This window comes from Kitasatospora sp. NPDC059571, assembly GCF_042735675.1.
GTDB lineage: Bacteria > Actinomycetota > Actinomycetes > Streptomycetales > Streptomycetaceae > Kitasatospora.
In genome coordinates this window covers 7,989-56,087 of record NZ_JBHWBW010000005.1, presented here as the reverse complement: position 1 = coordinate 56,087, position 48,099 = coordinate 7,989, and the positions used below count along the sequence as shown (strand labels likewise).

General features: G+C 69.3%; 34 protein-coding genes and 1 pseudogene. 16 read left to right on the top strand and 19 right to left on the bottom strand.

What is annotated here, in order from left to right; translation table 11 throughout:
- Positions 1–280 precede the first annotated feature (280 nt).
- From ACFV0G_RS02035 to ACFV0G_RS02005, 7 genes are all read left to right on the top strand, one after another.
- A complete protein-coding gene (locus ACFV0G_RS02035) occupies positions 281–616 on the top strand; it encodes a helix-turn-helix domain-containing protein (RefSeq protein WP_380540059.1) in 336 nt (111 codons plus the stop codon).
- Between the two features lie 7 nt (positions 617–623).
- Positions 624–2,822 (top strand): hypothetical protein, encoded by a 2,199-nt coding sequence (locus ACFV0G_RS02030; protein WP_380540057.1) that lies wholly within the window; start codon positions 624–626, stop codon positions 2,820–2,822.
- Entirely contained in the window at positions 2,819–3,520 is a 702-nt protein-coding gene (locus ACFV0G_RS02025) for a helix-turn-helix domain containing protein (protein WP_380540054.1), read from the top strand. The genes ACFV0G_RS02030 and ACFV0G_RS02025 overlap by 4 nt, the downstream gene beginning before the upstream one ends.
- 112 nt (positions 3,521–3,632) lie before the next feature.
- On the top strand, positions 3,633–5,975 hold the full coding sequence (locus tag ACFV0G_RS02020) for a Helicase associated domain protein (RefSeq protein ID WP_380540051.1): 2,343 nt from the start codon (positions 3,633–3,635) through the stop codon (positions 5,973–5,975).
- Between the two features lie 531 nt (positions 5,976–6,506).
- On the top strand, positions 6,507–8,336 hold the full coding sequence (locus ACFV0G_RS02015) for an ATP-dependent endonuclease (protein WP_380540048.1): 1,830 nt from the start codon (positions 6,507–6,509) through the stop codon (positions 8,334–8,336).
- A 398-nt stretch (positions 8,337–8,734) separates the two neighbouring features.
- Positions 8,735–9,907: an exonuclease SbcCD subunit D gene (locus tag ACFV0G_RS02010; RefSeq protein WP_380540045.1), complete on the top strand. Its 1,173-nt coding sequence runs from the start codon at positions 8,735–8,737 to the stop codon at positions 9,905–9,907.
- On the top strand, positions 9,907–12,930 hold the full coding sequence (locus ACFV0G_RS02005) for an AAA family ATPase (protein WP_380540042.1): 3,024 nt from the start codon (positions 9,907–9,909) through the stop codon (positions 12,928–12,930). The genes ACFV0G_RS02010 and ACFV0G_RS02005 overlap by 1 nt, the downstream gene beginning before the upstream one ends.
- A 490-nt stretch (positions 12,931–13,420) precedes the next feature.
- Here the strand turns inward: ACFV0G_RS02005 and ACFV0G_RS02000 are convergent, their stop codons facing one another.
- Positions 13,421–13,588, bottom strand: coding sequence for a hypothetical protein (locus ACFV0G_RS02000; RefSeq protein ID WP_380540039.1), 168 nt, complete (start codon positions 13,586–13,588; stop codon positions 13,421–13,423).
- A 342-nt stretch (positions 13,589–13,930) separates the two neighbouring features.
- Here ACFV0G_RS02000 and ACFV0G_RS01995 point away from each other — a divergent pair, with 342 nt between their 5' ends.
- Together ACFV0G_RS01995 and ACFV0G_RS01990 are read left to right on the top strand one after the other, a co-directional pair.
- Positions 13,931–14,272: a hypothetical protein gene (locus tag ACFV0G_RS01995; protein ID WP_380540036.1), complete on the top strand. Its 342-nt coding sequence runs from the start codon at positions 13,931–13,933 to the stop codon at positions 14,270–14,272.
- Between the two features lie 43 nt (positions 14,273–14,315).
- Positions 14,316–15,425 carry a hypothetical protein gene (locus tag ACFV0G_RS01990; RefSeq protein WP_380540033.1) on the top strand — a complete coding sequence of 370 codons (1,110 nt, stop codon included), beginning with the start codon at positions 14,316–14,318 and terminating at the stop codon, positions 15,423–15,425.
- An 86-nt stretch (positions 15,426–15,511) separates the two neighbouring features.
- Here the strand turns inward: ACFV0G_RS01990 and ACFV0G_RS01985 are convergent, their stop codons facing one another.
- Positions 15,512–16,468, bottom strand: coding sequence for a hypothetical protein (locus ACFV0G_RS01985; protein ID WP_380540030.1), 957 nt, complete (start codon positions 16,466–16,468; stop codon positions 15,512–15,514).
- Between the two features lie 386 nt (positions 16,469–16,854).
- Here ACFV0G_RS01985 and ACFV0G_RS01980 point away from each other — a divergent pair.
- A pseudogene (locus ACFV0G_RS01980) lies at positions 16,855–17,656 on the top strand (helix-turn-helix domain-containing protein); the annotation flags it as partial.
- 1,088 nt (positions 17,657–18,744) lie between these two features.
- Here the strand turns inward: ACFV0G_RS01980 and ACFV0G_RS01975 are convergent.
- Positions 18,745–19,401 carry a hypothetical protein gene (locus ACFV0G_RS01975; protein WP_380540027.1) on the bottom strand — a complete coding sequence of 219 codons (657 nt, stop codon included), beginning with the start codon at positions 19,399–19,401 and terminating at the stop codon, positions 18,745–18,747.
- 962 nt (positions 19,402–20,363) lie between these two features.
- Here ACFV0G_RS01975 and ACFV0G_RS01970 point away from each other — a divergent pair.
- Positions 20,364–20,720 (top strand): aegerolysin family protein, encoded by a 357-nt coding sequence (locus ACFV0G_RS01970; protein WP_380540023.1) that lies wholly within the window; start codon positions 20,364–20,366, stop codon positions 20,718–20,720.
- A gap of 514 nt (positions 20,721–21,234) precedes the next feature.
- On the opposite strand, the gene ACFV0G_RS01965 is transcribed toward ACFV0G_RS01970, so the two are convergent.
- The 4 genes from ACFV0G_RS01965 to ACFV0G_RS01950 all read right to left on the bottom strand — a co-directional run bounded on the left by ACFV0G_RS01965 (position 21,235) and on the right by ACFV0G_RS01950 (position 24,542).
- Complete coding sequence (locus ACFV0G_RS01965; protein WP_380540020.1) at positions 21,235–22,119, bottom strand: peptidase inhibitor family I36 protein; 885 nt, start codon at positions 22,117–22,119, stop codon at positions 21,235–21,237.
- A gap of 84 nt (positions 22,120–22,203) precedes the next feature.
- Complete coding sequence (locus ACFV0G_RS01960; protein ID WP_380540017.1) at positions 22,204–22,953, bottom strand: hypothetical protein; 750 nt, start codon at positions 22,951–22,953, stop codon at positions 22,204–22,206.
- Positions 22,954–23,955: 1,002 nt separating this feature from the next.
- Positions 23,956–24,174: a hypothetical protein gene (locus tag ACFV0G_RS01955; protein WP_380540014.1), complete on the bottom strand. Its 219-nt coding sequence runs from the start codon at positions 24,172–24,174 to the stop codon at positions 23,956–23,958.
- A 56-nt stretch (positions 24,175–24,230) separates the two neighbouring features.
- On the bottom strand, positions 24,231–24,542 hold the full coding sequence (locus ACFV0G_RS01950; protein ID WP_380540011.1) for a hypothetical protein: 312 nt from the start codon (positions 24,540–24,542) through the stop codon (positions 24,231–24,233).
- Positions 24,543–25,117: 575 nt separating this feature from the next.
- Between ACFV0G_RS01950 and ACFV0G_RS01945 the strand changes: the two genes are divergently transcribed.
- The gene (locus ACFV0G_RS01945) at positions 25,118–25,906 is read left to right on the top strand and encodes a hypothetical protein (RefSeq protein WP_380540008.1); all 789 of its coding nucleotides are present in this window, start codon (positions 25,118–25,120) and stop codon (positions 25,904–25,906) included.
- A 1,273-nt stretch (positions 25,907–27,179) separates the two neighbouring features.
- On the opposite strand, the gene ACFV0G_RS01940 is transcribed toward ACFV0G_RS01945, so the two are convergent.
- On the bottom strand, positions 27,180–27,392 hold the full coding sequence (locus tag ACFV0G_RS01940; protein ID WP_380540005.1) for a hypothetical protein: 213 nt from the start codon (positions 27,390–27,392) through the stop codon (positions 27,180–27,182).
- Positions 27,393–27,539: 147 nt separating this feature from the next.
- Between ACFV0G_RS01940 and ACFV0G_RS01935 the strand changes: the two genes are divergently transcribed.
- Together ACFV0G_RS01935 and ACFV0G_RS01930 are read left to right on the top strand one after the other, a co-directional pair.
- Positions 27,540–28,631 (top strand): IS630 family transposase, encoded by a 1,092-nt coding sequence (locus ACFV0G_RS01935; protein WP_380540002.1) that lies wholly within the window; start codon positions 27,540–27,542, stop codon positions 28,629–28,631.
- Positions 28,632–28,673: 42 nt separating this feature from the next.
- Positions 28,674–29,069, top strand: coding sequence for a hypothetical protein (locus ACFV0G_RS01930; protein WP_380539999.1), 396 nt, complete (start codon positions 28,674–28,676; stop codon positions 29,067–29,069).
- A 15-nt stretch (positions 29,070–29,084) separates the two neighbouring features.
- Here ACFV0G_RS01930 and ACFV0G_RS01925 read toward each other — a convergent pair whose 3' ends face one another.
- On the bottom strand, positions 29,085–30,662 hold the full coding sequence (locus tag ACFV0G_RS01925; protein WP_380539996.1) for an ISL3 family transposase: 1,578 nt from the start codon (positions 30,660–30,662) through the stop codon (positions 29,085–29,087).
- 142 nt (positions 30,663–30,804) lie between these two features.
- On the opposite strand from ACFV0G_RS01925, the gene ACFV0G_RS01920 reads away from it, so the two are divergent.
- A complete protein-coding gene (locus ACFV0G_RS01920; protein ID WP_380539993.1) occupies positions 30,805–31,239 on the top strand; it encodes a helicase associated domain-containing protein in 435 nt (144 codons plus the stop codon).
- A gap of 406 nt (positions 31,240–31,645) precedes the next feature.
- On the opposite strand, the gene ACFV0G_RS01915 is transcribed toward ACFV0G_RS01920, so the two are convergent.
- The 5 genes from ACFV0G_RS01915 to ACFV0G_RS01895 form a co-directional block, all read right to left on the bottom strand.
- On the bottom strand, positions 31,646–33,277 hold the full coding sequence (locus ACFV0G_RS01915; RefSeq protein ID WP_380539990.1) for a hypothetical protein: 1,632 nt from the start codon (positions 33,275–33,277) through the stop codon (positions 31,646–31,648).
- A 4-nt stretch (positions 33,278–33,281) separates the two neighbouring features.
- Positions 33,282–34,490 (bottom strand): hypothetical protein, encoded by a 1,209-nt coding sequence (locus ACFV0G_RS01910; RefSeq protein ID WP_380539987.1) that lies wholly within the window; start codon positions 34,488–34,490, stop codon positions 33,282–33,284.
- On the bottom strand, positions 34,487–35,710 hold the full coding sequence (locus ACFV0G_RS01905) for a hypothetical protein (RefSeq protein WP_380539984.1): 1,224 nt from the start codon (positions 35,708–35,710) through the stop codon (positions 34,487–34,489). The genes ACFV0G_RS01910 and ACFV0G_RS01905 overlap by 4 nt, the downstream gene beginning before the upstream one ends.
- A gap of 640 nt (positions 35,711–36,350) precedes the next feature.
- On the bottom strand, positions 36,351–36,620 hold the full coding sequence (locus ACFV0G_RS01900) for a hypothetical protein (RefSeq protein ID WP_380539980.1): 270 nt from the start codon (positions 36,618–36,620) through the stop codon (positions 36,351–36,353).
- 77 nt (positions 36,621–36,697) lie between these two features.
- Entirely contained in the window at positions 36,698–37,042 is a 345-nt protein-coding gene (locus ACFV0G_RS01895) for a hypothetical protein (protein WP_380539977.1), read from the bottom strand.
- Between the two features lie 1,393 nt (positions 37,043–38,435).
- Here ACFV0G_RS01895 and ACFV0G_RS01890 point away from each other — a divergent pair.
- Positions 38,436–38,744 carry a hypothetical protein gene (locus tag ACFV0G_RS01890; RefSeq protein WP_380539974.1) on the top strand — a complete coding sequence of 103 codons (309 nt, stop codon included), beginning with the start codon at positions 38,436–38,438 and terminating at the stop codon, positions 38,742–38,744.
- 201 nt (positions 38,745–38,945) lie between these two features.
- Here the strand turns inward: ACFV0G_RS01890 and ACFV0G_RS01885 are convergent, their stop codons facing one another.
- The 5 genes from ACFV0G_RS01885 to ACFV0G_RS01865 form a co-directional block, all read right to left on the bottom strand.
- Positions 38,946–40,190, bottom strand: coding sequence for a glycosyltransferase 87 family protein (locus ACFV0G_RS01885; RefSeq protein WP_380539971.1), 1,245 nt, complete (start codon positions 40,188–40,190; stop codon positions 38,946–38,948).
- 223 nt (positions 40,191–40,413) lie between these two features.
- Entirely contained in the window at positions 40,414–41,274 is an 861-nt protein-coding gene (locus ACFV0G_RS01880) for an SGNH/GDSL hydrolase family protein (protein WP_380539968.1), read from the bottom strand.
- Between the two features lie 860 nt (positions 41,275–42,134).
- Entirely contained in the window at positions 42,135–43,277 is a 1,143-nt protein-coding gene (locus ACFV0G_RS01875) for an SGNH/GDSL hydrolase family protein (RefSeq protein WP_380539965.1), read from the bottom strand.
- Between the two features lie 1,263 nt (positions 43,278–44,540).
- On the bottom strand, positions 44,541–45,884 hold the full coding sequence (locus ACFV0G_RS01870) for a class I SAM-dependent methyltransferase (RefSeq protein WP_380539962.1): 1,344 nt from the start codon (positions 45,882–45,884) through the stop codon (positions 44,541–44,543).
- Between the two features lie 1,062 nt (positions 45,885–46,946).
- A complete protein-coding gene (locus tag ACFV0G_RS01865; RefSeq protein ID WP_380539958.1) occupies positions 46,947–47,207 on the bottom strand; it encodes a hypothetical protein in 261 nt (86 codons plus the stop codon).
- Between the last annotated feature and the right edge of the window lie 892 nt (positions 47,208–48,099).

Genomic DNA, 48,099 nt, shown 5'->3' with positions numbered 1-48,099 from the left:
GCACGGGTATCCCCGTGTTCCCGCCACTGACATCGATGCCGTGGGGCGGCCAGCGCCGGCCCGAGGGCATCGTCACGTGACCTGCCCTCAGACTGCGATCACGGCCAGAGCCTCGTCAGCGATCAGAAACTCCACCAGTGCAGCAACTCCACCAGTGCGAAGTCGAGCCTGACCTGAAGCATCGGGTGTCACGTGTGGTCACTAGTGAGATGTTTGCGAGATTAAAAATGGTGCCTATTAGGAGGTGATCTGCGATACCATTCTTACGTGGAGGTATGCGATGTCTGAGATTTTTTCGGCGGTTGATGCGTTGCTGGCCAAGGCGAGGGGCGGCGGTGATCTGCCGGAGCCGGTGGAGCGGGAGCGGTTGCGTAAGGCGGCCGGCCTGACGCAGGTCGAGGTGGCGGAGGCGCTGCAGACGCGGCGGGAGACATTCGCGAAGTGGGAGTCCGGGACCGCGCAGCCCAGGGCGCCGAAGCGCAGCGCGTACGCGTTCTTGCTCGCGGGCCTGGCCGACATCCACGGCACGCAGGGCCCGGACGGCTGGCTCACCCTGGCCCGCCAGGCCCGGCCCCACGACACTGACGCCAGCGCGACCGCCGCGGAAGGGGCGTGAGTCGCTGATGGACCGTAAGACCTACACCGCCGAGCTCGCCGGTCTGCGTGAGCTGCGCACCGAGATCACGGCCGCGGCGAAGACGGTCGCGGCCGCGCAGAAGGAGCTGGACAAGCTCACCGGGCAGCGTGCGCGCCGGGTGGCGGGGCTTGCGGGGTACGAGGGCGCCCAGGCGCCAGCCATCGCGAAGGCCTCCGGGCTGACGCTCGCGGACGTGGTGCGGATCGCGCCGCTGCTGGACCCGACCCCCGCCTCCGTCCGCGCCGCCAAGACCGACGACAAGGCCGCCGCCGAGCCCGCTGTCGCCGTTGCTCCGGCGCTGACCCGCCCGGCCGCCGTACTCGAGCAGCCAGCCCCGGCCGCCCCGGTAACCGAGGCGCCGCGCGAGGTCGAGCACCAGGCCGCCGCCGTCGAGCAGCCCGCCCCGGCGGCGCCTGCCGTTGCTGCGCCGGTCGCCACCGCTCCGATCGTCCCGGTCGCTGCGGTGGAGCGTCCGGCCGCTGGTGTCGGTCCGCGTGAGTTGCCCACTATTCCGGAGGGCCCGGCGGGAGCGCGGTTCGAGGCGGCGACGACCGGTCTGGTCTCCAAGCGCCCGCCCTACACCCAGCAGGCGCGCTCCACGGTATTCCTGGACGTAGCGGCCGGGATGCTCGCGGTGCGCGACCAGGTCGTCCGGGTCGACCTCGGCGCCCGCACGCCGGGCGAGATCCTGGACGCGGTCCTGGCGAGCGCGCCGGGCACGGAGCGGGTCTATATCACCGCCGGCGCGCCGTGGCACGACGGCGCCGAGCGCTACTCCACCCTCAAGGACGCCGTCGCGGCGTGGCTCAACACGCCGTCGGAGCGATGGACCACCGCGGTCGGCTCGGGCCGGGACAGGCTGGCCGGGCACTTCGTCCACCAGCGTCAGCCGGTCGGCCGCTACGCCCCCGCGGCCGCGTCGGACGGGCCGGTCACGGAGATCCGCTCGATGGGGGAGTGGTTCGACCCGGACGGCGCCGACGTCGTGACCTGCCGGGACGCCTTCCGGCTGCTGTGGCAGGCGCTGCGCCGCCACTGGGACGATGCCGTGTTGATGGGCTCGCCGTCGCAGACGGGCCGTGACCTGTGGTCGCGGACCATCCCGACGACCGGCAAGTGGGCCGGGGGCTATCCGGTGCTGTCGGAGGAGCTGCGGGGCCTGTTGCACGCGACCGGTGGTCAGGGCCGCACGGAGCTGATCCTGCCGCCGCGGGTGCCGGAGCAGCTGCCGGCGCTGGTGGAGTACGACCGTACCTTCGCCTACGCGAAGCACCTGTGGAAGTCGCCGATCGGCACGCCCCGCCGCATCACCGCGGGGGGCTTCGCCGCGATGACGGAGGCCGAGCAGACCAAGGCCCTGATGAGCTGCTCGCACTGGAACGTCCGCGTCACCGTTCCGGCCGGCTGGAACCACGTCGGTCTCCTCCCGGCCCCCGTGACCGGGGACCGGGCCTGGGTCTACCCGTCCGAGCCGGGCGCCACCTTCACCACGTGGGCGGGCGGCGCGGAGGTCCACCTCGCGCTGTCCAACCACCTGATGCCGTGGAAGGTCGAGGTTCTCGGCGGCCTGCTCTTCGAGGACGGCAAGCCGCTCGACGAGTGGGGCAAGCGACTCAAGGCCGCCTGGACGAATCTGACGAACCTCTCCAAGCTGCACGCCGACGAGCGGCAGCGCACCGCCGCGTACCTCGCCTCCCGTGCCGTTCGGTCGGTGCTGCTGTTCGGACTGGGCGGCTTCGCGCAGCGCCCGCGCCTGGTCTCCGGCACCACGCCGGTCGGGGAGGCGCTCCCGGCCGGGGTGGAGATCCTCGGCCAGGACGGCGAGCTGGTGACGTGGCAGCGGCAGGCCGGGTTCTCCCGCGACCCCAACGCGCACCCGGAGTGGGCCGCGTACGTGTGGTCGGGGGCGCGGGCGGCGCTGCTGGACATGAAGTACCGGCAGGGCAAGGAGGTCATCGGCTACGCCGGCGCTCTCCACGCGAAGCCCGGCACGGTCGTGTACTTCGGCACGGACGGCATCGCCCTGACCGAGCGCCAGATGTGGCCCTACCGCGGCGAGCCCGGCGACTACCTCCTCAAGGGCCACCTGACCGGGCCCGTGCCGCACCCGGTCAGCCAGGAGGAGTACCTGAAGCTGCGCGGCCTGGGCCGCGCCGAACTCGCCGCGAAGGGGACTGACCAGTGAGTCCGGCCGATCCGCAGAACCCGAACGAGGCCGCCCGCCTGACCCAGGACCTGATCGACCAGGGCTACACCAGGCGGCAGGTCGCCAGGATGCTCGGCCGCGACGCCTCCCTGGTCTCGCAGTTCTTCACCAAGGGCAAGGGCGCCAGCATGGTCAACGCGCTGCGCCAGCTGGTCCGTGCGGTGCGCGGCGGCGAGCGCGACGAGCAGGCGCTGTCCGGGATCGCGGAGGCGAACACCACCCGTCGACGTACGAAGACGGGGCAGAAGGCGCGGGTGCGGGGCAAGGACACGGTTGGCGAGGCGGGCGGGTCGATGGCCGGTCGGGCCGGGAAGCAGGCCATCCGCTCCGGGGCCTCCCATCTCGCGCCGGTCGTGCATGCGACCGGCCATGCGGGCGGGCGGCTGGCGTTCACGGTCCGGATGAAGGCCGACCAGTACGTGTACTCGGCCGGGTCGGAGAAGGACTCCGGCGGTGTGCGGCGCGGGTTCATCCCGCGTGCGGACGGCACCGAGGAGCGCACCTACGGCTCCGCCTCGACCGGTGGGTTTGATGCGGCGGAGTGGTCCCGGCGGGTCGCGGACCACCACGGCGACGTGACCGAGGCCATGAAGGAGTGGCTGGTGGAGACCGGCCGCGCCGTTGAGGACGCCGACATCGCCTACCTGGAGGTCCGCGGCTGGATCCCCGAGCAGTAGGCCGGGCGGCCTCTCCCCAACCATTGCCCGGCCCAGGGGAGAGGCCGACCGCACGACCACACCCCCCCGGCACAGGCCCCGTCGTCTCAGGATCCGAAGGAGAAGCACCGCCGTGGAGACCACCAGCGCCACCGCCGAGCAGGATGTGTCGGCCGGACTACGTGCCCGGGCCGTATTGCCGCTCCCGGCGCAGCCGTCCGGCGTCGTCGTGAATCCGTTGCCGCTGCACTGGTTCCAGAAGGACGCCGTCGCGGCCGCAGTACGCGAGGTGAAGGACCGGGGCCGCGCCACCGTCGTCGCGGCGACCGGCTCCGGCAAGACCCTGATCGCCGCCGGCTGCGCCCGGCGCCTGGCCGCGCGTGGCCGGGTGCTGGTGCTGGTGCCGACGATCGAGCTGCTGGAGCAGACCGCCGAAGCCTGGTCACTGCGGGGCGGGCGCCGCGGGCTGGCTGTCGCGGCGTGTTCGCGGGAGGAGGCGCTGGAGAGCGCGGAGGCCGGCGGCCGTGTCCATGCGGCCGTGACCACGCAGGCCGCGCGGATCACCGACCTGGCCACCTCCGCGAAGCCGGGTGAGCCCGTCACCGTGTACGCCACCTACGCCTCGCTGGAACGCATCGTCCAGGCCCACCAGCTGTACGGCCTCCCGGCCTGGGACCTCGTCGTCATCGACGAGGCCCACCGCACCGCCGGCGCCGAGGGCAAGGCATGGGCCGCGGTCCACGACGACGCCCAGGTCTCGGCGAAGCGCCGGCTGTACTTCACCGCGACCCCCAGGATTGCGGACGACCAGCGGGCGAAGGATGGCCTGGCCGCCCTCGCCGCCGACGGCGAGGGCGGGGAGAAGCCGCCCGTGCTCTGCTCCATGACGGATATCCGGATCTACGGCAAGACCGTGTTCACCTGGACCCTCGGACAGGGCATCGAGCACGGCTACCTCGCCGACTACCGTGTCCTGGTCCCCGTCGTCACCGACGAGGACCTCCGCGAGCTGCTCCGCCTCCCCGCCGTCGCCGACCTCCGCTCCCAGCGCTCCAACGAGGAACTCCTGCGCCTGGCCCTCCAGATCGCCGTGCTGCGCGCCGTCGCCGACCTCGGCCTGCGCCGCGTCATCACATTCCACTCCCGGGTGTCCGCGGCGCGGGAGTTCGTCGGCAGCCTGCCGGATGCCTCCCAACTGCTACCCGACCCGGAGCGCCCGGAGCGGATCTGGGCGAAGGCCGTGGCCGGCACCGACCGCCTGCGTGACCGCCGGGCCGCGTTCACCGAGTTCAAGGCCCACACCGGCGACGACGGCGAGGAGTGCGGCATCCTCGCCAACGCCCGCCTCCTGTCCGAGGGCATCGACGTCCGAGCGGTCGACGCGATCTGCTTCGCGGACCCGAAGTCGAGCGTCATCGACATCGTCCAGGCCGTCGGCCGCGCGCTACGCCAGTCCTACCGGCAGGGCAAGGTATCCTGGGTCATCATCCCCGTCTATCTCCCCACACTCGAGGCCGGCGACGACACGGCGGCCGCAGACTCGGCCGAGGTCCACGACGTCGGCGAGGCTGAGACGGCTGGGGTCGACGCCGAGATCGAAGCTTCCTCCTTCCGTACGATCTGGCGGGTCCTGCGAGCCCTTGCCGCGCACGACGCCCGGGTGGTCGGCCGGATCACCGAGCTGCGCTCCCACCGCTCCCAGGGCACCGCGCACACCACCGCGGCCAAGGCTTCCGAAGCCGGGGAGGGCGAGCCGCAGTCGGCGGCGGTGGGGTCGCCGATCGAGTGGCTGAAGGTCAACGCCCGGCATCACGCGGACGCCATCCTCCAGACAGTGAAGCTGCGGGCGTTCAACCCGCGCGCGGCCGAGTGGCAGCGGATGCACGCGCTCGCGGAGGTCTTCCACCTCCAGCACGGCCACCTCGACCCCACCGACAAGGCGAAGCACACCGAGCTGATCTCCTGGCTCGCCCGCCAGCGCCACCTGAACGGCCAGGCCCTGCTCGACCCCGCTCGCGTCTCGGAGCTGGACGCGCTCGGCATGATCTGGTCCAAGAACGCCAACGCCTGGGAACGCGGCTATGCGTACGCGCGGGCGTTCCAGCATCAGCACGGCCACCTCGCGATCCCCGCCACCACGAAGCTCGACGACTACGCCGTCGGTGCCTGGATGCGCCGCCAGCGCAAGGCCATGGGCCTCACCCCCGACCAGGCGGCCAAGCTCGACGGCCTGGACGAGCTGTGGCGCCTGGAGCCGGACTGGAACCGCTCCTACCGCCGCCTGCTCGCCTACCTCGCGGCTGGCGGTACCCTGACCGGTCCCGCCAACCGCACCGGCAGCGCGGACGATCCGACTTTCCGCCCCGGCACGTGGCTGCGCAAGCAGGACAAGGCCCGCACCGACGGGAAGCTGACCGCGCAGCAGGTCGCACTCCTGGACGCGCTCCACCGGCACGCCGAGGCCGTCGCCGGCTGACCCGCCCACTTCGTGAAGAGCTCTCGAGACGCGCGGCGCTGGCTGCAACTTGCTGACCGACTTCCCGGTGGTCTCCGGCCATACCCCCGAGGCAGTAGCGGCAGTCATCGCCGGGGCCGAGTTCGCCATCCTGGACCGGGCGCAGGGTAAGGTCATCGGCGTCGGCTTGCGGGCCCCGACGGCCGGATATCCGACTACGGCGAGAGCCGGCTGGAGAGATCCGAGGCGGCAAGTGCCCGGCTGACCGCCGCCGAGCGGGCATGCTGATCGGCCCTACCGCAGCGAGCACGCATCACCAGGGCAGGCCGTTCGCGACTGGCCGCCAGCTGTCGAGGGGACCGACGGTGAGGACTTCGACCGGAACCTACCAAACGGTAACCTGCTGGTCTTCCGCTGTTGCGGTACAGGTGCCGTTCTGATGAGCCTACGATGGTCACCTGCGGCGGGTGTGGCGTCAGAAAGCTTATGCCGTCGGATGGTTGCTGCCTGCGATGCTGCACGGTGGCAGGGGAGAGCGGAGCGGCTGCAACTGTGCACCTGAAGGACTTCTCTGTCAGTGGGTTCCGCTCGCTAACGCTGGTTGAGAACATCCCCGTCAGCGCGCCGACGATCCTGGCCGGCCACAACGACGGCGGGAAGAGCGCGGTGCTCGCCGCTCTTGACTTCCTCCTCGGCGGGTACCGCCTGGTCGAACAGGACCGGACCTACGACAACCCGCCAGCAGTAGACGCCGTTTCTGCCGCTCCGGCCCGCTGCGCCTCGACATGGGTCGAGGGCCGTTTCGCCCTGGACGCCTCCGAACAGGAGATGGGCTTTGCGGCCGAGCTGAGGATCCGACGCCGAGTGGAGGGCGACAGCCTGCCCCTGCTCGAGTACTGGGCCCAGCTCCCGCGCGACCCCAGGCTGCGCGATTTCGGCTCGCTGCTCGTCCCCGCTCTCAAGGAACTGGTCGAAGCCCTCGGGCTGCAGACTGAGGGCAGGGGACTCAAGGCAGATTTGCAGGCGGCGCTGGCCGCACACGCGGCGCGGTCTCCGCAGGTCGCCGAATGGACCGTTCTCCCCAAGCAGTTGGTGCGACGGCTGCCGAGGCTCCTGTCGTTCAGCGGGAAAGACGAGAGCCCGGACCGGGCCGTCCACACGGCACTTGCCGGCAGCTACCAGGCTCACCTGGAGGACGACGGCCTGCAGGGCCGCCTGCGGACGATCGAGTCCGAGGTCACCGACCTGGTCAAGGGCGACGCCGCCGACCTGTGCGCGCACATCAAGGCACACTGTCCTGACCTCGTGGAAGTCTCCGTCGAACCGGAGGTCTCCTTCTCTCACGGATTCAAGCACGCGCACCTGCACATCTCGCGAGCCCACGGCGAGCGGGTCGATCTGTCCAGGTCCGGCCGCGGCAGCAACCGCCGGATCGCCCTTGCCGTCTGGGAGTGGACCAGCAAGCTCCTGGAGGACCCCCAACCGGACGACAACGACATGCCGCCCGTCCAGACGATCGTCGTCTACGACGAGCCCGACACCCATCTGGACTACACCCATCAGCGGACCGTGATGGACCTCATCCGCCGCCAGTGCACGACGGACGCCGTCAAGGTCATCGTGGCCACCCATTCGATGAACCTCATCGACGGTGTGGACATCGCCGACGTCGTCCACCTGCGTCTGGAAGCGGGCCGCACCGTCATCGAGCGCCTCGCCGACGACACGCACGAGGGCATCGACCTGCATCTCGGGCAGATCGCCTCCGCGCTCGGCCTGCGCAACTCCGTCCTGCTCCACGAGCGCTGCTTCCTCGCCGTCGAGGGAGCCACCGAACAACAGGCGATTCCGGTGCTGTTCCGCCTCTCGCAGGGGCTGTCACTGCAGGCGGCCGGCATCGCCCTGTGGGCCTGCAACAACAATGAAGGCGCCCTCCACCTCGCCCGCTACCTCGCCGCCCAGCGCCGCACCGTCATGCTGCTGGTCGATGCCGACAGTCGCAACGTCGCCAAGTTCTTCAAGGACGACCGGCTGCGCCACTTTGGCCTCGATCCCGCGACACAGGTGTCGTTCGTCGGTGAGGCCGAGAACCTCAACGAGCTCGAGGAGCTCTTCGAGGACGAGCAGTGGGCCCGGGTGGCCAACCGCAAGTGGCCTCGACCCGAGGGTGAGCAGCCCTGGGAGGCCGCGCACTTCAAGGCCCACCGCGGTGGCCGCAAATTCAGCAAGGACATTCTGGACATGATTAAGGACCAGGGAAGCAAGAGCCCGGACGGTAAGCCCGAAATGGTCTACGAGCTGGCCACATCCTTGGGCTCCGCATCCGAGGTGCCGTCGCAGCTGAGGGAGGTCTTCGAGGATTTGCGCGCACGGGTGAGGTGATCATTTCCGGACAATGCGTCCTGCTGGAGCTGTGCGATGCGTCGTGCCTTCATCCGGGCCTTGCGCTGTTCGCTGGTCGGCGATGCCCAGGCATGCCAGCCCGCCTCCTCCACCCACTGCCTCGCATGGACCCGCTCGTCGATGCCGCACCACCGGCACCCGTTCGGAGCAGGGAAACCGCTGTGCAAAGAGTTTTGCTCGGAAGTCATCTCTCCTCCTCTCTGGCCCTATTCTTTCCCGCCGCACTGACAATCTCCTGCCCTCGCGCCCGCCGCTCACCCCCTTGCTGGCAGCGGTACGGCACTCCCGGGTTCCAGCGGTTCCCATAGATCACCATTGCGGACCAAAACACCGAAGTCGGCCCGCCCACCACACCCGAACGGTTACGGTCAGCGACCATGCGATTGCTCCACACCTCGGATTGGCACCTTGGGCGCACGTTCTACCGAGAGTCCCTCATTGACGCCCAGCGCGCCTTCCTCGACCACCTGCTGGCCGTCGTCCGGGAGCGGGAGGTGAGTGCGGTCCTCGTCGCCGGTGACATCTACGACCGGGCCATCCCGTCCCTGGACGCCGTCGCCCTCTTCGACCACGCGCTCAACAGCCTGGCCGACCTTCAGGTCCCCGTCGTCATGATCAGCGGCAACCACGACTCGCCCCAGCGTCTCGGCGTCACGTCCCGCCTGATCGAACGAGCTGGCATCCACCTGCGCACCGACCCCGCGACCTGCCACATACCCGCAGTGCTGCACGACGGGCACGGACCCGTCGCGTTCTACGGCCTGCCCTACCTTGAACCTTTCCTGACCCGTGAGGAGATGGCAGCCGACAAGCCCACCCACGAAGCCGTCCTCGGCGCCGTGATGGACCGCGTCCGCGCCGACCTCGCCACCCGCCCCGCAGGCACCCGCTCCGTTGTCCTCGCCCACGCCTTCGTCACCGGTGGCCACACCAGCCACACCAGCGACAGCGAACGGGACATCACCGCCGGCGGCATACCGACCGTCCCTGCCGCCGTCTTCGAGGGAATCGACTATGTCGCCCTTGGCCACCTCCACCGCCCGCAGAAAGTCACCGATCGCATCCGCTATAGCGGTTCCCCCCTCGCCTACTCCTTCTCCGAAGCCGGTTACGACAAGACCACCTGGCTCGTCGACCTCGACGCCGACGCCAACCTCACCACCGAAGCTGTCCCCTGCCCTCGCCCCCGGACTCTGGACTTTCTCACCGGGCACCTCGACGACCTCCTCAAGGACCACCGGCATGCACACCTGCACGACGCCTGGTTGCACGTCACCCTCACCGACCCACAGCGCCCCATCAACGCCATGGACCGCCTGCGCACCCGCTTCCCCGGCACCGTCCAGCTCACCTTCGCACCCCAGGACGGCGACCCCCCAAGCAGCACCACATACACCGAACGAACCCGCCACCGCACCGAACTGGAGATCACCGCAGGATTCGTCGACCACGTCCGAAGCGGTCACGCCCCTACCCCCGCCGAACACGACCTCCTGCGCCGGGCAGTCGAGGCCACCCGCCTGAACGAAACCGTGAAGGAAGCCCACTGATGCGCCTGCATACCCTCGTCCTGCAAGCATTCGGCCCCTTCCGGACCCGGCAGAGCATCGACTTCGACACGCTCTCCCAAGGAGGGCTGTTCCTCCTGCACGGCGCCACCGGCGCGGGCAAGTCCACCATCTTCGATGCCGTCTGCTACGCCCTCTACGGCAATGTGCCGGGGGAGCGCCACCAGACGGCGCTACGCAGCCACCACGCCGACTCCGCCACACTCACCCAGGTCGAGCTCGAGTTCAGCATGGCGGAACGCCGCCTGAGGATCGTGCGCACCCCCCAGCAGGAACGCGCCCGGCGCGACAAAAACGGCACCACGCTGACGCAGGCCAAGGCCAGCTTGGAGGAACGGCACGGCCACGACAGCCTCGGCCAGGCCGTCTGGAAGCCCGTCACCGCCGCCCAGCAGGAGATCGCCCGCGAGATCGAAGCCCTGCTGGGGATGAACCGCGGGCAGTTCTGCCAGGTCGTCCTGCTGCCGCAGGGCGACTTCGCGAAATTCCTGCGGGCCAAGGCCGAAGACCGCGCCACCGTTCTGGGACGCCTCTTCGGAACCCACCGCTTCCGTCGTATCGCCTGCTGGCTCGCGGACCATGCCAAGGAGACCGGGCAGCGCTGCGACGACGCCCGCAGGGCCGTCCTGCGAGACATTGACCGCATCCAGGACACCGCCGGCGCCCTAATCATCGACTCGACCGAGGAGCCGGCCCCCACCCAGGACAGCATCGACACTACCCACCCCACGGCACTCGCCTGGGCGCAGGCTGTGCATAACAGCGCCACCGGCGCCCACCAAGTGGCCACCACTGCACTGCAGGACGCCCGAGCACACCACAGCACCCGGGAAAACCGAGCCACACAGGTCCGCATCCTGGCGGAGCGCCAGCGGCGCCACCGCACCGCCGCCGAAGCCCTCGCGGCCCTGCAGGCACAGGCCCCGGCCTTCGAGAACCTGCAGGCTACCCTGGAACGCGGTCGCCGTGCCGAGCGGGCCCGGCCTATCATCCAGGCCCTCGCCGACGCAGACCGTGACCACCAGCAGGCCCGGCACGCCGAGGCCCAGGCAAGGACGAGACTGCCCGACACACAGCGCAACGACACCGACGAGAACCTCACCGCCGCCGACAACCGGCTGAAGAACGACCTTGGCCGCCTCGACGCCCTGCGCCACGATGAGCAGCGCTCCGACGACCTGGCCGCCTCCCTAGTCGAGCTCGAGGCCGAGCTGGGTCAAGCCCAGGCCGACCACGACGAGGTCGCCGACTGGCTGGGCCAGGCAGACAACCGACGCGACGAGCACACCGCGCGGATCGACAGGGCCCAACTGGCTCAGATCCAGGCCGACGAACTCGCTGCCGCCTTGCCGCCCCTTGAGCGGCAACTCGCCGCAGCCCGCCGACGAGACGAACTGGCCACCGACTTCGTCAAAGTCCAGGCCGACGTCGACAAGCTCAAGGAAGCCGTCATCCACAGCGCGGCACACGCAAGAGAGATCCGTGACCGGCGCATCGATGGAATGGCCGGTGAACTCGCCGGCCGACTGCGCCCTCAGGAGCCGTGCCTGGTCTGCGGCTCGCCCGTCCATCCCCGGCCGGCGACCGCCGCCGCCGACCACCCGAGCAGAGAGGACGAGGCCCGCGCAGAGGAGGCCTATCAGCAGGCCGACCAGGCCTGCAAACAAGCCGAACAAGACCTCGTCCGCCTCATGGCCGAGGCCACCGCGGCCCAGGAACTCGCTGGCGGACAGACGACCGCCGACCTGCAGCAGCATCACCGCGCCGCCCGGCAGACCCAGAAGGACCTCCTGGCCGCCGCCGCAGACGCCGTGCCCGCGAACGAGGCGTTGCGCGCCTTCGACGAGACGCGTGCAACCCGGACATCCGAACTCGCCAGTTTGGGCCGACGCATCGGCGACTACCTCGGCCGCCAGGAGACCCAGAGCACCGAACAGGAGATCCTCACCCTGCGCCTTGCCGACGCTCTGGCCGGATGCCCGACAATCGCCGCTCGCAGTGCAGAACTCACCGCCGTGGTGGAAGCGATCGCCCAGGCACGGACGGCGATCCAGCAGGTGGCGGTGACCGCGGGGAATCTGGACCGCACAGGCCGGGCCGCCGCAATCGAGATCGCCGCCGCAGGGTTCGCCACCCCCGAGGAAGCCCGCAACGCCATGATCCCCGGTACCGAACTGGCAGCGAAGGAAGGTGAACTGGACACCTGGCGGACGGCCCAGGCCACGCACACGGCGACACTCCAGGACCCGGATCTCGCCGAGGCCGCAGCCGCGGAACCGGCAGACGAGCAGGCCGCCGAGGCGGATCTTGCCGCTGCTGCCGATCGGTCGGAAGCAGCGGCCATCGCCGAGAGCACCAGCCGCGCCCGCTGCCAGACACTGCTCGGCCACATCGGCGACCTCGCGCAGAACGTGGGGCGACTTACGCCCCTCCTGGAAGAGCACCACGTAGCCAAACACATGGCAGACCTTGCTGCAGGGACTTCGGGCGACAACCAGTACCGCATGCACCTGGAGGCCTACGTACTGGCGGCCAGGCTGGAAGAGGTGGCGAAGGCGGCCAACACCCGCCTGGGACGCATGTCCTCCGGCCGCTACGTGCTGTCCCACACCGATGCGCGCACGAGCGGCCGAGGCCGCTCCGGCCTCGGCCTGGAGATCCTCGACCAGTGGACCGGCCAGACCCGCGACACCGCCACCCTCTCCGGAGGCGAGTCCTTCTTCGCCTCCCTGGCGCTGGCCCTCGGCCTCGCCGACGTGGTAGCCCAGGAAGCCGGCGGCAGTCGGCTCGACACCCTGTTCATCGACGAGGGCTTCGGCAGCCTCGACGACGAGACCCTGGAGGAGGTCCTCCAGGTCCTCGACGAACTGCGCTCCTACAGCCGCACCGTCGGGGTCGTCAGCCATGTCGCGGACCTGCGACGGCGCATCCCCACCCAGATGCAGGTCCGTAAGAGCCAGGACGGCTCGACCGTGAAAGCCATGGCTACCGCCCCGGCCTACTGACGTCCACGGATCGGCCCTGTCTCCCCCGCGGGCCAAGGAAGGCTCCCCCATCCCCCTGAAAGGATGTGGGCCCGACCCGCCGGGCCGCTTTCTCGACCAGTCCGTTTGGTTCTGGGCCGCTCGTTCGGTCGATAGCTGGGCCGCGCCCAGCTGCCGCCAGTGGGGCCGCGGACGGCGGGCCGGGATGGGGTGCAGAGACGGAGTATGTGCGGCCGGGCGAGCGGCCCATCTTGCTGAGCCGTCGATCCCGGTTGACGAGCCTGATTTCCCTCGCACGGGCGGCGCGTGAACGGTGTCCGGTGCCCTGCTCCTGGGGCCAAGTGTGCCGTCCTGCATCCTCCGACCCGCCCCGCGCACACCGCGCCGGCAGGATCGGGCGTGTTCGGCGGCACAGCCACCGGCTGACCGTGATGCCGTCCGGCAGGTGCGGTGAGCGTGGGTCACCGCCGTTGACCGCCTTCTCGCTCGGTGGGGCCGCAGCGGGGCCCGCTCAGTCCAGCGGCATCCCCGTGATGTCCACGCCTACCGCCGCCCCGGCGGGCACGGGGGGACCGGCGGCCGCGTGGTCGTCGTTGCGCGCGTTCCGCGGGGCGGTCACCGTATCGCGGGCATCGGCCGCGAGCACGGCCGCGTAGCCGACGGCGGCGGCGATCGCCACACCTGGGCGTGCTCTACTGGACGGGCCTGGGGCGGGAGGCTCCGGGGCCGCGAGGGAAGACGGTTGTCGTTCACACGCCGATTGCGCTCCGCCGGTATGCACGTAGCAGCCCGTTTTTCGTCCCTGAGGCCCCTTCTCCGCTGCAGGCGTCGAAGGCCAAGGGACGGCAAGAAGGTCGGGACGGGCTTCGCCGCGCTGTCTGCCGGGCCCGTCTCCGCCCGAGGGCGGAGAAGGCCATCCCGGGACTGGGCGCGCCGGGTGTCGGCGAACCGGTGGGGACGGTGACTTGTCGCAGCCGTCCGGCACACTCGATGCGGGACGCAACCGCGCAAGGAGACGTTCATGGTGCTGGACTTCGATTCGAGTCGTGCTGTGGTGGGCCTGAGGGGCCAGCGGCGCCTTATTCGGGCGGTGCTGGGGGCGAGGGCCGCGGACGAGCGGCGGTGGCTGGAGTGGAAGTCCGCGCTGGACCTTTCCACGGCACACGGCGCGTTCACCGCGGCCAAGGCGATCCTAGGCTTCGCGAACCGGATGCCCGACATCGCCGCCCAGTGGGCGCAGGGGCACGCCTACCTGCTGGTCGGTGTCGGACCGCAGGACCTCAACGGAGTTGCCCAGGCGGACATCGAGAAGGTTGACCCCTGGCTAGCCCGCTACCTGGACGGCTTCACCGGTACCAGATGACCTACGTCCCCCTGGACGCGGGCGAGGGCACCCGCCACGTGCTGTGCATCGACGTCGCACCGCCAGCCTGGGGGACCCGATCCACCCGCTGCGCAAGGACTACGACAAGTACCGCCAGGGCACGATCTTCCACCGCTATGCGGGCAGGACCGGGCCAGCCGGAGCCTGGGAGATCGACGACCTGGGCGAACGGCTGCGCCGCGGCGCGCCGACGGTCGACGTCTCCCTCGCCGCCGTCCAGGACACGGTGCCTGCGGTCCGGCTCGTCGGGGACTTGGAGCAGCTCCTGGCCCGGCGCCGAGACGCGTTGATGGCACAGCTGCCGACGGCCCACCGCACCGCGGACACTGCCCCGAGCACCGCAGCCCCGATCATTGTCGAGGCCAGGCCGCAGGGGGAGCGGCGGCGCTTCACCACGGCCGACCTCGAACAGGTCCGACAGCGGCAGACCGATGGCGAGAAGCTCACCGCCGACGAACGAGAAGCGCTAGAACGCCTCGCCACTGCCATGGAGAAGGCCAGCAAGTCGTTCATGACCGCCTTCGCCGCACCGGCCAGCCCAGACCGTCGGTCACCGGACCAGTTCCGCGCCGACGCCGACGCCTACGTGGCCCAGCTGCGCCGCGCCGTGCCGGGTGCCATCACTGCGGCCGCTGTCGCCCGTGCAGAGGCCGTGCGCTTCGAGATCCGTAACCCCACCGACAGATTCCTGGCCCAGCTCGAGGTCATCGTTGACCTGCCGGCGGAGCTGACTGCCGTCCTTCCGGGCAGACATCGTGCGCCCATCGAGTGGCCCGACCCGCCCCCGGCCTACGGAAGCCTCACGAAGTTCGACATCGGCATGCCCGTCCCGCCCATCACGGTCACGATACCGCCGTACGGGTTCCGGCCTGCCCCGGTCGCGCGTCGGCCTGAGATCGAGTCGACCGCCGAGTCGACAGTTGTTCGCTTTCCCGCCGTCGACGTCCGGGCGCACGGACACGTGCTGCTCGACCCGCTGGCCGTCATCGCAAACCAGGGGTTTGCCGGCACCCTGACCGCTCGCTGGAGCGCTACAGCCACCAACCTTGACGGCCGGGTGGAGAACGCCACAACCCTCCGGCTGTCACCGCTCCTCCTTGACGTGGGTGAGCTGATGGGGCGGACGTCGTGACCGCAGACCAGCAGGGGCGGCCGAGGGTGGCGGGCGCCGTGAGTTGGGCGAGGGTGGGGCAGGGTGGGCGTGGTCGCGTTGGGCGGCTACGGGCGGGGCTGGAGTTCCGTCATGTCCACCAAGACCCTCTTCCTCTTCTCCGACAGCTGGGGCTTGCCTACCTTCACCAGGCCGGATGAGGTGAGAGCCGTGCTGACGACGTCGGCCAGCTTCTCGGCGGTGGCCAGCTGCGGCGCGGTGACCGTGAACTGCAGCCGAACCGCCCTCTCCACTGGCGCCGCCACCGGCACGCGGGCTGGTAGGTCGGGAACATGGCCGAGGAGTTCCTCGGCGCGCTCCGCGGCCTTCCCGAAACGCTCGTCGTTGCACAGGCCGCCGATGGTGCGCGTGGCCTGGATCATGCAGTAGGCGGCATGGATGACCGTCTCCTCGTCCGAGGTCTGTGGCGTGGTCGCGATGCCGGTCACACCGGTCTCGGGGTTCTGGTGCAGGTAGGTCTCCGAGCTGGTCAGGCTGGGGTGCGCGTAGCCTGACAGCATCCGGTAGATGACGTACAGGCCGGGCTGGTCGAACAGCCGGCACAGCGACTCGAAACCGAGCTCGGCGCGAAGCGGGTGCTCGTCACCAGGCGGCGGCAGCACCGGCTCGTCCGTGCCGTCGGGGATCTGCCAGCCCTCAGCTTCCGCCTTCACAACGCTCTCCAGGAGGGCCTTGCGGTTCGCCTCGTGCTCCTCCACCGTCGCCTTGACGGCCTCGTTCCCGGAGCCAGCGAGCCAGACCAACTGCATCGTGTGCTCCGCGATGCTGCGCACGATGGGGCTGCTCTCGTGCCCGACGCTGTTCAGCGACAGGAGGCTGACGGCATGACCGCTACGGATCACGCGGGCCCACCATCCCCAGGCAACCAGGAATGCGTCACGGGAGTCCCGGTTCACCTCGATGTCGCCGCCGCCGGCATCGTTAAGCAGCTTCACCAGATGGGCGACGGCACGGTGTGCGCCCTGGGCCGTCTCGGCCACCGACTTGCCTGAAGTCTCAACCATGCGAGGAGCGTTCCACAGGATCGCGCCGGGCCGCACGCCGTTCTCTGGTCGTCCGCGGCCGAGGTCGATGGAGACGGGGTGGGCAGGCGGCTGACCTTGTTGAGTTGGCCGGCCGCGGCCCCGGCCTCGTAGGCGTCGACGATTGGCTGCGGGTCGCCCTGGGTGAGGACGTGGCGGGGCCTGGACGGTCTGCGGCCGGGCGGCGTTGTCCCCGGTGGGCTGGTCGTGGAGGTTGTCGGCGGCCGCGGCGCCGTGGCGACCGGGTCGTGTCGGTTCGGCATGAGGTCCATTCCCGTGAACTAGTGCCGCATCAGGCAACGTTCGCCCCGTCGTGACATGTCGCTCGGTTGCTGAGCCGGGCGACACCGGACCGTCAGAATGATCACGTGGCTGAACGCGTGCAGGTCCGTGAGATCGATGACGACGAGGGCAGACGGCTGCTGCGGATCGTCCGGCGGGGCACCGGATCGGTGGTGACCTGGCGGCGGGCCCAGATGGTGCTGCTGTCCGCCGAGCGGACGCCAGTGGCGAAGATCGCCGAGGTCACGTTCACCAGCGCGGACCGGGTCCGCGACGTGATCCACAACTTCAACGCCGACGGCTTCGACTTCGCTTTACCCGAAGTACAAAGGCGGGCGGCCGAGGACGTTCACGCTGGCCGAGCGCCGGGAGATCAAGAAGATCGCCAAGTCCAAGCCGGCCGAGCACGGCCTGCCGTTCTCGACCTGGAGCCTGGCCAAGCTGGCCGACTTCCTGGTCGCCGAGGGGGTGGTCGACGACATCAGCCACGAGGGCCTTCGGGTCCTGCTCCGCGAGGAGGGCGTCTCATTTCAACGCGTGAAGATCTGGAAGGCCTCCCGAGACCCGGACTACGCGGCCAAGAAGGCCCGGGTCGAGCACCTCTATGCGATCGCTGACGGCGAGGTCATAGCCGAGGACGGGGAGCCCGAAGTCGTCTTCTGTCTGGACGAGTTCGGCCCGCTCAACCTCCAACCGCACCCCGGGCGGCAGTGGGCCGAACGTGGCGGCAAGGGCAAGGACCCCGACCGCGAGCCCAGACCCCGGAGGCGGGCCACCTACACCCGACCGCACGGCGTGAGGCACCTGTTCGCCGCCTACGACCTCGCCAAGGACCAGCTCTACGGCCACATCAAGAAGACCAAGAACAGGTCCAAGTTCCTGCGCTTCTACCAGGGCGACGCAGTGGTGCACGCCGACGGGGTGAAGTACCGCTGCGAGGCGAACCTGCGCTGCTGGGTGACCCGCCCACGCGCAGCCGCGTCCGCCCGAACACCTGGTGGGGCCGGATCGGACTGTCCGACTTCGTCGGCGCCCGGGGGCCGCGGTGGGCGGGTTACGGCAGATCCGGGTACTGCGTGCCGGGGCGGGCCTCTCGGTGACGATCTCGTACAGGCCGGGGCCGGCAGCGGAACCAGCCGCCCACGGCCTTTGCGAGCCGGGCCCGTTGCACGTCCAGGCGGTCCATCGCGACCCCCGGCGGGATCTCCGCGTACTCGCGGACCAACGCGATCTCCTCGGGCGTCAGCCCTGGCTCCGGCACGGCAGCCTCCACAGATCGGCAAGCTTCCTGCCAAGTGGTCCAAAAGTCTCGTATCCCCTAAAAAGGGCATCGCAATCCCGGCGGGGTCGAGTCGGCGACACTTGCAGAAAGCCGCGACGGCCCGTGGCTTCCCCGTCGTGCTCCCCGACCACCGACCAGCACCATGTTGGGCGGGTTTCCGCAGCTCAGGGGCCAGAATCAACGTTCCCCGAAATCCCGGCAACCCCCCTGTGCCCCTTGTCTGGGTCGTTGGTCTTGGGTCTGGGGCACGAGGCGTTTTGCGCGCTCCAGGGCCGCCGTGGCCCTTCTCGATTTCCGCTTCCGGCCAGCCGCGCCCCGCGACCGGGCCGTGCTCACGGCGAGCAGGGCCGGGCGGCTTTCACGGAACCCGCGCCAGAGCCAGTCTGCCGTGTCCGCTGACACACAGACGCAGCACCGCAGGGGGCCGTCCTCCCGAACCACGGACGGCGCGCCCTGTGAGCGGTGCCCGCCCCGGAAGGCGGGCCCTCCAAGGCCCCGCGGCCCGGGGTCGCGACACGGTAAGGACCGGCGCCCGCTCTCCCTCACCGCCCGTCGTCGCCATCGCCGTCCATGTCACGTATGTCCTTTCCGGCCCGTTCCCGGCCCCGTGGTCACCTACCCACCTAGGCCCGATGACCACGGCCGCAGCCACGAGTTAACACCCTGTGACGACCTTCGGCCGATTGGATCGCGGTCAGTTCAGTGGGGCGGCCCAGAGCTGGATGCCACGGAGGTCATCGACTGTGCCCCGCAGGTTGGCCAGGTTGCTCAGGATCCGCATGTTGATCGCGCCGTCCCGCTCACCGCCGCGGGCACCGTCCCCTCCAGCAGTTCCGCCCGCGGCATCGACCGCGTCCCGCAGGCCCGCGGGAATCCTGGCGCCGTCTCGGGCCGGGTCGAATTCCCGGGTGACGAAGAACTTCAGCTCTCCATCGACCGCATAGACGAGATCGGTATCGCCATGGAGGCTGACCGTACTCGTCGCCGCCACACCGCCCGCCACCGAGAGTGCCCTCGCCGGCGGCTCGAACCCGGGCCCGTAGCACGTCAGACCCCCGTCGTCGTAGACGAACGTCCAATCGCCCACCCGACCGGACAAAAGAACCGCAGCGCTGTCCGTCGGACCGATCGCCGCCCGCGCGAGCGACGTCCAATCGGTCGGCCGGGCCGCCGGCAACTCACACGGCGTGACCTGATTCGGCCTGGCACCCAGCAGCAGCAGAGCCACCGTCGGGCGCAGCCCACGGATGACATGCACGGTGTGGTTTGGGTCCCGGCTTGCCAGTCCACTGATCCAGGCAGGCATCCCGTACTCGTCAACGATGCCCGCCGTGAAACCGGATGTCGGCATGTCTACCCCTTCGTTAGCCAGATCCTCATCGGCATCGCCACGACAGCGGGACGCCCTCGGGCTGCTGCTGTCGGCGATCTACAACGACACAGGACCTGAGCGATCACTCCGTCATCACCATCTAGAACTACGTCCACTCCCGTCACGACGGTTCACCACACGGCGACCGGCACCTCCGCGCCCCAGCCGGTCACGGCGCGCCAGCGCCGGGGGGCGAATCCACCTACCGGTCCGCACAACTACGGCCACAGGGCGAAGTCACGGTTCCCATCCCAGGAAGAAAGTCAACGTGCGCGGCGACGTGTCCGGGGCCGGCGGCTCGCACGGTCTCGCTGAACGCGGCGAGCATCGCGCGGTCCAGCGGAAGAGTTCGCGTAGAGGACGGCGAGGGCGTCGTAGGTGTCCGCCGTGGAGCGGTGGTGCGGGGAAGGTTCGGTCGCAAGCGGACGGTAGGGTCTTCCTGGGACGGACGGCTGATGATGGGACAGGTCCCGGTGACGGCTGCCCGAAGCGATGGTGGAGCCACGATTGTTGGCGCGAGATGGTGTCGCTGCGCCGACACTGAGCTGCCCACGGTGCCTCCGCTCGTTATTGCTAGACCTGACCCGCGGATAGCTATCTGATGGCCCGGGTTTGCGGCGCCCGCGGCGCAGCTACCAGCCAGCGCGCGGGGGCCGGGGTCGACGACTGCGCAGACACAACGCCGGGACCATCGTCACCCTCGCCCCGTCTGCCCTGTGGCGTTGGCCCATCAGGCGATCGTCAGACGGATCCTGCGGGGCAACGCCGCCGACTGGCTCTCGAGCCGCCGCTGTGGTGCCGGTCCCCGGCGGGCCCGGCCGCGACCGGGTGAACTTCGCATACGTAGCTTTAGGGATCTTGAGGGGTGTCAAACCATCCCCTGGGTGCAGGCGCAAACGCAATCGCACCCTTGTGCTAAATCTGGCGAGAAACGAGGAATCATGGCCGAAAGATCATTTGGAATCAAGGTTCGAAACTTCTCCGGACTTGATCTCACGCGGAAGTCGATCGAGCTTTCGCATGGGCAGTGGAGTGGGAACGGCGGGAGCGTCCCTCCGGAGTTCATTCCCCAGGGCGGAACGGCCGTTTGGGAAAGCGAGTCTGACGGCTTCGCCACCGGGACCGAAGGGCGGGCCATCTACCTGTCGGACGCCGGCGAGTTCTACATCCACTGGGATAACCCTTTCGTTGGATCGAACAGCTTCGATGTGAACGTCCCGCCTGGCTTCAGCCGGACTTTCGGAGACATCAGCGGTAACAACGTCTGGCTCAAGCTGGTCTTCGAGTCTCCCGAATAGACTGAGCCATTCTTATACTGGGCGCCGATTGGCCGAAGGCTGCGCTCTCGGTATGAGCGAAGAACGCGCGAGGCTCCCCAGCGGGTGAGCGAGTTTTCTGAAGTCTCAACTATTCCGCTGGGGAGCCTCGTTGGGTCGCCTGCACCCCGCCCTGCCGGACCTGCCGAATGCGTTTTTGAGTGGATAACCATGCTGATCATCACCCTCCAGCCCCGCTGCGCCGCGGGTCATGAGCTGGCGCAGCGCACCCGCACCACGGCCCTCGCACTGTGCGGCGAACAGGTCTCGTCTGCCCGGCCCGGCTCCCGCAGCCGTCTCGGACCTCCCGTACGCGGTCTGCTTGGCTGAAGGCGCCGTCCCGTCGGGAGCCAGTGGCGGCGTTGGTGCCGTCCCGGGACATCGGGGTGCCGGTGTTGATGGTCGGAATCGACCGCTCGACCCGGTCCAGGGCGGCGGCGAAGCTTGGTGCCCACCGCGAGCTGTTCCGCGACGACAGCCCGACCCTCGCGGACGATCAGATAACCAGACCGTAGTTCGCCAACGAGGAGATACGGTCATTCCAGCCTGCTGGACCTAGATCAGGTATGGCGACCTGGCCGGTCCCCGTATTGGTGGGAGTAAACGAACTCCCCCCATAATTCATGTCATCCCAGTAAGTGACCAGACAGTTAGTCCCGCTGATCGAGCTGATGACATCGTTCCAGTCGTCGCTCGTGAACAAGACGGTGTTGCGAGGGAGCCGGCTAAGTCGGTAGTTTGCATAACCTGCGCCCATCCAGAACCAGTCGCCCTGGTAATTCACGTCCGAAAACAGCTGGACGGTGTCGTGATGGTTTGGAGTGGGTTTAGGGCCTCCATTCGATCCAGATTGCGGACCTTGGTCGTACCAGATAGGGGGCCCGCCCGTGGGGGGAACGCCCCAATCCAGGGGCCTCGGGGGGCGAGGATCGATATTTTGGAGGCTCGGCCTCAGATGGCGTTCTGTATCCGTCAGATGGCGTGTCGCGTAGCTAATACCCCGAAGCGCGACAAGGGGAGTTTCATCCGTAAAAGCATATAGTCTCGGCCCGTCGGTCGCCGCCTGGTCGAAGAGGTAGTGAAGTGGCCGCCCATTGAACCGGGTGATGTCGGTCGGTTCATAATCTTCACCATCAACATTCAGGGCCATATGCGGCGCTGAATGAGTAATCGACTTCTCCTCCTCTGATCTCCTTGAGGAGAAGGCAAGCGGCGGTAGCCTCACCTGCCCGTCCCCCTCTGCGAGCACGGACCGCTTCCGTTCAAGGGTCCTGGCAACCAGGTCGCGCAGGGTGGATACACCTTCGCTTTCCAGGAGTGAGAGGACATCATCCTCCGTCACATTCGCAGCGAGGGCTTGATTCGAAAGCATCCGGTCCAACTCGGCCCGGGTCCTTCTGTCAATCCTTGGAGCCGTCATGGCTCATTCCTCCCGCGCAGATGCGCTGTCCATCCAGTAATCTTGCTACCAGTCTCCGCAGGAGGAAGTGCGGTCATTCCATCCGTAGGGCCTCAGGCTAGGGACGCTGCCATACCCTCCTGGCGGTATGACGTGGTAGAAGAACGGTCCCTCGAAGTTCTTCGCATCAGACAATTGGACCACGCCGACCGTCCACATCTCGAAAGAGGAGATTCTGTCGTTCCAGTCGCCCGTGAACAGGCCCAACGACACCTCTGACAGGCGCCAATATCCCAGATTCGGCCCCAGGCCTATGGCCAATCCATTTAGGTCGTCGTGTTCCCAGAAAATGGCACCAGGGCTCATTCGATATTTCAGCGGAGGGCTGGAAATGTCGCGGTACCTCTGAAAGTACTCGAACTGTAGCCAATCGGCCATGAGATCTCGATCATCTACGACCAGCATGTGTTCTTTGCCTGGTGATGTGAAGAAGTGTAGCTCCTGGCCGTTGAAGCGCTCGATGTCCGAAGGGTCGTAGAGAGTGCCGTCGAGAACGAACGGCACCTCTGGAATCACATGTTTGATGTTCGCGACCACTGATGGAGGGGCCTTACGTCGCATACTCGCAAAGTCTGGCCATGCAGCGGCGTCTGCCGACCCCTTAGTCTGCGCCGCTTCGTCTTTGAGAACCTGTAGGGCTTCCTCAAGGGAGGAGACACCCTCTCGCTTGAGTTCTGCGATGCCGTCTTCCATTTCGGCATCACCATTCACAATGGCTGTGAGCAACTCCAACGCATTGTTGCTCTTCGGTTCCACACTCATAGCTCCTCCAGGGAGCAACAGTTGAAGGCAAAGTGGGTTGAACCATCCCCGGGCATCCACACAGGGCTGATCGAAAGTTTGCAGATCTTCACCGTTGAGGGCGGTTTCGGCTTCTTCATATCGCCGTCCTCTACCAGAGAAGCACATCCTGGCGCGAATCGAAACTGGGGCCTTGGCCATCAGGATCGGTGACGCGGTCCTTACCTCCACCCCAACTGCGAGCGGAGGTTGAGCCGCCGTCGGGGCGTCGGAACACGCGCTGCCGTCTTGCGGACGCAGGGGCCGACGGTGGCCGAGCCGCTAACCGACTGTCCTCTGCGTCGCCGAGTCGGCACGGATGGCTCGTCACCGAGCCCGGCCGCCTCGACCGTCTCACTCTCTTCGTCCAAGCTGCGTAGGCCTGCTGCGCGCTGTACGCCGACTTCGGGCCTGGCAGCGCGCACGACACCGGCCCGGCCCTCGGTACGTCTGGGTTGGCCAGCCCGAGAGCCTGATCCTCACCGAACTCCTCGCCCACCGACGCCTCGCCCTCGCGCAGGCCTGAGACGGCGTCGCGCCCGCCATCCCTCCTTGGTGGCGGCGCGCTCGGGCTGCGGGCGGGGCGGGCACGGTGCGGTCCCGGTCGGCCGAGACCGAGTTCCTGCTTCCGGGCGGCAAGCGCACGGTGCGCCCGGACGGCGTGTGGCAGGCCCCGGAGATCGGGGTGCCGGTGCTGATGGTCGAGGTCGGCCGTTCCACCATGGCCCCGGCCGACGTCGCCACGACGTTCCCCCGGTGCCGCGAGCTGTTCCGTACCAAGGTCCGCGACAACGACCCGGCCCTCGCCGACCAGGAGCCGGCTGACCGGACGGTGCACTGGTGGCGCCGCACCTGGCTCGGCCACACCCGCCCCGGCTACCCTCCCGTCGCCCTGGTCGTCACCGGCGCCGGACCGGCCGCCCTGGCCAACCGGCAGCAGGCCGTGGCGTGTGGGGTTGTGCGTTGTCGGCTGCGTTGTCAGGTGGTGGGTTCGGTGGTGCGGCGGCGTCGGCGGAGGTCGCGTTGGGCTTGGGCGCGGGCGCATTCGCGGGAGCAGTACTTGACGCCGGTGGTGCGGTGCTGGCCGTAGTTGGCGCGGCCGCGTTGGCGGACGAAGTCGCGGCCGCAGTTGTGGTTGGCGCATGTGCGCACGGCGGCGCCTTCGGCGAGATGGTTGTACAGCTGGAGAAATGCCACGGAGTGGACGGTGGGGTAGCGGTCGGCGAGGCCGCCGATGCCGATGCTGAAGCGGCTCAGGGCTGCGCCCAGGACGCCTGGACGCGTAGGTCGATGAGCAGGTGGCGCAGGTAGTCCATGGAGGGCGGCCATACCTCGTTCTGGTGGGGGTTCTCTGCCCGGATGCTGGCCAGAGTCTCCTCGGTGACTTCTGGTGCGACGAGTTCTTCGAGGCCGCCTTCGTACTGGCATGCCAGCCAGGTCGTGATGGCCGCCTGGGCGGTTTCCACGTGGAGCCTCACCTGCTCGCGGTGGGTGCCGAAGGGGTAGGGCTGGTTGTCGAAGCCGGCTTCGGGGATGGCCCGGATCCGCCCTGGGGCCGTACACACCCCGGGCCCCGCCCGGGCACCTTCCCGGGCGGGGCCGGTGCCAAACCCGGCGACCCTGTGGCCGGCTCGGCCGCTGACACCCGTTGAAAAAATCTTGGAAACGGTGCGTGGAGTGCCCGGGGCAGGGCCACCTACAAGGGGTGTGCCCGGCGGCGGGAGGCCGACCGACGGCGGGCTACAACCCGACGGAAGCCTTCCCGCTGCTGCGGCCGCGATCGGGCCCGGCTGTCGACCCGGTGACCCCGTTGCCGGGCGCCCCAGCTGCGCCCCGGTTGCGCCTTCCCGCCGCTCCGAGTGGCCCCGCGTTCTCGGGCCCGGCCCCTGTGGACTACTTTCCGTCTGGCTCTTCCCGGGGTGGCCGGGGGTCGTGGTCACGATTTCGTAGTGTCCTGGGCCGGCTTTGCGGAACCAGCCGCCGGCGGCCTTCGCCAGCCGGGCCCGCTGTACGTCGAGCCGGTCGATCGCCACTCCCGGAGGGATTTCCACGTACTCCCGGACCAGGCGGAGACAGTGCCAGCAGGGGCCGTTCGGCGTTGGAGGGCTAGATCTGACAAGTAGTCCGGCAGGATAGGTGGATGACGTTCACCGATCCACTTGCTGGCAAGGGCGTGGCCAGCACCGCAGAACTTCAGGCTGCTGCGCTGGCTTGGGACACCTACGACGAGCGCCGAGACGGACCCGCACACATGCCGTTCTTCTACACGGCGATGCGATACGAGAATTGGTGGGGAGCCGGGGCAACGAGAGAAGAGCTGTACAGCCTTGCCAACAAGCACGGCATACCAGTGGCGTGGACACCCCCGGCAAGGGTGCTACGCGATCTGGTGGATGCCGGCCCCAGTCATCAGGCGAAACTATCCGTCCTGGAGGCAGCTGAGGACGAGGTCCGCGCTCACTGCCACGCGCTGATGGACGAGTGCACGTCGTCGTGGGTCGAGACTGGGCCGGAAGTCGGCCGCCACGTTCTGGCAGCCTGGGACGACGGACATCGACAAGCTGCAGCCTGTCTGGCGCTGGCCGCAGCGGAGGACGTCATGTTCGCCGTGGCCAGGGTTGACCGGTCGCAGAAGTGCAAGGGCTTGACCACAGCAGCCAGCCGCCCGCTGCTCAAGAAGCCGTGGCTGGTCGACAGGCAGATTGCTCTCGCACCGATCGAGCCATTGTTCACCCAGTACTTCCCAGAGAAGAACAATCCGATCCCCGAGACCCTCTCGCGACACGCTGTTCTGCACCGCCTCCCCCTGGAGCACCTCAACACCGGGCACAGCATTGTCGCGATCATGTTGTTGGTGTCCCTCATGCGGCAGGCCGAGCAGCAGGCCTTCGAAGCAGAGGTGGACGCCCAGTACTACGAAGAGGACTGAAGCCGGTGTCCGGGGACCGGCCGGTGCTGTCGGACGCGCCGCTGTTCCCCGCCTCCAGGCGGCCCCGGTGCTGTGCCCGGACCGACTCCGGCGTCGTTTCTCTCCGGGGTGCTGCAGCGGGGTCTTGGCGGGTTCCCTGGATGCCGTCGTCCCCGGCGCGGGCGGTGTCGTGGGCTGCGCCTGGTGCTGCCGCGGCTGTCCTGCCCGGAGCGCTCCGGCACGCCGCACCTTCGGGCGCCCGCTGCTGCGCCCCCGTTGTCCCGGTACGCGGTGGTCGGCGGCCCGGGCCTGGTCCTGATTCTGTGCCGTCGCTGTTGTTCGTGGGCCCACAGGGAGAGGGAGTGGACCGTGTGCCGGCCGGTTGCTGGTGGGGCGTCACGATGCCGGTCACTGCCCGGTTTTCCGGCGCGTGGTGGGGCCCGGACGGCCGGGCCCGGGGCGGCATCCTAGCTGTGCAACCGCCCTGTCCGGCACCGTCGTCCACGCGCCGGTACCGTCCCTGGCAGCCGGTCCCGCCGTACCCTGGGCCGCCCGCTGCTGCGCCCGTCCCGGGGCGCCCGCGGCACGCTCCTCACCGCCGGCCCCGGCCGCTTGCCGCTGCGTCCCGGTGTCCGTTGCCGCGTCTGGTCCTGCGAGCCCCGGCCGACCGTCGGACGCAGCCGGAGCCGCCCGTTTCCCCACCCCCGTGTACCGGTCGGCGGTCGGCCGTCGCACGCGACGCTTCGATGCCGTTCCAGGGGGACCGGGGACTCCGCCGCCGATGCCCGCGTCGTTGCCCACCGGCCACGGTGCGCACTGCTGCTGGTGCCTCTCCCCGGAGACCGCCCGGGCCACCGGAACCCTCTCTCCCCGTCACCGGCCCGGGGAGGGCCCCGCACCAGGGGCCGCCAGGCCCCACCCCGGCTCCGGCCGTCCTGCGCTGCGCCGTATCCCCGTCCCCGTGCCACCCCCAGGGGCGGTGATACCTCTTGTATCTCCGCCCACCCCGCACAGCCCGGCGCGCCGCGCTCCCGGAATCCGCCCCACCGGGGGCGCCGCAGGCGCACCCGCCCCCAGCCACCCACCAGGGGGCCGCCAGGCCCCGGCCCTCACCACCGCGGCCGCCAGGCCGCCCCCGCCAACTGCGCCCCGCACCCTTTTTCCGCGGGTGGCGCCGCAGGCGACACCCCCAGCCACCCACCAAGGAGCCGCCAGGCCCCGACCGCCCCCGTCACGTCCGCCAGGACGTCCGTGCGCTGTCCGCCTCGCCCCCGTGCTGCGCCGTGCCGACTGGTCAGGTCGTGGGGAGGCCGGGGATCCGGTCGTAGGAAGGGTCGCCGGGGAAGGCGATGGATTCGATGCGCTGCGCGGGGATCGCGGCTCGGTAGAAGACGTCGGCGTTCGCGGGGACGTGGCCGATGGCCTTGCCGACGAAGGTGTGCACCAGCGACCTGTAGACCTTGTGGTCGCCCGGAAGCGTCAGGTCGAGGTGGGTGTCGACGGTCACGTAATTCGGCTCTGGCGAAGTCTTGTGATCAGGCTTGAGTCAGACGGCCCGGATGGTTATGCGCCTCGGTGGCGCACGTCTGGCTTGTCGGCACCTCGGGCTAGTGTTCTGAGTCTTTAGTTCTGTAGATAAATGTAGACTGATCGTGTGGCGAGGACTGGACGGCCGAAGGCCGAGTTGGTGCTGTCGGACGACGAGCGGGTCGCCCTTGAGGGGTGGGTGCGTCGCCGGTCCACGCCGCAGGCATGGGCTCTGCGATGTCGGATCGTCCTGGAGTGCGCCGGCGGCGCATCCAACAAGGATGTCGCAGAGCGGTTGGGGTCCACGCCGCAGGCGGTGGGCCGATGGCGGGCCCGGTTCGTCGAGCACCGGATCGCCGGCCTCGGCGACATGCCCAGGCCCGGAGCGCCGCGCACGGTGTCCGACGAGCGGGTCGCCGAGCTGCTCGCCAGGACCCTGGAGTCCGCCCCGAAGAACGCCACGCACTGGTCGACCCGGGCGATGGCGGAGGAGACGGGCCTGTCGCAGTCGACGGTCTCCAGGATCTGGCGGGCGTTCGGCCTGCAACCCCATCGCGCCGAGAAGTTCAAGCTCTCCACCGATCCGTACTTCGTCGACAAGGTCCACGATGTGGTGGGCCTGTACCTGGACCCGCCGGAGCGGGCCCTGGTGTTCTGCGTGGACGAGAAGTCCCAGATCCAGGCGCTCGACCGCTCCCAGCCCGTGCTTCCGATGATGCCGGGCGTACCGCAGCGCATGACTGCCGACTACGTCCGGCACGGCACCACCACCCTGTTCGCCGCACTCGAGGTCGCCACCGGCAAGGTGATCGGATCCCTGCACCGGCGGCACCGCGCCGAGGAGTTCAAGAAGTTCCTGGTCAAGCTCGACAAGGAGGTCCCGGCCAGCCTGGACGTGCACCTGGTCCTGGACAACTACGCCACCCATAAAACCCCGGCGATCAAGACGTGGCTGGTCGCGCATCCCCGCTTCCACCTGCACTTCACCCCCACGGGCTCGTCCTGGCTGAATCTCGTGGAGCGCTGGTTCGCCGAGCTGACGAACAAGCAGATACGGCGCGGTGTCCACAAGTCCGTCCAGGCGCTCGAATCCGACATCCGGGACTGGATCGCCACCTGGAACACCGAACCGAAGCCCTACGTCTGGACCAAGACCGCCGACCAGATCCTCGATCGCCTGGCCGGATATCTGAAGAGAATTCCTGACTCAGAACACTAGCATCTCTGCGACTCGCGAAGGACGACCGGAGAAGGGCCGAGTATGCAGATCGCTGGCGTCGATGTCTACGTGAATCACCCCGTCCTGGCGCTGGGATCAACTGACTGGCTGCCGGTCTTGAGTCTGGAGGAGGAACCGGCGGTCTCCTGCGACACCCATGTTGCAGTGCGCGTAAAGGCTCAGGTGCAGCTCATCAAGGTTCGGGTCTTCGCCGAGCCGATCGACGAGGGAGCCGGGCCGGACGACTCCTTCGTTACGGTCTTCGACGGGCCGCTCGCGTTGACCGACGGACGGCTCGTCATCGGTGACGTCATGGGCGAGACCCGCTTCGTGAAACTCATCGGCGAACAGGGCAGACGATGGGTCCGAGTGGCCGTGAATGAGCCCGGCTGGAACGCCGTAGCCGTCGATATTTCGGTAGGCCCGAAGCTTCAGTAGGCGTCATCGCCAGAGTCAGACCGTGAGAAGTATCCGCTTGCGGAGTAGGTCGAGGTTGGCGCGGCCGTAGCCCTTGCGCTTGATCAGCTTGATTCTCGTGACCTGGCCCTCCACCTGCCCCGAACTCCAGGAACTGGACAGGCCGGCGGTGACGGCGGCCTGGTCCCGGCGAAGGCCGGTGACCAGGGAGTGCAGTGCAGGAAGGTCGTCGGAGAGGACACAGTTCATCCAGTCGGGCAGCAGGTCGCCGCGTCGGTCGTGCAGCATGGTGGCGAAGTCTCGGACGTGCCGGGCTGCCGCATCCAGGTGCGGGCAGGCGGCCCGGATCTCCTTGAGCTCCTGGGCGTCGCCGGCAGGGAGCCGGTCTGGGTTGGTCATGATCCAGCGGACCACGCGGCGGGGTCGCGGGGCGGGCCTCGGTGCCACGGGAAGCCCGCGCTTCTTCGCGGGGCGGAGGTAGCGGCGGACAGTTTGGATGTCTCCCGGGAAACCGAGTTCTTGGATTTCGCGGTGGAGGCGGGGGATGTCGTGACAGCCCTCGTTCCAGCGTTGGTGCAGGTGAGGCTTGTACTCGTCGAGGATGGACTGCCGGTTGGCCGCCTTGACCAGCAGTTCGTCGATGCTGTCGGCGCGGGCGGAGCGGCGGACGGTGGAGTGGTCCAGCCGCAGTTCCCGGCCGATCGCAGCAAGGGACTTGCCGTCGGCCAGGCGTTCCTGCACCGCCGCGTAGCGTTCCTTGGTGCGGGCGACCACGCGCCGCGGGCGGCCGAGACAGTCGCGTGCCCCGTCGGGAGGGTCGACGGGCTGCGTCGCGTCGCGCGCCGCGCCCAGCTCGGCGGCCGGACCTGCCGCGAACGCGGACCGGATGCGGCCATGGTGCGACCCAACGGTCTTTTCCACCGCCTCGGCGACGTTCCGCCACAGGTGCCACCCGTCAGCGACCTGGACGGCTTGCGGGGCGCCGGTCCTGGCGCCTTCGGCGTAGGCCCCGGCCCGGTCCCGGCAGATTATCTCCACCTCCGGATGCCCGGCCAGCCAGGCGGCCAGCGGTTCGGCCTCCCTCCCCGGCAGCACGTCGACCGGCCGGCGGGCCTCCAGGTCCACCAGAACGGTGGCGTACGTGTCGCCCTTGCGCAACGCAAAATCGTCCACGCCCAGTACCCGAACCGGAGCCTGGGGAGGATCGGGCACGGTGCGAAGCAGGTGCAGCAAGGTGTCCTTCGCGGCGCGCATGCCCAGCATCGCGGCCAGGCGGGCGCCGGGTCGGCCGGCGAGCGTGCACGCGATGGGCAGCAGCACCGATCGCAGCAGCGGGGTCTTGCGGGCATGCGGCACGGTGAGCCCCTCGATCTGCTCGGCGAACGTCACTGCTGAGCAGGCGGTGTTCAGGCAGCGGAAGCGGCGCACGAGCAGCTCAACGACCACGGCTCTGCCGCCGATCGCCGCGTCAGCCAGCCGCCGGACGTACCGCCCATGCACTCGCCCCGACAGCCTGGAGCAGTGCGGACATATTGCTCTGGCCGCCCGCGCGTGGGCGTGCAGGACGATCTGGGCCGTCGACTGCTGGACGAACTCGACTACAACACCGGTCAAATGAGGAAGAACCGTCTCAAGGTTCCGCGAACTGCACGCCTGACATCGTGTCAGACCCCTCCGACCCCACGGGCCCGATCACAAGATCTTCGCCAGAGCCGAATTGCGTGACCGCTGACACTCGGAGCTGGACGCGCTCGGCATGATCTGGTCGAAGAACGCCAACGCCTGGGAACGCGGCCACGCGTACGCCGCGGCGTTCCACCGCCGGCACGGCCACCTCGCGATCCCGGCGACCGCGAAGCTGGACGACTACGCGGTCGGCGCGTGGATGCGCCGCCAGCGCAAGGCCGCGGGCCTCACCGGCGACCAGGTCACCAAGCTCGACGCATTGGACGAGCTGTGGCGCCTGGAGCCGGACTGGAACCGCTCCTACCGCCGCCTGCTTGCCTACCTCGCCGCCGGCGGAACCCTCGACGGCCCCGCCAACCGCACCGGCGGCGAAGCGGACCCGACCTTCCGCCCCGGTACCTGGCTGCGCAAGCAGGACAAGGCCCGCACCGAGGGCAAGCTGACCGACCACCAGGCCGCGCTCCCGGACGTGCTCCACCGGCACACCGAGACCGTAACCGGCTGACCAGGCCCGCACACCCCGCCGTCCCGGCTCCTCCAGGCCGGAATGGCCGCCCGGACTTCCGGAGGCACCGCGCGATGACCGACACTACCCACCCCGACCGGACCCCGCGGCCTCGTCTGGGTGGCTGGAGCCGGCTCTGTGTAGCAGCGGTCCCGCGTCCGCCGACCGGGACCTAGGCCACCCGATCCCCGGCTCCTCGCTGGTGCGAGGCTCGATGTGGCTGCGCTGGTCCGGCAACGACGGCATCCGCGGGAAGTTTGGGCGCGGGGATGTCCGCCAGCTTGGGGAACACGCCAGCGATCCTCGTGCCGTGTCCGGTCAGGAACCAGCCCTTGCTTCCCGGACTGGAGCAGCACCAGTTCCTCGGCCAGCACCCTGCTCGCGCAGCCAGCACAGGCGGGCCCGCTCAGTCCAGCGACATCTCCGTGACATCCACGCCTACCGCCGCCCCGGTGGGTACGGGCGGATCGGTAGCCGCATGGTCGTTGCGTGCGTTCCGCAGGGCGGTCACCGTATCGCGGACATCGGCCGCGAGCATGGCCGTGTAGTCGGCGGCGGCAGCGATCGCCGCCTGGGCCTGCTCCACGGCACGGGCCTGGCTGACGGCGTCGGCATGCTCCCGCAGTGCGTGACAGGCGTCCTGGATCGCCGAGACGGTCTGCTTGGACGCCTCTCGGCGCTCGTTCAAAGAGACGACCAGCCCGACGGAGCGGTCGTACAGCCTGCGGATGGCCAAGGCGGCGGCGGGCCGCTCGCACCGGTGCAATGCTTCGGTGAGTCGAGGGGCCAGCCGGGTTACCTCGGACTCGGTCCGGGCCAGCGAGAGGCGGGAGGCTAGCCGCAGGCTTTCCTCCAGCGACAACTGGAGGCTGAGGAAGTCGCGCTCGGAGGTGGGTGATTCGAACGACGTTCGAATCAATATTCTGACCGGGGCGGCGATGGCGCCGGGCAACCCGGCCGGATCGTCTTCTTCTGCGAGCGGCAAGAAGTGCTGGGGGCGCTCGACCAGGATCGGCGCACCCCTCGGCGCGTCCGGAGACTCGCCCCAGAACGTGGTCAGGACCGTGTCGGTTCGGGCGTAGACCGCGTACCGCCGCACCGGGTGCTCGTCGGCATCCCCTGCTGCTGTGATGACCAGGTCGAGGCTGTCATTGAGTAGTTGCAGCCCGCGTGTGATCGCCGGAAGCCCGCAGGCGACCGCCGTCTCCAGATGCTTGGCAACCTCCTGGTCGTGGCCGTCAGGACGCCGGGACAGCGCGTGGGCCGACAGCAGATGGGCGTCGGCGGACCAGGGATAGCGGTACGTGAGCGCCGCGGCCACCTGGGCGAGTCGGTCGTCGTCGGTGTCGAGCAGGTAGTAGCCGAAGGCAAGACGGAGCAGAACCTGCGACCGGGGGTCGATCGTCTTGTGGACGCGGCATGCCAGGGCCGCCACGGCCCAGGCGGCCGACAGGTCGGCCCGGTGCAGGCAGTCGAGTAGCGTCACGGCCGGTCCCGGTTCGGGTTCGAGACGGTTCTCGGCGACCCGCAGCGGCGTGTCGCCCGGGAGCACGATGAAACTGGCCGGGCCTCCGCCGGGGCTCACCTGAACCAGGTTGGTGCGCTCGCTCAGACCGGCGGACAGGAAGGTACCGGCTTCGGGGTGATCGTATCGAGCCAGGAGATGGGTCGGCACGAAGCCGGACGCCCCTTCGCCCCAGGTCCATCCAGCCGCCCACGGGGCGTCGGGGAAGCCGCGTCGTGGGGGAGCGGTCGCTGGCCTGGGGCTCGGTGGCACGGCCAGCGGTACGGGTATCCAGCGGTCCGTGCCGTCCGCTTCGGCATAGCCGGAAAGCCGCTCGCCGTTGGTCAGCCTGCCGTAGACGCTGTAGCTGAGCGAGGCGGGCAGCGGCACGCGTACGGGTTCTCCGCTCACCACCGCGGCGTAGGTGCGCGGCCCGGTTCCATCGGCGGTGACCTCGGCCGTACCGATCACCGTGCCGCGTTCGACGCCGGGCAGCTCGTACCACAGCTCGGCGCCGGCTGCCTGGGTGCTCACGTGCTTAGCTCACCTGCCCTTCAGATTCGGAAGCAAGGCGCTCGACCCGGATGGTGACCGAGCGGCCCGCAGGCTCGATCGGGATTCCCGTCCGGATCTCTTCCCGGTGAATTCCGTCCCTGCAGTCCACCTTGATGTCGTATGCCGAGGCCAGGGTCTCGGCCTCCCACCGGTCGGGCCCGTACCGGTGCCGCTCGCCGGTCCGGTGGCACCGCAGCTCCCAGTGTGCACTGGAGCGGATCGAATCAGGAGTGCAGCCGAGCCGGAACGGCACCAGTGGGATGCCCGGGCATCGGCGCAGAAGTGTGTCGCGGTTGCTTTCGCCGCGCCACGGATCGAGGTAGTCGCTGGCGTGGAGGTCGGGCCAGTACCAGTCGAGGACATCGCTCATCTGCGAGACCAGGTACCGGCTCCGGATCTCCCACGCGTCATCCCGCTCCCGGGCGCCTAGCCCGTCGAAGGTCTTTACGAGGGCCCGCGCGAAGGGGGTGATTTCGTCCGGCTGCACCCTGCTCTCGATGCGATTGGGGGTCGGCTTGAGGACCGGGTTGTTCGGCCAGGTATCCGGGTGTGCCATCCGGAGGTCGGTCTTGTGCTGGTCGGGGACGATCAGATTGTGGGGTCGGATCTTCCGGCGACCCAGGTCGTAGGGCTCGTTTGAGCAGGTGTCGAGGAAGAAGTACTGGGTCAGCGCCCGGCAGGCTCGCATGTCCAGACGGGTCTGGTTGAAGTCGATCACGTGGTTCTCCCACTCGTCGACGACCGCAGCGAAGTCCTCGACCAGCAGGTAGGTCTGTGCGCCGCCCCAACCGTGTCCGCAGAAGTACAGCAGTGCGATGTTGCGGTCGTCCGTGTCGCATACATCGACCCAGCGTCGCCATGCGGCCCGGACGTTGTTGTACACCGCCCGCCTGGGTACGACGAGTCCCGGGTCCGTCGGCCAGACGGCGTCGGAGTCCGAGGACAGCAGGACGTCCACTGTGCCAAGCTTGGCGTCGCTCTTGTCCCAGTCCGCCGTGAGCAGCCAGTCGGCCACATGCGCGGCCGAGAGGGGCGCGCAGGTGAGGGGCGTGTCCAGCTCGCCGAGCAGCGACCTGGCCTCCTTCGGCGCGCTCCGCGGTACGCCCCTGCCGCAGTTCTGGTACGCCCCCACGCCGATCACCAGGGCGTGGACATGCGGGCCCGGGCCGTCGTCGATCGTGTACACGGTCATGCCGTCGCCCCCCGCACCCGCCTCGCGAGCCGGCGGTGGAAGTTGGGCTGCTTGAAGTAGGCCGAGTGCGCCCAGAGCGCTCCGGACTCGTAGTCGTAGTCCTCGACCCCTTCGAAGACCGGCTTCGCGGAGTAGCCGAGGATGTCGCCGCGGTCGACGATGTTGATCCAGGTCCGGATGTTCTCCCGGGCTGGGACTTTCCGGCGTCCGCCGGGAACAGGGAGGTCGCCCGGCACCCCCTGGAAGGCGGAGAACTCGGCGAAGAGACCGACCTGGGAGCCCACCGTGACCAGCATGTCGATCGTCAGCTTGGGGCAGAAGTGGCTGGCGATGTCGTAGACGATGTTGCCACCCATGCTGTGTGCCACGACCACCAGCGGCTCGTCTGCCGGGGCGTCGGCGGTCGCCTTCCGCAGGTCGTCCAGCACGATTCCGACGATCTCCCCGGGCTGCTCTGGGGTGCCGCGCTCCGCGAGGTACTTGAAGACGTCGGCGAGGTAGTCGTGTACTGGGATGTCGGTGAGCCGGCGCAGACCGCCGGCCGTCAGCCGGACCGGCGGTCCGACCAACGCCTTCCGCAGCTCGTCGGCGGTCCTGCGGAGCAGCTTGCCGACCCTGCCGGGCGGGCCACCGCCGCCCAGTGTCTCCACTTGGGGGCCCGGTGTCCGGCCCGTGGCCGTGAATGCTCTGATCAGGCTGGGGTCGTCCGCCACGTCCTCCCAGAAGGGATCGGTCGGGTCGAACCGGCGGTGCCTCTCGCAGTAGGACGCGAGCGGGACGGCCAGCGTGGCCAGCTGGCGGAGGTCCTCGTCGGTACAGGCGTCCACGTCCACGGCGCTGTACAGCAGGTCCACCGCGTCCGCCACGCTCTCCCGGGCGGTGTCCAGGACCACGTCGTCCGTCCGTCCGGTCGGGGGAGGTTCGGCCGCGGCCAGCTCCTTGACCAGCGAGACCCGGTCCCCCGAACCCAGCGCCTCGCTGGCACCCGGGCGGCACACGCGCCCCCACCGCGGCAATGCGGGGGCCCTGCCCCACCAGGGCATGAGCACCACGCCGTGGCCGGGATCGGCACCGATCGCCGGTAACAAGAACTCGGCGAAGAATTGGCGCCGGAGCTTCGCGGCCTGACCAGCCTGCTGCTCCTCGCCGTGGTTGCCCACCCCGTGCACGAAGACGACCGGCATCGGAACCATCACCCAGCTGCGATCCTGCCCTTTCATCTATCTTCACGCTTCTCGCGCTACGTGAACACCGGTGTGGGTGCGAATCTACTGGGGGAGGGCACGGTGCGGCACCTCCGCCCCGCTGAGGATGAGATTTCCTGCAGCAACCGGTCTTCATTCTCCGGACGGGCAGCGCAGGTTCCTGGATCCGCTGGTGGGGCTCGTCCTGGCGCCACAGCGTGAAGTAGTAGAACGCCGTCGACCAGGTCGGCAGGTCATGGGTAGATAGCGCCACTGGCAGCCTGTCCGGTTTTGGTAGAAGATCGCGTTCACGACATCGCCGACATCGAGGAGATCGCCCTCGACTGCGGCGCCTCGACATCCACGGTGTACGAGTCGCTCGCCCGGCTGGAGACGCTCCACCTGGTGGAGAACCCCGATCCGACGCGCTACCGGGTCAACCCGCGCTACTTCTTCGCCTCCAACCCGGAGATCCGCCGCCTGGTCGCTGAAGCGCTCGATGCACCCGAGATCACCCCGGATGCCCGGGCCGCAGGCCCACGCAAAGTCGGCAACGTCGCGGCCCGTCGCCGACGGACCATCCAGGCCGTTCCCGACCAGGAAGTAGCCGGGCACCAGGACCCAGTCACGCCAGGAACGCTGCGCCCGCCGCCGGGAGCGGCGTCCCGGGGCCGGGTTATCGCGGGTTGCCTGCCAGTTTGGTCTTCATGGCCAGGAGGGCGGTCATCGGGACGCTCAGTTGGAGCCGGTCTGCGACGGTACCGGCGGCCCGGCCGATCGGCTCGCTGCTGAATGCGGCCGAGAACTGGCCGGGCAGGGCGACCGCCAGTTCCAGCAGGGGTTCGTCCACCCGTACGAGCTTCGTGTCGTTGTCCGGTACGGCCGGCAGGTGGTCGACGAGGGCCGCGAGCTGGTCGCGCTCGCCGCGGTCGAGTGCAGTCGTCATGGGGACGATCGTTCAGCCGCCGCCGGGATGCCGCAATACGACCGCGCCCGGGCGGGATGCAGTCCACCGCATGCCGCTTATCCGGGTGACAGCTCATCACACGGGGGGCGGTCGCCGGTTGTCGCGGTGAGGTGGGTGCGCGCGTCGGCCAGGGTGAAGAGGGCGTGTGTCAGGTGCCAGTGCTGGATGTGCGGCGCGGTGCCGTGCAGGCGGTGGCAGGCGGCGAGGGGGAGTGCGGCCATTTCGATCAGGGCCGCGGCCTCGCGCGCGCGGGAGTCGACGGCACGGGCGCGGTCGGCGGCGGCCCGTGCGGTGATGCCGGTGAGGTCGCCGACGCCGGGGTCGTCGGGTACTGCGCACCCCCACCAGGCGAGCTCTCCTGCGATCCGGTCGATGAGTTCTTGTCGTCCTGGGGTTGCCACGGATGTTCCGCTCCGTCCTTCGCGGTCCGGGCCGGCGCTCGTGCGGGGGCCCAGGGTCCCACTCCGCCCACAACCGGTGTTCATGCCGCCCGGCGGGAAGTGTGAGCGCGTGTCCCCGCTCGCTGGTTGTGGTCAGGAGAGGTGAGTCTCACCGGGCGTTTCGTCGTTGACGCACAGGGTGGCGCCGTGTTCGACCTCGACCCACGCCTCGCCTCCACCCCGAACGCCCGGAGCGCGGCACGGCACCCACACCGACCGCCTCGTCAGCCGACGGGACCACCGCGCTCGACGCCCCTCGACCCCGCGGCGCCACGCCGGCAAACCACGGCGGCCCGGTCTGGCCCCCGGCGGGCATGGCGGTCACCGGCCGGCGCCGAGAGACACCCGGAGACGCGGTGACAGGGAAGAGCCCACGCCACGCGCCGTGCTGCGCTGTACGGCTCCGGGGTCGGGCATCGGATTGCCTCGGAACGGGAGATGTAGGTGCGGACGGACCCGTTGCTCGCCGGGCGCATCCGCGCCAGCATCGAGCGGGAGATGCTCCGGCGCCTGGCGGCCGGCTCCAAGGCGGATCCGGTCAAGCTGAAGAGGACCCGCAAGACGCTGGCACTCCTGCAGACCGATCCCCACTACCCCGGCCTGCACTCTCACCAGTACGAGAACTTCCCGACCACAGTGGCCAGACGGGCTGGGACTGCTACGTGGAGAACCACACCCCCGACGCCCGGCACATCTACTGGACCTACGGCCCCGACGAGAAGGACGGCCAGGGCCGGGACCTCCTCAGGTCATCACCGTCCTGGTGATCGGCCCGCACCCGTAGCGGCGCTGGCGCGGGGCGGAGGCTGCCAGGCTGAGGGTCGTGAGTGCTGATCGCCGCCCGCTGTGGCAGCCGTTCTCCGAGTCCGCGACCGATGTGCCCGCGGCGGCCGATGACCGGGTGTGACTGCTGCCCGTTGAGTGGTCCCCGTTCCTGGAACCGCACACCGAGGACGTGCCGCCCGTGGTGCCTGGCGGCCGCCGTCGGCTCGGCGCTGGCCCCCTCGCCGACACCGAGCGGGCGGATGACCAGGCCTGACCGCACCGGGCCGCCAGGCCGCGCGCCTGCCCGGAGCATCACGGCCAATGCGCTGACGGCCCTTTCCCCGGCCGCCGGACGGGTTCTCCCACCGACCGGCCCGACCCCGATCACCCACCCGGCCCCACCCCCGGTGCGGCCCTAGCCCCACCCACGCCCGCGGCCGTAACGTCGACACGGCCACCAGCCGGGCCTGGCCGCCACTGACCCCTTCAGGAACGGCCGGGCCTCGCTGCGTCCGGAACCCGACCCGAGGCCGTCATGTTTGCGTCCCCGGGCCGGGCGGGCCGCGGCCGACCGGCGGAGACTGGAGCCATGGAGCCACGCTTCTACGAAGGCGACGCGGCGGTACACGCCGACGGGGCGGTGTACCCGTGCTGGGCGAACCTGCGCTGCTGGGCCGACCAGGTCCGGGCCCGCACCTTCGGCGGGACGACCGTCCACGACGGCCAGCAGCAGTGGACCGGGCGCCTGCGCTTCCGCGGCGCTGACGCGGAGACGGTCCTGTTCGCCAGCTCCGTGCGCCTGGTCGTCGACGGCGCCGAAGGCAGGTTCCTGATCGACACCCGGGATCCCGCGGGCGGAACGCTGGAGATCCGCGGAACAGGTCCCGCACCTTTCTGATCACGCGCAATGCGAACGGGCCCGGCGTATTACGGGAAATGACTTTCCCGTAATCACGCTATTGCAAATTGTGTTCATTGTTTTGCAGGGCGTTCTACGATCACCCCATGGCAATCGACACGTGGGCGCGGCGGCCGTTGGGAATCAATAGTTGCCGCCGAATTCGCGACAGGGTTGCCCCCTCGTTGATCTGAAGGATCGTCACGCAATCTGAGGCAGGAGGTGATCTGTTTCGGCGGCTCGTGGCGGCGCCAGCGTGACTGAGGGGAGCCGGAGGAGGCGGGACCAGGCGAGGAGCAATGTCGGGTAGATGACGTAGCCTACTCGTGAGGCGGGGGCCAGCATGATGGCCAGGCCCAGCCCCAACGTCAGCCGGTCAGCGGCGGCTACGACATGTCGGGGTGGATGGACCAGAAGTGACGCCGCTATGGACGCGGCGGCCAGCACGAGGAGGGCCATGGAGACAGCCTTCCCGTGCGGGAGAAAGGTGACGATCAAACGGCCGGGCAGAGCACTTGCGGCGGTGGACGGTGTGTCGCTCAGCCCGAACGGATAGCGGACGACATTCTCCCAAAAACCCTGTCTGTCTATGAGGGCGAAGGGCAGGACAGCAGCCAGGGCGACTCCTGCCGCTCCCGTGCCACACCTGATGGCGTCTCGTGAGCCCCGGCGCGCGGCGAGCAGGGCAATCACCACAGGAAGAGCAGGCCAGGCAGTCCACTTCAGTGCGGCTGCAGCACCCAGTGCCAGGCCTGTGCGGCCAGAGAGCCCGAGGTGCGCGCAGGTCAGCGCCAAGCACAGGAGCGCTACGACCGGCGGGTCCACGCCACCTAGGGCAAGCGGCAGGGCAACGGGCGGACAGGCCGTCAGCCACAGCACCCAAACGGCTGGCGCCGTGCCACCCGCGGTGTCGCTCCCGCCCCTGCCGGCCATACGGCCGGCACTGAAGAGGATTGTGAGGAATCCCATGACAAGCCAACAGCGGGCGCTGGTCAACATCCCGTCGCCCAGCAACGCGTGGGGGACCCCAAAGAGTGACATGCCCGGCAGGTAGGGGTTGAAGTCGCTTACCTCATACGGCGTGTCTTGATAAGGGCTACCGGAGGAAAGCAGCAGGTGTGCCCCGCGTTCTATGACACCGACCTCCATCTGTGCCCTGCCGCTTGCCGTCAGGTACACCAGGGGCAGGACCACCGCACCCACGACCGCGATCACGGCAGGGCCGCGTGCCCAGGTATCGGATGATGACCGTGCGGCATACACAGCCGCACAGAGATACCCTGGAGCGGCGATGAGACTCCATAGCTGCTGGGTGCTGCCGTGCGGGGACAGCAGCCCCACCACAAGCGCCAGGCCCGCGCAGGCCACGAGGGCAAGCCGGTCCCACCGCCTAGTGCCGAGCAGGCGAAGCCGCTGACGACCAGGCATGGCTATGTCTCTGAGCATGTGCGGACGAGGTTCCTTGCGTTCTGTGAGCGGCCGGATGAATCGATTGCCTGCGTCGCCCTGCGGCCCCAGAGCAGTTGGGCGCGACCGCCCCTGTGGCTCCACCGCCACGGCGACGCGGTGCCCTGCTTGCCTTGGGGCGCGAGAGGGCACTGATCGCCGTAGCAGCGGGTCATGCCGCGGGCCGGGAAGGCCCGACCTGCCGCGATCACGCACCGGCTCGTCAGTTGTGTGGGGCGTCGGCGAGTGTGGTGGCGAAGGCAGTGGCGATGGTTTGGTAGCCGGCGTCGTTGGGGTGGATGTCCGGGCCGGCGGGGGGAGGAGTGCAGGCCCACGTGAGGCCGCAGACGGTAGCGACGTTGCGGGGAACTTGACCGATGCCGGGCACGGAGACAGGGGTGGTGTCGTCCGTGTTGAAGCTCGAGGAGACTGGTGCGACCAGGAATCCGGTGCGGGCGTAGATTTCGTGCAGCACCGCATTGGCCGTGTTGACGCCAGCGAGGGACTCCGCGGCGGTGAGCTGGCCCTTGGGTCCCAGGAGTGAGGCGGCGAGGAAGGGGTCGTAGTAGTCCATGGCGGCGAAGCGGACGTTGGCGGCGGGGCTGGCCACACGGAGCCTTGCCGTGATGGCCGGAAGGTTCACAGCGACGTTCCGCAGGCCGTCCGCCGCACACGACCTGTCGAGGCCGGTGGTGGTCTTGGCGCAAGGGAGGATGTCGTTGGCGCCGATGTCGAGGGTGACCAGCCGGACCTTGCCGCGGTGCTTGGCGAGGAAGTCGACGGCGGCGTCCAGTTGCGAGGCGGCCGCGTGGTAGCGGCAGCTTCCGCCCGTGATCATCGTGGCGGTGCTTTCGCCGGAACAGCCGAGCTTGACCAGCTTGAGGCGGGGGTTCAGCCGCCGCTGGGCGGCGTAGAGGCGGTCGGTGTAGCCGTGGCCGGTCGCAACGAGGTGTCCGTCGGCGGCGGGCTGCATGCCGACGGACAGGGAGTCTCCGAGCGCCAGGTAGTACTCCGGCGCCGAGTTCGGGCAGGCGACGGCACTGGTCGCACCCACGGTTGCCAGGGCCGCGACAGATGTCGCCACGGACAGCATTATCCTTCGGAGCTTAGGAATGCGCACGGACATGTGCCTCTCTTGAGGGCATGGAAGAAGCTCCGAGCCTATGAACCGATGGTTTGGATAGGTAGGCCCAAGAAAATTCCTGGGCCCCGGGGCCCGCTGATCTCTGGCGGGACGCCGGCAAACAGGCGTAGGTGAAGGCTGTCTTCGTCAGCATGCTGTCCTTGACGGACTGTCTGACGCCCGCGGGCGGAGTGTCGGCTCTGCCGTGCGGGTGCAGGGATTTGGATCGCGTCTGCCTGTATGCGCTCCACCGGCACGGCGAGACCGTCACCGGCTGACCCGCCCAGGGAGCCGCCACCCGCACCCCCGCCGCCCCGGCTGCCTGCGCTGGCGCCCATCCCCGCGACGGCGAAGCTCGATGCGCTGGACGAGCTGTGGCGGCTGGAGCCGGACTGGAACCGTTCCTACCGCCGCCTGCTCGCCTACCTCCGCAACATGGAATCCGGCAGTAGCGTATCCGGCGGCCGGCACAGCGTTTGTGTGCAGAAGGGCGCCGAGCGGCCGCCGATCAACAGCTCCGGGGGCCGGAGGCGGCTGGCGCCGCGGGCCGTCGGGGCCTCCCGCGATGAGCTCGCCGACGGTGTCGGCCTGGACGACGTCGGGCCGAGCAACGAAGTGCGGCTGCGGCTGGAGGGTGCGTATGTCGGCAACGGCAGACGGTTTGTCGTGGCGGGGTGGTGCGCGGGTGACGGGGGTGTCGTGGCGCGCGGCCCCGGGGTGGACACTTTCCCCGGGACTGCGCTGTCTCTCCGGCTGCCGATCGCGTGTCCGCGGCACGCCCTCCCTCGCGGGTGACGACAGCAGACGGCAGAGCGTCGGGTTCAGTGCCGCCGGGTACGACGCCTGCGGGTCGCGATGAGTATGCTGGCGCCTGCAGCGGCAACCGCACAGCCGGCCCCGGCGATCACCGGCGTGCTTCGGGACGATCCGGTGAATGCGAGGCTGGCGGCCTGGGAGGGCGGGGCGGTCGGCTTGGCCGGGGCTGCCTGCGTGACGCCCACCTGAGTGGCGTGGCTCGGGCTCGCGGAGCTGCTTGCGGTCGGCCGGCCCTCGTTGCGTGTCAGCACGCAGGCGAAGGCGGCGGCGATGGCCTGGTGTCCGGCCTCGTTGGTGTGGATGTCCTGATACGGCGTACATGCCCAGGTCAGCTGGCACACACGTGCCACGTTCACCGGCACCGCGCCGATCTGGGGCAGCTGCACCTGGGTGCTGAAGTCCGAGGAAGAGAACGCGCCGGCGACGTCGGCGACCCGGAAGCCGACGGCGGTGTACCCCTGAACGAGAATGTTGTTCGTCTGGACCTGCAGCTGAGCGGAGGCCTTTGCGGCCTGCTTGCCGGCGTCGCCCTTGAGCCACAGCGCCAGGAACGGGTTGTAGTAGGTCATCCCCGCGCTTGTCTGGGCACCGCCCGCCTGCTGCAGAGTTCCGGTGATCTTCGGCATGGCCTGGGCGAGAGTCGCGATCCCCTTCTGTGCGCAGGCCGGATCGATGGATCCGTTGGCAGAAACGCACGAGTCGACGTCGTTCGCCCCGATGTCCAGGGTCAGGTACTTGACCTGTCCACGGTGGGAGCCCAGGAACTTGACGGCGGCTTCCAGCTGGGACTTCGCGCCCGGGTAGAGGCACTTGCCGCCGTTGACCATCGACGTGCTCGTCTCGCCGGTACAGCCGAGGCGGATGTGCTGGAGGCCCGGGTTCCGCTGCTTGAGCTGTTCGAAGAGCTTGTCGGTGTATGCGATCTTGGTGTCGTGGCCGCTGTTCGGTTGGTAGCCCGAAGCGAGCGAGTCACCGAGCGAAACATAGTAGGTAACGCTCGGGGACGCAGCCGATGCAGCGCCGACCGGGACCGATGCCATGGCGATTGCGGTGGCGGTCATCGACAGCAACCAAAGAGCCTTCGACCGCGAGGGAACACGTGCGCCTGCCTCAAGCGGTGCATTGACGGCTTCTCGGGTGAGCTTCATGAATGGCAAACATCCAATCCTTGGTCGAACGCAACGGACCTGGTGGGCCGTTGAGTGTCCCGCACCACCTCGGGCCTCACAGCCCCAGCGGAGGGGTCTTGAACCCCGGGCCCATAGGGCACGAACGCACCAGGGCTTCGCCCCGCGCACCGGGCAGCCATGAACCTAGCCAGACGACCGCCGACAGGGGGAGGCCCAAATCACTGGGCCCAAGAGAACGGGGCGACGGAAGGTACCGCCGCAGCAACCCATTCGCGTTCTCGTTGGCGCCGCGCTGCCAGGGACTGCGAGGATCGACGAAGCAGACGGGAACGCTGGTGTCGATCTCCAGTTGGGCGTAGCGGGCGAGTCCTTGCCGGGATCCCAGGTCGCATGGGAATCAGTAGTGACTGTTGCACCCGTACGCGCCGGTTGACGAGCCATCGGGTGACGGAACGCAAGCATTCAAATTCCGGGGTGCACCCACATGCCGCCCACCAGGCATGGCGGGATGGCGACATGCCAGGCACGTTCCAGCTGCCATCGCAAGGAGGCTGATCAGCTCGCCAGATGTTGCCCCCGGAGACACCCGCAAGCGATCGCCAAGAATGCTCCGACCGGGGCTGGCTGACGGCCGCCGTGGCGGGCATCGGGCGGGCGTTGGCCTGAACGAGGGCCACGGCTTTGGTGTGCTCGGTGCCGGGGCGGTGTCAGCGGGGCCGCGGCTGGCGCGGCAGAGCGGGTGGTGCGGGGTGGTGGGGTAGTGGTGTCGCGGAGGGCTGTGGCGAGTTCGGTGTCGTCGATCTCGTGCCAGCCGGTGAAGTCGGCTGTGGTGTAGGAGCCGAGAGGTGCGGGGTGGCCGTCCGGTGTGGTGCGGCGGCGGCAGCCGAACGCGACGTCGCCCGTCTCGTCCGGGTGCCCGAAGCCTTCCGGTGCCCGTCCGACGTGTACGACGACGAACACGCACTCGCTGCTGGGCGCACGGCCTGCACTTCGTGGCGCAGGCCGTGCGCCCACATGCACAACCCTGCCCTCGGCACATGAAACTCCCGGCCAGGCCAAACACCGCCATGGCCGGACCCGCCCTTCTGCAACAACCTTCAGGCGCGAGGCCTGGCACTGGGCTGGTCTCCCATAACGTGCGGCCGTCACTCCGGCTCCGCCCGGCACCGCAGAGAGGATGCGCGACGTACCCGCGCGGGGGCATGGGCGCCCGTATCCGTCGGCGGGCCGACGCCGGGCAGGCATCACGGCATGCCGCCTGCGGCGTGTATCGATACCGCGTCAGGCGGGCGTCGGGGCCGAGGTCTCCAGGAAGTCCCTGCGCAACGGCATGCCGGACCGGCCGTCACTGCCGGTCCTGACCGCCAGCACCTGGTTGACGCCCATCGTGTTGTTCTCGAACCCGACTGCAGAGGCCGCCATATATAGGCGCCAGACCCGCGCCCGCCCGGGCGAGGTCAGCTTGATCGCCTCGTCCCAGTGCGCTTCGAGGTTGGCCACCCACTCACGTAGCGTGAGGGCGTAGTGCTCGCGCAGGGACTCGACGTCGCGTACCTCGAAGCCCGCTTCCTCCAGCAGCGACGCGGTGGAGCCGACGGGAGCCAGCTCGCCGTCGGGGAAGACGTACCGGTCGATGAAGGGGTCCATTCGGTACTTGCCTTCATTCCGCACGGGGCGCCGCGATATCTGGTGGTTGAGCAATCGCCCGCCAGGCTTCAGCAGTTGGTACAGGATATTCGCGTACGCGCGGTACCGCCTCCCGCCCACGTGCTCGGCCATGCCGATCGAGGAGATCGCGTCGAAGGGGGAGTCGTCGATCTGCCGGTAGTCCTGCACCCTAATCTCCACGAGGTGCTCAAGGCCCGCCGCGGCAACACGCTCGCGAGCCAATGCCGCCTGCTCGCCCGAGATGGTGACTCCTACGACCTGTACGCCGTAGCGTTCGGCCGCGTACATGGCCAGCGAGCCCCAGCCGCAGCCCACGTCTAGTAGCCGCTGCCCCTCGCGCAGGGCGAGCTTGCGGCAGACCAGGTCCAGCTTTGCCTCCTGGGCCTGCTCCAGAGTGTCGCCGGAGGACGGGTCGCCTTGCCAGTAGGCGCAGGAGTAGACGAGCGAGGGGCCAAGAACCAGGGCGTAGTAGTCGTTGCCCACGTCGTAGTGGTGGCTGATGGCCGTCTTGTCACGGCGCATGCTGTGCGCAGGACCGCGACGGCGCACCACCTCTTCGGCGGGCGGTGCCGGGGGGAGCCCAATCCCCACGAGGCCGAGCGTCCGGCTCACCGTACGCAGGCTGCTGGGTGTGGTCAGCACGCTCAGCGCTCTGCGGAGCGCCGCTGTGCGGCTTCCGGGCTCGTCCCGTTCCCACAACAGCGTCGAGATTCGCTTCAGTAGCTCGTACAGGTCGCCGTCGACTTCGAGGTCTCCGGCCACCCAGGCACGGGCGAGCCCCAGCTCGCCGGGCCGCCACAGCAGACGCCGCAGGGCTTCGCGGTCGTGCAGGATGAAGGCCGGCCCGTCCTCGGGGCCGGCCGTGCTGCCGTCCCAGAGGCGGATTCCCACGGGTAGGGCGAAACCCAGTACCTGTTCACTGAAGCGGGCCAGAACTGCTGCGGCTGCTTCGGCCATGCGAATCCTCTCAGCTCAAACACAGGGGGCCGCCCGTCCCCTACTGTGCTGGGCCCGGCAAGGTTTACCGCGGCAGCGGCTGGTGCTGGTGGGTATAGGCGGACGCGGCAATCAGCAGCATCGCCCCGAACGGGTGACGTATGCCGCGCCGCCAAATCCACCTTTGGGATGGCGAACGTAATAGGGCCGCTCTGATCACTGGCAGGCCCAAAAGCCGATTTGGGTTTGCAGGCCCACGGGATATCGACCAGAGGCGGCAAACCGGCCGGGGCCCGCCATCCCTGGCCGCGGGCGTCGGCCGTGCCCGGGCCCAGGGCTTACCGTATGCTGCGCGGGGTCCCCTGGGTGCAGGCGGCGAGGTAGGCGTCGGCCGTGGCGGCCCTTCCACCCGAGGTCCTGGGCGGTCTGTTGGGCGGTGGGGAAGTCTCCGGCGAGGCGGGCGAGGTGGACCAGGCCGCGGCGGACGGCCGGGGCGAGGCGGCCACCGCCGCAGGCGACGAGCTGGATGCCGTGGCGGGAGTCCAGCCGGTGGCCGAGGTCGCGCTGGGGCCTTGGCGAGGTAGTAGACGGCCATGTGGTGGAGGTGGCCCGGCAGAAGGCCGGTGGCGGTGACGGCGGGCAGCCGCTGGACGGTGCGGGAGCGGCGCTCGCGCTGCCGGCCGGCGAGCGCGCTGAGCAACTCGACCAGGGCACCGGCGGCCGTGGCCGGCTCCTGCCCGCCACGCGGGTCCGCGTGGCGGGCGGGGCGAGGGGCTCCCACACGGGGTCGGAGACGTAGGCCCAGGCCGCCTCGGCGAGTCGGCCGAGGTCGAGCCGGTGGTCACGGGCGAGAGCGAGCCCCTGGCACAGGCATGTGATGAGCGGCCAGCGGCTGCTGCCCAGGGCTCCTGTCCACTGTTGCCCGAACGCGTCGAAGGCACGCTCGGCCGCCCGGTGCATACAACCCCGTCAGCCCGATGTGAAGCGCCGCGGCGACGGTGACGGTGACGGTGTCGAGCATCGTCGTGGACGAGCCGACACTCAGGACGGCCAGGATGAGGTACTTGCGGTGCGGCCGGGGCGTCATCGTCGGTAGTTGTGCGGGGCGTCGGCGAGTGCGGCGGTGAAGACAGTGGCGATGGTCTGGTAGCCGGTGTCGTTGGGGTGGATGTCCGGGCCGGTCGGTGGCGGGGTGCAGGCCCAGGTCAGTGCGCAGACGGTGGCGACGTTGCGGGGCAGTTCGCCGACGCCGGGCAGAGTGACGGGGGTGGTGTCGTGGGCGGCGGAGGTCGACGCGACGGGGACCACCAGGAATCCGGCCTGGGCGTAGACGGCGCGCAGCACGGTGTTGGCGGTGTCGATGCCCTGGAGCGAGGCGAGGGCTGCCAGTTGTCCCTGGGGCCCAGGAGTGAGGCTGCGAGGAAGGGGTCGTAGTAGTCCATGCCGGCGAAGCGGACGTCGGCGGCCGGGTCGGCGGCCCGCAGCCTGGCCGTGATCAGGGGCAGGTTCGCGGCGATGTCGTGCAGGCCGTTCTGTGCACACCCTGCATCGATGCTGCCGACGTTCTTGGCGCAGGGGAGGACGTCGTTGGCCCCGATGTCGAGCGTGACCAGCCGTACCGACCCGCGGTGCTTGGCAAGGAAGTTGACGGCGGCATCGAGCTGGGAGGCAGCTCCGTCGTTGTGGGGGGGCGGTGTTTCGCTGGTTGATCTTGTTGGTGTGCTGGGGTTCTGCAGATTGGTTGAGAAGCCCCGGGGCGGGATGGCTGGCTTGCGTGGGTGGGGGCTGGTGGTGCCGGGTTCTGGGGCTGGGTGTTCTGGCTGTCTGGTCTGCGGGTTTGTGTGGTTGGTTGAGAACCGTGTGATGGGTTGAGAAGTGGGGGGGTTTTCCGCGGTTCTACTGAGAGCCCTGTTTGTCGGGGACGCGTGTTGGGTGTGACTGTCCGCTGCCGGCTGTGTTGTCAGGTGGTGGGTTCGGTGGTGCGGCGGCGTCGGCGGAGGTCGCGTCGGGCTTGGGCGCGGGCGCATTCGCGGGAGCAGTACTTGACGCCGGTGGTGCGCGCGCAGAGCGGGAGCGGAGACGGGATCCCGGCGACCTGATGCTGCGCGCCGACGGCGTGACGGGTGGCCCGGGGGGGGGGGGGGGGGGGGGGGCCCCCCGCGGGGGGGCGGGGGGGGGGGGGGGGGGCGTCGGCCCGGCCCCCCGCCACAACCGCCCCCCACACCCCCCCCCCACG

Excerpts from the sequence above, each read along its gene's own strand:
- ACFV0G_RS02035 (WP_380540059.1), top strand. The coding sequence starts at position 281 with ATGTCTGAGATTTTTTCGGCGGTTGATGCGTTGCTGGCCAAGGCGAGG.
- ACFV0G_RS02030 (WP_380540057.1), top strand. The coding sequence starts at position 624 with ATGGACCGTAAGACCTACACCGCCGAGCTCGCCGGTCTGCGTGAGCTG.
- ACFV0G_RS02010 (WP_380540045.1), top strand. The coding sequence starts at position 8,735 with ATGCGATTGCTCCACACCTCGGATTGGCACCTTGGGCGCACGTTCTAC.
- ACFV0G_RS02005 (WP_380540042.1), top strand. The coding sequence starts at position 9,907 with ATGCGCCTGCATACCCTCGTCCTGCAAGCATTCGGCCCCTTCCGGACC.
- ACFV0G_RS01995 (WP_380540036.1), top strand. The coding sequence starts at position 13,931 with ATGGTGCTGGACTTCGATTCGAGTCGTGCTGTGGTGGGCCTGAGGGGC.
- ACFV0G_RS01985 (WP_380540030.1), bottom strand. The coding sequence starts at position 16,468 with ATGGTTGAGACTTCAGGCAAGTCGGTGGCCGAGACGGCCCAGGGCGCA.
- ACFV0G_RS01975 (WP_380540027.1), bottom strand. The coding sequence starts at position 19,401 with ATGCCGACATCCGGTTTCACGGCGGGCATCGTTGACGAGTACGGGATG.
- ACFV0G_RS01970 (WP_380540023.1), top strand. The coding sequence starts at position 20,364 with ATGGCCGAAAGATCATTTGGAATCAAGGTTCGAAACTTCTCCGGACTT.
- ACFV0G_RS01945 (WP_380540008.1), top strand. The coding sequence starts at position 25,118 with ATGACGTTCACCGATCCACTTGCTGGCAAGGGCGTGGCCAGCACCGCA.
- ACFV0G_RS01930 (WP_380539999.1), top strand. The coding sequence starts at position 28,674 with ATGCAGATCGCTGGCGTCGATGTCTACGTGAATCACCCCGTCCTGGCG.
- ACFV0G_RS01920 (WP_380539993.1), top strand. The coding sequence starts at position 30,805 with ATGATCTGGTCGAAGAACGCCAACGCCTGGGAACGCGGCCACGCGTAC.
- ACFV0G_RS01910 (WP_380539987.1), bottom strand. The coding sequence starts at position 34,490 with ATGACCGTGTACACGATCGACGACGGCCCGGGCCCGCATGTCCACGCC.
- ACFV0G_RS01905 (WP_380539984.1), bottom strand. The coding sequence starts at position 35,710 with ATGAAAGGGCAGGATCGCAGCTGGGTGATGGTTCCGATGCCGGTCGTC.
- ACFV0G_RS01900 (WP_380539980.1), bottom strand. The coding sequence starts at position 36,620 with ATGACGACTGCACTCGACCGCGGCGAGCGCGACCAGCTCGCGGCCCTC.
- ACFV0G_RS01890 (WP_380539974.1), top strand. The coding sequence starts at position 38,436 with ATGGAGCCACGCTTCTACGAAGGCGACGCGGCGGTACACGCCGACGGG.
- ACFV0G_RS01885 (WP_380539971.1), bottom strand. The coding sequence starts at position 40,190 with ATGCTCAGAGACATAGCCATGCCTGGTCGTCAGCGGCTTCGCCTGCTC.
- ACFV0G_RS01875 (WP_380539965.1), bottom strand. The coding sequence starts at position 43,277 with ATGAAGCTCACCCGAGAAGCCGTCAATGCACCGCTTGAGGCAGGCGCA.
- ACFV0G_RS01870 (WP_380539962.1), bottom strand. The coding sequence starts at position 45,884 with ATGGCCGAAGCAGCCGCAGCAGTTCTGGCCCGCTTCAGTGAACAGGTA.